The organism is Pseudomonas sp. SC11 (assembly GCF_047039205.1).
Lineage (GTDB): Bacteria > Pseudomonadota > Gammaproteobacteria > Pseudomonadales > Pseudomonadaceae > Aquipseudomonas > Aquipseudomonas boreofloridensis.
Map to the genome: position 1 here is coordinate 5354812 of NZ_CP178183.1, position 55391 is coordinate 5410202.

Below are 55391 nucleotides of genomic sequence, written 5' to 3' on the forward strand. Positions count from 1 at the left end.
GAAGCCATTCGCACCGCGCCGAACTCGCTTAACTCGTTGATTCTCAAGGAGTTTCGCGTTCCGTTTGCTGCGGAAGTGGGGCGCATTATAAGGGGATCTGAACGGCGGTCAAGGCTTAATTTCAAATAAATTCAAATAGTTGAAACAAAGCGGGGCGGCCTTTCGGCCGCCCCGCTCATTTATAGAGAGGTCTACCACCCCACCTACACCACGCCGGCATCCCTCAATTCTTGCACGACACTCGCCTCCAGCCCCAGCACCTCTTCGAGTACCGCCTGAGTATGCTCACCCAGCAAGGGCGGCGCGTGACGGTACTCCACCGGTGTACGCGACAGCCGGATAGGACTCGCCACCTGCGGCACACTGCCCGCCAACGCATGCGGCACATCCAGCGCCAGCCCACGGGCCAGCACCTGCGGATCCTGGAACATCTGCGCCAGGTCGTTGATCGGTCCGCACGGCACACCCGCCTGCTCCAGAAGGCCAACCCATTGCGCCGTAGTCTTGAACACCGTCACCTGACGGATCAGTGGGATGAGCTCCGCCCGATGCGCTACCCGCAGCGTGTTCGTGGCAAACCGCGGGTCGTCCGCCCACTGGGGCTGACCCGCCACCTCAGCGAACTTGCGGAACTGCCCATCGTTCCCCACGGTAAGAATGAAATCGCCGTCTGCAGTGGGAAAGTCCTGGTAGGGAACGATGTTGGGGTGCGCGTTACCCAGCCGCTTCGGTGCAACGCCGGTGGTCAGGTAGTTCATCGCCTGATTCGCCAGACACGCCACTTGCACATCCAGCAACGCCATATCGATATGCTGGCCTTCGCCCGCCTGGTCGCGATGGGCAAGCGCAGCCATAATCGCAACCGTGGAATACAAGCCCGTCAGGATATCCGTCAGCGCCACCCCGACTTTTATCGGCCCCGCGCCTTCCTCGCCCTCAGGGCGCCCGGTCAGGCTCATCAACCCGCCCAGTCCCTGAATCATGAAATCGTAGCCCGCTCTTTTGGCATACGGACCGGTCTGACCAAAGCCCGTGATCGAACAATAGATAAGAGTGGGATTGACCGTCTTCAGGCTGTGATAATCCAGCCCATAGCTGGCCAGACCGCCCACCTTGAAGTTCTCGATGACGATATCGGACTTGGCCGCCAGCTCACGCACCAGGCGCTGACCCTCGGGCTGGGTGAAATCAATCGTGACCGAGCGCTTGTTGCGATTAGCGGACAGGTAATAAGCAGCTTCACTGGTACTCTCGCCCTGCGCATCCTTGAGGAAGGGCGGCCCCCAGGCGCGTGTATCGTCGCCACTGCCGGGACGCTCGACCTTGATCACATCCGCGCCCAAGTCGGCAAGAATCTGCCCACACCAAGGTCCGGCCAACACCCGAGACAGATCCAACACCCGCAGGTGAGAAAGCGCTCCCATGGCCTGCTCCTTCTATTAATAGAACGCCTGGATGCCAGTCTGGGCACGCCCGAGGATCAGCGCGTGAATGTCATGGGTACCTTCATAGGTGTTGACCACTTCGAGGTTGACCAGATGCCGGGCCACACCGAATTCGTCGGAAATGCCATTACCGCCAAGCATGTCGCGGGCCAGACGGGCGATTTCAAGCGCCTTGCCGCAGGAATTGCGCTTCATGATCGAGGTGATTTCCACCGCCGCCGTGCCCTCATCCTTCATCCGCCCCAGACGCAGACAGCCTTGCAGGCCCAGGGTGATTTCAGTCTGCATGTCGGCGAGCTTCTTCTGGATCAACTGATTGGCCGCCAGCGGGCGGCCGAACTGCTGGCGATCGAGCGTGTACTGGCGCGCGGTGTGCCAGCAGGCTTCCGCCGCGCCCAGTGCTCCCCACGAGATGCCGTATCGCGCTGAATTCAGACATGTAAACGGCCCCTTGAGACCACGCACTTCAGGGAAGATGTTCTCCTCCGGCACAAACACACTGTCCATGACGATCTCGCCAGTGATCGAAGCACGCAGGCCCACCTTGCCGTGAATGGCCGGCGCGCTCAGGCCTTTCCAGCCTTTTTCCAGAATGAAGCCACGAATATCACCGGCATCATCCTTGGCCCAAACCACGAATACGTCGGCAATGGGGCTGTTGGTGATCCACATCTTGCTGCCAGTCAGGCTGTAGCCACCCTCGACCTTGCGTGCCCGAGTGATCATCGCCCCAGGATCGGAACCATGGTTGGGCTCGGTCAGACCGAAGCAACCGATCCATTCGCCGCTGGCCAGCTTCGGCAGATATTTCTGCTTCTGCGCCTCGCTGCCAAAGGTATCGATGGGCACCATCACCAAGGAAGACTGCACGCTCATCATCGAGCGGTAACCGGAGTCGATGCGCTCCACCTCGCGAGCGATCAATCCGTAGCACACGTAGTTCAGGCCACTGCCGCCATACTCCACCGGGATGGTTGCGCCCAGCAGACCGACCTCGCCCATCTCGCGGAAAATCGCTGCATCGGTACGCTCATGACGAAAGGCCTCGACCACACGCGGCGCCAGCTTGTCCTGGGCGAACTGATAGGCGCTGTCGCGCACCATGCGTTCTTCTTCGGTGAGCTGCTGATCCAGCAGCAGCGGATCGATCCAGTTGAAGCTTGCTTTACCGGCCATGTGATGAGTCCTCTGCAGATGTCCGATGAATAGGGCTGGCGTTGATCCTAGGTCCGAATCGGCAGCACGACAAACGAGGATTGCGCACCTACCTGTGTTGTTTTCTCACTCCAAGAGAGGACAGAATCGCCTGAGTGACCCTTGATGAGTGAGATTGACGTACATGCGCCGGAAGATCCCTAGCACCGCCGCGTTGGTCTGCTTCGAAGCTGCAGCCCGCCACGAGAGCTTCACCAAGGCCGCACAGGAGCTGGCACTGACCCAGGGCGCCGTGTGCCGACAGATCGCCAGCCTGGAAAGCTTTCTCAACGTAGAGCTGTTTCGACGCTCGCAACGCGGAGTCAAGCTGAGCGAAGCCGGCCTTTCCTATAGCCGCCAGGTGGCAGCGCAGCTCGATGCGGTGGAGCGCGACACACTGTCGGTGATGCGCCAGCAAGGCGCCAGTGTCATCGAACTGGCCGTGGTGCCTACCTTCGGCACTCAATGGCTGCTGCCCCGACTCAAGGATTTCCAGCAGCGTCATCCGCAGGTGACGGTCAACCTGACCAACCGTACTCGGCCCTTCCTGTTCGCCGACACACCTTTTGATGCGGCCATCTACTTCGGCGATGCCGACTGGTCTGGCACCCAATCGCACCGGTTGATGGGCGAGAACCCGGTGCCGGTGTGCTGTCCGCACTGGCTCGAAAAGCAGGACTGCATCGAGCCGGGAGAAATCGCACAGCTACCCTTGCTGCAGCAGACCACTCGCCCCTACGCGTGGCGACAGTGGTTCACCAGCCTCGGCATGACTGTGGAGCGGGACATGACCGGGCCGCGCTATGAACTGTTCTCAATGTTGGCCCAGGCGGCCATGCACCAGATGGGCATCGCCTTGATTCCCCCTTTCCTCATCCAACGCGAGCTGGAGGAAGGACGCCTGGTGGTCGCAAACAGGCATGTGCTGACCAGCGACAAGGCCTACCATCTGATGATTCCAGAGCGCAAGATCGAGTCGGCATCGCTTCGTGCTTTCCGCGATTGGTTGATAGGTCAAGCGCACGCCTACACCCGTCTCATGTAGCCCGCCTGTGCTGTAGTTCCTAGTCAAATAAACCTACAGATGTATGGATATGTCGCCTATCCATAAACAATCTTATGACTTCGACGAAATCTCTGAACGCCCCGCACAGCGTGAGCTAGAGGTGACATTTACGACATTCACCAATCTGTGAGCGAAACACAGGAAAAAATCTCGTTTTCCTCATCTATGATGCGAATGTCCCATTCTAGACGCGTCGAAGCCCATGCATTGCGACACATGGTCACAGTGTGACTTGTAGTTTTAACTTCGTTTCGCTCCAGAACTGGTTGATGCCGTTTCGGTTCCTCTGCAAAATGCCTCGCCCGCCCCGGAACCGGCGGTATGCATGCTCAACGACCGCTCCAGCCGCACCACCCGAAGTGGGCTGGAAATCAACAATGACAAAGGTCACCGCAGGAGAAAAAGTCGTGCACATTGGTGTTCCTCTCGAGACGCAGACGGGTGAGACGAGGGTCGCTGCGACCCCGGAAACCATCAAGAAACTGGTTGGCCAAGGCCATCGGATCACCGTCGAACGTGGGGCCGGGCTCAAGGCCAGCATTCCGGATACGGCCTATGAAGCCGCAGGCGCGACCCTGGGCGAGGCCGCCGACGCACTGGGCGCACAGTTGGTGCTGAAGGTGGTGGCCCCCAACGACCAAGAATTAGGCCAGATCAACCCTGGTAGCGTTCTGGCGGGCATGCTCAACCCCTTCAACAATGATTTGATCGCCAAGATGGCCGATCGCGGCATCACGGCCTTTGCCCTAGAAGCGGCACCCCGCACGTCGCGGGCCCAGAGCCTGGACGTGCTGTCGTCACAAGCCAACATCGCCGGCTACAAGGCCGTACTGCTTGCCGCTCACCACTACCCGCGCTTCATGCCCATGCTGATGACCGCCGCCGGTACGGTGAAGGCTGCCCGTGTACTGATCCTGGGCGCCGGTGTCGCCGGGCTACAGGCCATCGCAACAGCCAAGCGCCTAGGTGCGGTGATCGAAGCCTCGGACGTACGTCCGGCAGTCAAGGAGCAGATCGAGTCGCTGGGTGCGAAATTCATCGACGTCCCCTACGAGACCGATGAAGAACGCGAGTGCGCCGAAGGCGTCGGTGGCTATGCCCGCCCCATGCCGGCCAGTTGGATGCAGCGTCAGGCACAGGCGGTCCACGAACGCGCCAAGCAGGCCGACATCATCATCACCACGGCACTGATCCCAGGACGCAAGGCACCGACGCTGCTGAGCGCAGAAACCGTTGCGCAGATGAAGCCTGGCTCGGTGGTCATCGACCTGGCCGCAGCCCAAGGTGGCAACTGCCCCCTCACCGTAGCCGACCAGGTGGTGATGGCGCATGGCGTGACCCTCGTAGGTCCGACCAACCTTCCCGCACAGCTGGCGGCCGACGCCTCGGCGCTGTACGCACGCAACCTGCTGGATTTCATGAAGCTGCTGTTCGACAAGGACGGCGCTCTGGCGATCAACCTCGAAGACGACATCGTCGCCGCGTGCCTGATGTGCCGCGACGGCCAGATCGTGCGCAAGAACGGCTGAGGAATACGACTATGGAAGACATGCTGATTTCCCACGGCATCTACAACCTGATCATCTTCGTGCTGGCGATCTATGTCGGCTATCACGTGGTCTGGAATGTCACTCCCGCGCTGCACACGCCACTGATGGCCGTGACCAACGCCATTTCCGCGATCGTCATCGTCGGCGCCATGCTCGCAGCCGCCCTGACCGTGACGCCAGCCGGCAAAGTGATGGGCACCCTGGCCGTGGCTTTGGCTGCGGTCAATGTGTTCGGCGGCTTCCTGGTCACTCGCCGCATGCTGGAAATGTTCAAGAAGAAAACCAAGAACGCGGGGCAGAAGCAACCATGAGCATGAATCTGGTCACCCTCCTTTATCTGGTCGCTTCGATCTGTTTCATCCAGGCGCTCAAAGGCCTGTCGCACCCGACCACGTCGCGACGCGGCAACCTGTTCGGCATGATCGGCATGGCGATCGCCACGCTGACCACCATCGGCCTGATCTACAAGCTGGCCGCGCTCTCGGTGGGCAACGGCGGCGCCACGGCAGGCATCGGCTACGTGCTCGTTGGTCTGCTGATTGGCGGCAGCGCGGGCGCGATCATGGCCAAGCGCGTGGAAATGACCAAGATGCCCGAACTGGTCGCCTTCATGCACAGCATGATCGGCCTGGCTGCGGTCTTCATCGCGATCGCTGCAGTGCTGGAACCGCAGTCGCTGGGCATCGTCGCGCTCATCAGCGATCCGATCCCGACCGGCAACCGGCTCGAACTGTTCCTCGGCGCCGCCATCGGCGCTATCACCTTCTCCGGCTCGGTCATCGCCTTTGGCAAGCTGTCGGGCAAGTACAAGTTCCGCCTTTTCCAAGGCGCTCCGGTCCAGTTCGCAGGCCAGCACAAGCTGAACCTGATCCTGGGTATCACGACACTGGCCCTGGGCCTGCTGTTTACCTTTACCGGCCATTACAGCGCGTTCACCCTGATGCTGGTGCTGGCCTTCATCATGGGCGTGCTGATCATCATCCCCATCGGCGGCGCCGACATGCCGGTGGTGGTTTCGATGCTCAACAGTTACTCGGGCTGGGCGGCGGCGGGTATCGGCTTCTCGCTGAACAACTCGATGCTGATCATCGCCGGCTCCCTGGTCGGCTCCAGCGGTGCGATTCTGTCGTACATCATGTGCAAGGCCATGAACCGCTCGTTCTTCAATGTCATTCTCGGTGGCTTCGGTGGCGATGCCGGTGCCGGCGCCTCGGCGGGCACTCAGGAACAGCGCCCGGTGAAATCCGGCTCGGCCGATGACGCGACCTTCCTGTTGAGCAACGCCGACAGCGTGATCATCGTCCCCGGCTACGGCCTGGCGGTAGCCCGCGCGCAGCATGCGCTGAAGGAACTGACGGAGAAGCTGACGCACAACGGCGTGACCGTGAAGTACGCCATCCACCCGGTGGCGGGGCGCATGCCTGGCCATATGAACGTGCTCCTGGCCGAGGCAGAAGTCCCCTATGACCAGGTCTTCGAAATGGAAGACATCAACGCCGAGTTCGGACAAGCCGACGTGGTGCTGGTGCTTGGCGCCAACGACGTGGTCAACCCGGCGGCGAAGAACGATCCCAAGTCGCCAATCGCCGGCATGCCGATTCTCGAGGCCTTCAAGGCCAAGACCATCATCGTCAACAAGCGCTCCATGGCCAGCGGCTATGCCGGGCTCGACAACGAATTGTTCTACCTGGACAAGACCATGATGGTGTTCGGTGACGCGAAGAAGGTCATCGAAGACATGGTCAAGGCCGTGGAGTAGCACTTTTCCTGCTGAACCGAGCGACATGAAGAAGGCCCCAGGAAGATCTTTCCTGGGGCCTTGTCGTTTTGCTGATCCAGATCAACGGCTCTACGACCGGGCTTCTCATACGACCATGGTCGCGGGACGACCCCGGGCGAAATCACTAGACTGCGCTGCAGTAGCCAAGTAGCCCGAGATGACACCCCATGTACCGTGATCGTATCCGCTTGTCCTCCCTGCACAGCAAGGTAATGAGTGCGGCCGATGCCGCTGGCCTGATCGAGGACGGCATGACCGTCGGCATGAGCGGCTTCACCCGCGCCGGCGAAGCCAAGGCCGTGCCCCATGCACTGGCCGAACGGGCGAAAAAATCGCCACTGAAGATTAGCCTGATGACCGGCGCCAGCCTGGGCAACGACCTGGACAAGCAACTGACCGAGGCCGGCGTGCTGGCCCGGCGCATGCCGTTCCAGGTCGACAGCACGTTGCGCAAGGCGATCAACGACGGCCAGGTGATGTTCATCGACCAGCACCTGTCCGAAACCGTGGAGCAGTTGCGCAACAAGCAACTGACGCTACCGGACATCGCGGTCATCGAAGCCGTCGCGATCACTGAACAAGGTCACATCGTGCCGACCACCTCGGTGGGCAACTCGGCCAGCTTCGCGATCTTCGCCAAACAAGTCATCATCGAGATCAACCTGTCGCACAACCCCAATCTCGAAGGCTTGCACGACATCTATATTCCTACCTATCGTCCAACCCGCACGCCGATCCCGCTGGTCAAGGTCGATGACCGCATCGGCAGCACCGCTATCCCGATCGATCCGGCGAAGATCGTCGGCATCGTCATCAGCGACCAGCCCGACTCGCCCTCCACCGTGTTGCCGCCGGATCACGAGACCCAGGGCATCGCCAATCACCTGATCGACTTCCTAAAGCGCGAGGTGACCGCCGGGCGCATGAGCAACAGCCTCGGCCCATTGCAGGCTGGCATCGGCAGCATTGCCAACGCAGTGATGTGCGGGCTGATCGAATCGCCGTTCGAAGACCTGACCATGTACTCCGAAGTGCTGCAGGACTCGACCTTCGAGCTGATCGACGCAGGCAAACTGCGCTTCGCCTCGGGCAGCTCGATCACCCTGTCGAGCCGGCGCAACGCCGACGTGTTCGGCAACCTGGAACGCTACAAAGACAAGCTCGTGCTGCGTCCTCAGGAAATTTCCAACCACCCCGAAGTGGTCCGTCGCCTGGGCATCATCGGTATCAACACGGCGCTGGAGTTCGACATCTACGGCAACGTCAACTCCACCCATGTCTGCGGCACGCGGATGATGAATGGCATCGGCGGCTCCGGTGACTTCGCCCGTAACGCGCATCTGTCGGTGTTCGTCACCAAGTCGATCGCCAAAGGCGGGGCGATCTCCAGCGTGGTACCGATGGTCAGCCATGTCGATCATACCGAGCATGACGTCGACATCCTGGTCACCGAACAAGGGCTTGCCGACCTGCGCGGCCTGGCACCGCGCGAGCGCGCCCGGGTCATCATCGACAATTGCGTGCACCCTGACTACCGCGCGGCGCTGAACGACTACTTCGAACGGGCCTGCGCGCGCGGTGGGCATACGCCGCACATTCTGCGCGAGGCGCTGAGCTGGCACGAAAACCTGGAAGAGAACGGACGGATGCTGGCAGGCTGATCAGAACGCTTTCTAGCGACGGTCATCGCGGACGCACTCTGCGGTGACCGGCATAAAACAGTTGGCCCAAGTCAGACGAACAAAACTGTACTACTGTATTGCAACAACCCCCGCCCATACTCACTCAAAAAACTTATTCCCTCCAAATTTGCACCACAATGGCGCACACCAATACAGTTGCGCCAATTTGGAGTGCAACAGTGCCCACAAACAGTTAACTGAGCCCACTCAATACTGTTGAACTGTATCTACTGTACTGGACAAGACGAGAGGATCATTGGCATCAGTTAAATCACTATCTAGTCCCGCCATAAGCGGAAGGATGACACATCATGGAACGTACCCTCAGTTCCGGTCTGGTTTTCGACAACAACACTGAATCCAAAGCCTCGGCGCCACTGCGCGTCGTTTCGACCCTGCTGCTGTGGCAACGCCGCATCGCCAGTCGTCGTCAACTCGCTCGCCTGGATGCACGCCTGCTCGCTGATGCGGGTATCAGCGAATCGCAGCGCTACCAAGAGCTGAGCAAGCCTTTCTGGCGCTAAGCGCTGGCGTGCCGGCACTAATCGGCACTGCATTCTTGAAAACCCGTCACAGGCAACTGTGACGGGTTTTTTATTGGGAATGGTAAAACCGTGCTGAACAGGTACAGTTCGAATCAAATCCAAAATAACCGAAACAGTTTGAAGCGACCTTCCCTTAACATCCTGAAACAAAGCCCCGTGGTACGCTTGCGTCACCCGCCTGTTAGCGTGTCCGCGCGTGTCAGTGTGCCCACAGGTATCCTGTGCGGTCCCGCAAGCGTCCGAGTAACCAGAACCGTCCCTTCGCAGGAGCACCATCCATGTCCCGTAAATCCCTGTTCGGCGCAGCCCTGCTGCTGGCCCTGACCAGCACCGCCCAGGCCAGCAGCTTCGTGGTCACCACCGATACCGTTGTTCGCGGGGTCGCAGCGTCCACCGACGCCACCTCTGACGCCAGTTCGTCGCTGCGTGACAAGAAAATCGTCGAAGCCGCACGCGACGACGCCGCCAGCTTCGTCGGCAGTCAGGGCGCCATTCGCGGCGCCAAGCTGGAAAGCGCCTTTGCCCACATCCGCGAGCAGGTGCCGACGCTGCAAGCGAGCGATGCACAATTGGCCCAGGCCATCCTGGCCTATTGATTACGCCTTCAGGTTCGCGCAGTCGGCGTTACACACCGACTGCACTGCAAGCCTCGCCCAGCCGACAGAACGTTAAGCCCATGCGTTACCTGATAACCCTGCTGCTTGCCTTCGCCAGTGTGGGAAGCGTCCACGCCATGGACGTCACCACTCAGTTTCCAATCATGACCGGCTACGTCACCACCCAAGTGACCACCGCGCCGTTCGATCGCAAGATCGTCGGCATGGCCCGCGATGACGCCGCCACGTTCGTCGCCAGTGGCGGGCAGATACGCAGCGCCCGTCTCCAGGCTGCGCTAGTCGAACTGCGCCGCCATCATTGGCTTGGCAATCACGACGACCTTGAACTGGCAGAGGCAATTCTCGTCCAATGATCACCCCTGACTCCTCGTATTCTTCGGAGATGCTCCATGCGTAAACCGCTGATCGCCGCCACCCTCGGCATGCTGCTGCTGGCCGACCTGGCCCAGGCACAGACCCTGGTGGCCACCAGCAACATCATCGTGCGTGCCTTTGGCCGCTCGATCGACTTCACCTCCGACACCACCACCTCGATCCGCGACTCCAAGGTCGTGCGCGAAGCCCGTGACGATGCGGCCAGCTTCGTCGCCAGCAACGGCGATATCCGCGGCGCTCAGCTCGAGGCGGCCTTCGACACCCTGCGCGACCGTGTGCCCGAGGCACGCGACGCCAGCGATCAGGTTCTGGCCGAAGCCATCCTCTCGCTGTGAAGCGCGCGCGTGCCTGGCTGCTCGGCTGCGCCCTGACGCTGCTCGGCACGCCCGCCCTGGCGGACCTGCGACTGGACTTGCAGACTCACGGTCTCGACGCTCACCAACGGCAGGCGTCCCAGGCCTTGCTCGATGAGGCCCTGTCCAAACTGCCGCCGACCTTCAAGCAGCGCCTGGATCGGCGAATTGACGTCAGCTGGAGCGACCGCATGCCGGCCGATGCCTACGGGCAGGCGTCGCCCGTAGCCAGCCTGGAACTCAATCGCCGCTTGCTGCCTGGTCTGGTCGACGGCAGCGCCGCCACTGAAAAGACCCAGCGCCCCCATGGCACGGTCCGCGAAGAACTGCTCGCCACCGTGCTCCACGAGCTGACCCACATCTATGACCGCGCACGCCTATGGCAAGGTGCGGAGCGCTCACGCATCGCCCGCTGCAAGCGGCAGTACACGACGCTCGGCGATATCGGCCTGCCGCAGCAGTGCCGTGGCGAGACCGAGCGCCGCTTCACCCTCAGCGACGACCCGCGCCTGCTCGATCTGGCCGGCTGGCCACAATACGTAGGCCGTCGCGGCGAGCGCGAACAGCACAACGGCCAGTTGGTGCGCACGCCCGACGCCTACGAGTTGAGCAGCCCCAAGGAGTTCATCGCGGTCAACATGGAGTACTTCCTCCTCGACCCGAGCTACGGCTGTCGCCGGCCGGCGCTGAACCAATACCTGCGCGAGCATTTCGCCTGGGCACCGGCGCAAGACACCTGCGCCCAGGGCCTGCCCTTCCTGAATGCCGGCAGCGACTTCGCCCGCGAGCCGCTGGGCGATATCGATCCCGAGCGCGTCTACCAGGTCGACTACCTGCTCGCCGAAGCCAACCAGAACTGGGTGAGCCGCTGGGGGCACAGCATGCTGCGGCTGGTGATCTGCGCCCCAGGTCGGCCACGCGGTCCGGACTGCCGCTTGGACCTGGACCGCCACCTGGTGCTTTCCTACCGTGCCTTCGTCAACGATGTGCAATTGTCCAGTTGGGACGGCCTGATCGGCGCCTACCCCTCGCGGCTGTTCGTGTTGCCGCTGGGCCAGGTCATCGACGAATACACCAAGACCGAACTGCGCAGCCTGTCGTCGGTGCCGCTCAAGCTTGATCGTCAGCAGATCGAGGACCTGGTGCGCCAGGCAGCGGAAATGCACTGGAGCTATGACGGCAACTACTACTTCCTGTCCAACAACTGTGCGGTGGAAACCCTCAAGCTGATGCGCAGCGGCACCGCCGATCCACGCTTGAGCGACCTCGATTCGATCATGCCCAACGGCTTGCTGGAAGTGCTCAAGGGCCGCGGCCTGGCCGATACCCACGTGCTCGACGATCCGCGCGAAGCCTTGCGCCTGGGCTATCGGTTCGACTCCTATCGAGACCGCTACCAGGCGATGTTCGAGGTGTTGAGAAAACAGCTGCCGATCCAGCAGACCGCCGTGGAGGACTGGCTTGCACAGGACGCCGAGCAGCGCCGGCCCTGGTTTGCCCAGGCCAATCTGCGCACCAGCGCGGCCCTGCTACTGCTGGAGCAGGCCAGCCTGCGTCGCCAACTGCTGTTGGCACAGGATGAGGTCAAGCAGCGTTATCTGAACGCGACCGCATTAAAGGACGGCAGCATCGACAAAGCCAATGCGACTCTGCAGCAGATGCTCGCCAACAGCGGCTTCCTCAGCCGGCCGGCCGAATTGCTGGAGTCGCAGGGCTATGGTCTGCCGCAACCGCAAGAGCGCGCGCATCTGGAGAAAGTCAGCAGCGAGCGTCAGGCGCAATTGCTGCGCCTGAGCACCGATCTGGACAAAGAAGTGAGAGCACTGCTGGAGCCCGCGAGGGCCAAGGAAATTGCCGCTATCGAGACCAACGTCAAGCAGATCGGCGAACATCTGAGGGCGTTGCACAAGGCAGCCGGCGGTTTGCAGCTGCCTTGAACGTAGCGGTTACTTGATCGGACGCCAGATGAACGGGTAGCGATAGGCTTTGCCTTCGTTCGCGCGAACGCCGGCCAGAATGATCAGAATCAGCATCGCCACCGCGAGGATGGCGAGCAGCACGACACCGATCACCACGAACATCAGCAGGAAGCAGATGAACCCGGCCAGGGTGACGGTGATCTGGAAATTCAGCGCCTCCTTGCCTTGGGCATCGACGAAGGGATCCGATTCGCGCTTCCAGAGCCACATCACCAACGGCCCGAGCAGATGTCCCAACGGCATCACCAGCCCGAGAAACGCACTGAAGTGACAGAACATCGCCCATTGCCGGGCTTCGGCGCTGACGGTTCCGATCGGTGGATTTGGCTCATTCATGGATTGATGGTCCTCTAGGGAAGCGCTCAGTCGGCCAGTGCGGCAGTTTGCAGATCGAAGATCTCGGTCATGCCCTTCTGGGCCAGTGCCAGCATGGCGTTGAAGTCTTCAGGCTGGAACGGCGCGCCTTCGGCAGTGCCCTGCACTTCGATGAAGCCGCCAGCACTGGTCATGACCACATTGAGGTCGGTCTCGGCGGCAGAATCTTCCAGGTAGTCCAGGTCCAGCACCGCCTCGCCCTGGTACATGCCTACCGAGACAGCCGCGATCATGTGCTTGAGCGGGTTGCCGCCCTTGAGGCCGCCGCGCTTCTTGATCACCGCCAGCGCGTCGCACAGGGCGACCATGGCACCGGTGATCGACGCCGTGCGGGTACCGCCATCGGCCTGGATGACGTCGCAATCGACGTAGAGCGTGATATCGCCGAGCTTGCTCATGTCCAGCGCGGCGCGCAGGGAGCGGCCGATCAGGCGCTGGATCTCCAGGGTGCGACCACCCTGCTTGCCACGACTGGCCTCGCGCTGGTTCCGCTCGCCGGTCGAGCGCGGCAGCATGCCGTACTCGGCAGTCAGCCAGCCCTGGCCCTGACCTTTGAGGAAGCGCGGAACGCCGTTCTCGACGCTGACCGTGCAGATGACTTTGGTGTCACCGAACTCGACCAGTACCGACCCCTCGGCGTGCTTGGTGTAGTTGCGGGTGATGCGGATCGAGCGAAGCTGATCGGCGGCGCGACCACTTGGACGTTTCATCTGGGATACCTGTACTGGAATGCGAATCAGGCGGCCATTATAGGGCTGCTAAACGCACGAGGACATGCCTAATGTCTCGGGCGTGCCATCCGTCGACCTGTCTGCTCTGGTCATCAGTGCGCGGCGCGGCGCGATTGGGCGCCGTCGCCGCACTGCGCTACAATCCTGCGCCTTGCAGCCGAAAGGCGCTCCGTCATCCCGAAATTCGCGAGGTTCTCCCCATGGTGCACAGCATGACCGCCTTTGCCCGCGTCGAGCGCGCCGGCAGCCAGGGCACCCTGAGCTGGGAGTTGCGCTCGGTCAACCACCGCTACCTGGAGCCGCATCTGCGTCTGCCAGAGGCCCTGCGCGATCTCGAAGGCGCGGTCCGCGAAGGCCTGCGCCAAGGGCTCTCGCGCGGCAAGGTCGAATGTACCCTGCGCCTGTGTGAAGAGAGCAGCGGCAAGCCGCTGCAGGTCGATCGCGAGCGCGCCGCGCAACTGGTCGCCGCCGCTGAAACCGTGGCCGGACTCATCAACCAGCCGGCACCGCTCAACCCCCTCGAAGTGCTGGCCTGGCCCGGTGTACTGGTGGCCGATGCCGCCGACCCACAGGCGCTGAACGCCGAGGCCTTGGCGCTGTTCGACGAAGCGCTCGCCGAGCTCAAGGCTGGCCGTCAGCGCGAAGGCCAGGAGCTGGCACGGCTGATCGACGAACGCCTGGAGGCCATGACCCACGAAGTGGCCACCCTGCGCGCGCTGGTGCCGCAGATGCTGGCTGCGCAACGCCAGCGTATTCTCGACCGCTTCGCCGACATGCAGGCCGAGCTCGAGCCCCAGCGCCTGGAGCAGGAGATGGTGCTGTTGGCGCAGAAGAGCGACGTGGCCGAAGAGCTCGACCGCCTGAGCACCCATGTCACCGAAGTACGCCGGGTGCTCAAGTCCGGCGGTGCGGCCGGACGGCGGCTGGACTTCCTGATGCAGGAGCTCAATCGCGAAGCCAACACCCTCGGCTCCAAGGCCTTCGACCCACGCAGCACCCAAGCGGCCGTCAATCTGAAGGTGCTGATCGAACAGATGCGTGAACAAGTACAGAACATCGAGTAAGGCTACCCCGACCATGACCCACACCAGCGGCACCCTCTACATCGTCTCGGCCCCTTCGGGCGCCGGCAAGACCAGCCTGGTCAACGCCCTCACGCAACAGGACACGCAGATCCGCGTCTCGGTGTCCCACACCACGCGGGCCATGCGTCCCGGCGAGGCCCACGGCGTGAACTACCACTTCGTGGACCACGAGGCCTTCAAGACGCTGATCGCCCAGGACGACTTCCTCGAACACGCCGAGGTGTTCGGCAACTTCTACGGAACCTCGCGCAGCGCACTGCAGGAAACCCTCGCCCAAGGCTTCGACCTGATCCTGGAGATCGACTGGCAGGGCGCTCAGCAGGTACGCAAGCTGATGCCCGAGGCGCTGTCGATCTTCATTCTGCCGCCCAGCCGAGAGGCGCTGCGTCAGCGACTGGACGGCCGCGGCCAGGACAGCGAAGACATCATCGCCGGCCGCATGAAAGAAGCAGTCAGCGAGATGGTGCATTACGCCGAGTTCGACTATGTCATCGTCAACGACGATTTCGCCCACGCGCTGGACGATCTGCAATCGGTGTTCCGGGCCAACCGCCTGTTGCTCAAGAAACAGCAACAGCGCCATGCGGCGCTGCTCGAGCAGTTGGTCGGCTGAAGACATCGGGGGCGCTTGGCGCCCCCTGGGTCAGTCCTGCAATTGCAGCTTGGCCTGCTGCTGCAAGGTCGCGCCGAGGAAGAACGCCGGCGCTCGCAGCCGCGACAGTATCATCAGCACAATGCCCAGTACCGAGATGATCGCCGCGATCACGAACACCAGCCCCAGCCCGCCCACGTGCGAGCCGCTGCCGAAGTCCGGCGACGCGCTGTCGAGCGCGGTGCGCACGAAGATCACCGACAAGATCACACCGCCCACCAGCGGACACACGCCGCGCATGAAGAAGTGGCGCAGGCTGTCGAACAGGCTGCTGCGGAAATACCAGACGCAAGCGAAGGCCGTCAGCGAGTAGTAGAAACAGATCATCATGCCCAGTGCGGTGATGGTGTCGGCCAGCACGTTCTCGCTCAGGGTGCGCATGGTCACGTAGAACACCGCCGCCGCCAGCCCAGCGCAGACGGTCGCGTAACGCGGCGTCTGCGAGCGCGGACAGACACTGGCGAAGCGCTGCGGCACCGCGCCGTAATAGCCCATGGCAAGCAGCGTGCGCGCCGGCGAGACGAAGGTCGACTGCAACGAGGCCGCCGTACTGGCCAGCACGGCGATCGACATCAGGATCGCCAGCGGCCCCATCACCGGGCCGGCCAAGTGGGCGAAAACGTTCTCCTGGATACGCGGATTACCCAGCCCCAGGCCACTGTCGCTGATGCCGGCGAACTGCAACGTGGCGATGGCAGTGAACAGGTACAGCCCCAGTATCAGCAGCACGGTCCAAGTGGCAGCCTTGCCAGGCACCTCATCGCTGCCGACCGATTCTTCGCTGACGGTCAGGCACACGTCCCACCCCCAGAAGATGAAGATCGACAACGACAGCCCGGCCGCGAAGGCCGAGAACGACTCGACACCAAACGGGTTGAACCAGGCGAAGTCGAATTCCAAGGGCGGCGGTGCGGTGGTTTCGCCGAACGCGGCAAAACCGAAGCCCACCAGCACCAGCAGTTGCAAGGCGACCAGACCGTATTGCACGGTCATGGTTGTGCCCATGCCTCGGCAACAGATCCACACCGCCAAGGCGATGAAGGCGCAACAGGTGCTGACGTTGATCAGCAAGTTGTCTGCCAGCGCGGCAAGCTCAGGGTGGCCGCTGATCTGGCCAATGAACAGGTAGAAGAAATCGACCGCGACGCCCGCCAGGTTCGACAACACGATGGTGGTCGCCACCACCAACCCCCACCCGCCGATCCAGCCGATCATCGGACCGAACGCGCGGGCTGACCAAGTGAAGGAAGTGCCGCTGTCGGGCTCGGCGGCGTTGAGCTCGCGGTAGCCCAGCGCGACCAGCAGCATCGGCAGGAAACCGACGATGAACACCGCGGGGAGATGGGCGCCGACTTCGCGCACGGTCGGGCCGAGCGCGCCGGTCAGGGTGTAGACCGGCGCGATGGTGGAAATGCCCAGCACGACGCTGGCCAGCAGGCCCAGGCGGCCCTTGGCCAGGCCCTTGCCTGGGGCTTGGGCGGTACTGCCTGCATCGGCGGCCGCATCGGGAGGGCGGCCGGTTTCTGTGTATTCGCTCATGAGTATTTGCCGTTGCTATTGGTATTGTTTTTTCACAGACCTTGCGCGCAAGGCCCGCTTCCACTCATTGAAAGCTTGCTGCCGGGGTGAGTCGTCCGCGACCTTAGGGCCGCGTCAGAATGCCTTCTAACGCGCGCCCTCCCCTGCAGCATGGGCGATACAGGCCTCGCGAAACGCCTGAAACAGACGTAGGGAGACCGGGTTTTCGGCGAGCTGCCATTCCGGGTGCCACTGCACGCCGAGGACGAACCCCGGTGCGCCCGGCATCGATACCGCTTCGATCAAGCCATCCGGCGCCCGCGCTTCGACTCGCAGGCCGCACGCCAAACGGTCGATGCCTTGGCTGTGCAGTGAGTTGACCTCGAACTGCGCCGCCAGGCCCAGGCGCTCGAACAGGCCGCCCGGCGTAATGTCGACCCGATGCCGGGGGCCATACTGCACGTGCAGCGGCGCCTCCTCGGGCTCGCGGTGGTCAAGATGGCCGGGCAACGCATGCACACGCGGGTGCAAGGTTCCGCCCAAGGCCACGTTGAGCTCCTGGAAGCCCCGGCAAATGCACAGCACCGGCACGCCTGCGGCAATCGCCGACTGCAGCAACGGCAGCGTCAAACGATCGCGCGCAGCGTCATGCCGAGTGCCGACCGCGCTGGGGGCGCCATTGTAATGATGCGGCTCGACATTTGAAGGCGAGCCGGTGAAAAGAATGCCGTTCAGGTGCGCCAGCAGCGCGTGCGGCTCGTCGGGGGTATCGCGGGCCGGCAGGATCAGCGGCAGCCCCGCAAAGGCTGCGGCCTCGACGTACTTGGCGCCCACCGTATGCGAAGAGTTCCGGCCGACCTGCTGGCGGCAGGCGCTGACGCCGATCAGGGGCGGCTTGCGAGTGCTCATGGACGTGCCTTGTCGGCAGGCATCATGTCGCGGAAACGGGTGCACGAGAAGACCGACGTCATGGCTGTACATCCTGTGATCAAAAGCGACGATTCAGGGATAAGGAGGACGCCTGGAAGGCGACGAGGGTTGCGCTGGTTGTTGTTCTAACGACCCCATTCGAGGGGCATTGCGTTGCGCGGCGCCACATTGATTCACGCCAGTCGTTGCACTATAAAGTGGGCTCCAATGCAACAGACATTGGCAGACCAGCAAGCAGAGCGTGCAACCATGCAATATCAAATCTCCCATGCCGACCTGGCCCTGGTGCTGGCGCTGGAGCGCGGTCGCTCGCTGGCAAAAGCAGCGGAGCTGCTCAAGGTCGATGTTTCCACGGTGTTTCGCTCCATTCGTCGACTGGAATCGGCGCTGGGGACTGCGTTGTTCGTCAAGAGCCGCAAGGGTTATCTGCCGACCGACACTGCCCAGGCCCTGGCCGAGCAGGCCGAGCGTGCCGAACAAGCGCTCGATGCGGCGCGAATCGCGCTGACCAGCGGCGAACAGGTGGTCAGCGGCACCGTGCGCCTGACCTGTACCGAAGCGGTGCTGCACAGTCTGCTGCTGCCGGCGCTGGTCGAGTTCATGCCCAACTACCCGGCACTCTCGCTGGAGATGGGCACCTCCAATTCCTTCGCCAATCTGAGCCGTCGCGACGCCGACATCGCCCTGCGCTTGACCAACACGCCACCGGAACATCTGGTCGGGCGTTGCCTGGGGTCGACCTCCTACGTGATCTGCGGCCACGCGGCGTTTCGCGAGCGCCTGACCGAGTCGCCGAACAACGTGCCCTGGATCGCCCCGGACGACAGCATGCACGAACACCCCACGGTGATCTGGCGCACGCAGCACCACCCCGACCTCGTTCCGCGCTACCAATGCAGTGGCATGTCGACCATCGCCCAACTGGTCAGTAGCGGCATGGGCGTCGCCGCGCTGGCGGACTACATGGTCGACACCCTGCCCGGCGTCGAGGCCCTGAGCGGCCCGCTACCAGGCTGCGACACCCAGTTATGGCTGCTCACCCGCCCCGACTGCCGGGCCCTGCGCTCGGTGCAGACCCTGTTCGAGGAACTGACGCCGCGGCTGCGTGACGCGATGCGTTGAGGCTGTTGTGTTCGCGGGGCGGGAGGCGTTATCGTCAGCGTCGTGCAAAAGGTCGTCTGCGGCGCCTGTTTCGTGGGCACTGCCCGGCGAAACCCGGGCGTGGAGCGAAACAGTCCTTCCCTATTGGCTGGTGATTTTTTAAACTATCGAGTCCGCCTGCCCATTCTGGGCTGTACGCCTAACGCATCTGCTACTGAGGAACACCATGGCCCGCGTAACTGTTGAAGACTGCCTGGAACACGTGGATAACCGCTTCGAGCTGGTCATGCTCTCGACCAAGCGCGCCCGCCAACTGGCCACCGGCGGCAAGGAACCACGCGTGGCGTGGGAAAACGACAAGCCGACCGTCGTCGCCCTGCGCGAAATCGCCGAAGGCATCGTGACCAATGAATTCATCGCCGCTGAAGAGATCGTCACCGAGGATCCGGTGTTCGCCGCGTTCGAGGACGAGAACAACGAGGCCGTCTGATTCATGCCCTGTCGACGTCGCGCGGCACCCGATCCTCTTCCTGTGCAAGAGGTGAAATCATGGCGGGTATAGAAGCCCTTGCCGAGCGGCTGTCGACCTACTTAGGTCCCGAACAGGTCAACCTGGTTCGCCGGGCCTATTTCTATGCCGAGCAGGCACACGATGGGCAGCGCCGCCGCAGTGGCGAGCCCTACGTGACCCACCCGCTGGCAGTGGCCAGCATTCTCGCCGACATGCACATGGACCATCAGAGCCTGATGGCAGCCATGTTGCACGACGTCATCGAAGACACCGGCATCGCCAAGGAAGCCCTCAGCCAGCAGTTCGGCGAAACCGTCGCCGAGTTGGTCGACGGGGTCAGCAAGCTGACCCAGATGAATTTCGAGACCAAAGCCGAAGCGCAGGCCGAAAACTTCCAGAAGATGGCCATGGCCATGGCCCGCGATATCCGCGTGATCCTGGTCAAGCTCGCCGACCGCCTGCACAACATGCGCACGCTTGAAGTGCTGTCCGGGGAAAAACGCCGGCGCATCGCCAAGGAAACCCTCGAGATCTACGCCCCCATCGCCAACCGCCTGGGCATGCACACCGTGCGCGTGGAATTCGAAGACCTGGGGTTCAAGGCCATGCACCCCATGCGTTCAGCGCTGATCCATCGAGCGGTCAAGAGTGCGCGCGGTAACCGCAAGGAAATCGTCGCCAAGATCGAAACCTCCCTGGCCAATTGCCTGGCAGCGGACGGCATCGCCGGCGAGGTCAGTGGGCGACAGAAGCACCTCTACGGTATCTACAAGAAGATGCGCGGCAAACGCCGCGCCTTCACCGAAATCATGGACGTGTACGCCTTCCGCATCGTGGTCGACAAGGTCGATACCTGCTATCGCGTACTGGGCGCTGTACACAATTTGTACAAACCCCTGCCGGGTCGCTTCAAGGACTACATTGCCATTCCCAAGGCCAACGGCTATCAGTCGTTGCATACCACGCTGTTCGGCATGCATGGTGTACCCATCGAGATCCAGATCCGCACCCGCGAAATGGAAGAGATGGCCAACAACGGCATCGCCGCACACTGGCTGTACAAGTCCAACGAGGATGAGCAGCCCAAGGGCAACCACGCCCGTGCCCGCCAGTGGGTCAAAGGCATTCTTGAGTTGCAGCAGCGGGCCGGCAACTCGCTGGAATTCATCGAGAGCGTGAAGATCGACCTGTTCCCCGACGAGGTCTACGTCTTCACCCCCAAAGGCCGGATCATGGAGCTGCCCAAAGGCTCCACGGCCGTCGACTTCGCCTACGCCGTGCACACCGACGTGGGCAACAGTTGTATCGCCTGCCGCATCAACCGTCGCCTGGCGCCGCTTTCCGAACCGCTGCAAAGTGGCTCGACGGTGGAGATCGTCAGCGCGCCCGGCGCGCGCCCGAACCCGGCCTGGCTCAACTTCGTGGTCACCGGCAAGGCCCGTACCCACATCCGTCATGCCCTCAAACAGCAACGCCGCTCCGAGTCGATCAATCTCGGCGAACGCCTGTTGAACAAAGTGCTCACCGGCTTCGACAGCAGCCTGGACAAGATCCCGAGCGAGCGCGTGCAGGCCATCCTCAGCGAATACCGCCTGGAATTGATCGAGGATTTGCTTGAGGACATCGGTCTGGGCAACCGCATGGCCTATGTGGTGGCCCGACGCCTGCTGTCCGCTGAGGGCGAGCAGTTGCCATCGCCCGAAGGGCCACTGGCAATCCGCGGCACCGAAGGCTTGGTGCTCAGCTACGCCAAGTGCTGCACACCGATTCCAGGTGACCCCATCGTGGGCCACCTGTCGGCAGGCAAAGGTATGGTCGTTCACTTGGAAGACTGCCGAAATATCAGCGAAATCCGACACAACCCGGAAAAGTGCTTGCAGCTCTCCTGGGCCAAGGACGTCACCGGCGAGTTCAATGTCGAACTGCGCGTCGAGCTGGAGCACCAGCGCGGCCTGATCGCGCTGCTGGCGAGCAGCGTCAATGCCGCCGACGGCAACATCGAGAAGATCAGCATGGATGAGCGCGACGGTCGCGTCAGCGTGGTCCAGCTGGTGGTCAGCGTGCGCGACCGCGTGCACCTGGCGCGCGTGATCAAGAAGCTGCGCACCCTTACCGGCGTGGTACGCATTACCCGCACGCGTGCGTAGTCCGTCAACCGCAAGGAGTCAACATGACCAAGACCGTCATCAACAGCGACAAGGCCCCGGCCGCCATCGGCACCTACTCCCAGGCGATCAAGGCTGGCAATACCGTATACATGTCGGGGCAGATTCCGTTGGACCCCAAGACCATGGAACTGGTCGAAGGCTTCGAGGCCCAGACCGTGCAGGTCTTCGAGAACCTCAAGGCGGTCGCTGAAGCGGCTGGTGGGTCGTTCAAAGACATCGTCAAGCTGAACATCTTCCTCACCGACCTCAGCCACTTCGCCAAGGTCAACGAGGTCATGGGCCGTTACTTCGAGCAGCCCTACCCCGCGCGCGCCGCGATCGGCGTAGCCGCGCTGCCAAAAGGCTCGCAAGTCGAGATGGACGCCATCCTCGTCATCGAGTGATGCCCAAGCGGCAGGCACTCACCTGCCGCTCCTCCTGCCTGAAGGTTACCCCTCATGCGTCAAGCCCTGCCCCTCGCGCTGGCAGCCCTGATTCTGGGCGGCTGCGCCAGCCACAAACCCGAAGACTACAACGGTACTTGGATCAATCAGAAAGCGATCGATGCAGCGGCCAAGGGCGAGAGCCTACGCAATGCGCTGGCTAGCAATGGTCCGGTCTTCGAATGGAAGATCAATGTCGCCGGTCAACAGGCCAGCTACATGAATGGCGTGGAGACCGTCGATGGCCGCTTGCTCGCCAACGACAAGCAATGGCAAGCCACGTTCGAAGGCGGCCAAAGCGAACAGTTGAGCTTGAGCGGCAATGAGCTGCAAACGACCGACGCCAGCGGCACCCGTCAGACGTTCATACGCAGTACCTCGCCCGAAGCGGCCGATGCAACTGTAGGCAGCAGCTTCGAAAAGACGCTGTACCAGACCTACCTGGGCGGTGAGTGGACGATCACCGAAGGACCGGGCCAAGGCGCCAAGGTCCGCTTCGGCGATGACGGCAGCGTCACTGGCTTGCCGGCGCTTGACCGCTATGCGCTGTGCCTGGCCGGCGACTGCGCCACCATCGGCAATGGCAACGACAGCCTATGGCTCGAGCGCGATCAACAAGGCGGGCCTTGGATTTTCCGGCGCAGCCCCGACCGACTCGAGATCTTCCGCGCGGTCAATCGTGCCCAGCCCGATGACATGCCACAGCTGGCACCTGGCCCGCGCCAGTGGGTACTTCAGCGCAACTAAGCGGCACCGCCTTAACCCTGACCCAGCAGAATCGCGGCGTAACCCTCCTTGTAGCTCGGATACTGCGGCGCCCAGCCCAGTGCCCGAGCACGCGCGTTGCTGCAACGCTTGCTCCCGGTACGACGCACGCGCTGCTCGTCCGACCATTCCGTGATGCCCAGGTACTGGCGCAACCAGGTGACCACGTCGGCCAGTGGCGCCGGATCGTCATCGACGCCGATATAACAGTCTTGCAGCACCTGCCCACCAGCATCGGCCTGCAGAAGAAACGCCAGCAGACCTGCGGCATCATCGGCATGGATTCGGTTGCCGTACAACGGCGGCTCTTCGGCAACCCGGTAGCCCTGACGCACTTGACTCAAGAGCCATTCACGGCCTGGGCCGTAGATACCGGTGAGGCGCACCACACTGGCGGGCATGCCACTGTTCAGTGCCAGCTTTTCAGCCTCAAGCATGACTCGACCGGAATAGGCCTCTGGCTCGGTAGCCGCACGCTCATCGACCCAGGCGCCATCCTTCTGGGCATAGACGCTGCTGCTGGAGACGAAGAGGATTCGGCGAGGCCGCTGTGCCCGCTGCGCCATCCACGACAGCACGTTACGCAACCCCTCGACATAGGCTGCACGATAACCGGGCTCGTCGTGCTGACTGGCTGCCACGCAGTAGACCAGGTAATCGAAAGAGCCCTCGGGCCAAGCCGCTGGCATCTCCACCTGAGTAAGGTCCGCCGCCACCGGCAGCACGCCATTGGGCAGTTGATTGACGGACCTTCGCAGGCCATGCACGTGCCAGCCACGCGCGAGCAGCTGTCGAGCCAACCGCCCGCCTACATCACCGCAGCCTACGATCATTGCGGATAAATCGGACATCACACACTCCAATTCCAAAGCTTCAGGCTAGCCCCTTCTGACGATCAGCGGCTATGAAACGTATAAAAAAAGTTACTGTATTGCTTTTGTTAACAAGAATTAGTTGCAATAATGGCGCCCTGAAAAATTCTCGGCCTGCCTCGAGGCCGTGAAGAACGTCACCCTCTTTTCTTCATCAGGTCCGGCCAGCATGACTCGTACTCAACCCTCCGCTTCGCCAACCACATCGCGCGCCTGGGGCGCCATCGCCGCGCTGATGTTCAGCCTGGTACTGGCACCGGCCGCCATGGCTGATGAGCCCGCCGCCAATGGCGCAGCCGCGCCAGCCGCCGCAGCCCCGGCGACCCCGGCAGCCCCCACTGCTGCCCAGCCGTCGACGACAGACAGCGCCGCCGCACCCGTCGACGCCCCGGCACCTGCCGACGACAGCACTCAGGCGCTGGTCGAGGACACCTCGCTGGGCATGGCTCACGACCTGTCGCCCTGGGGCATGTACAAGAACGCCGACGTGGTGGTCAAAGCCGTGATGATCGGCTTGGCCATCGCCTCCATCATCACCTGGACCATCTGGATCGCCAAAGGCTTCGAGCTGCTGGGCGCCAAGCGCCGTCTGCGTGGCGAAATCGCCGTGCTGAAGAAGTCCGCCAGCCTCAAGGAGGCCAGCACGGTCGCCAACAAGGAAGGCACCCTGGCCCATACCCTGGTGCATGACGCCCTCGAGGAAATGCGCCTGTCGGCCAACAGCCGCGAGAAAGAAGGCATCAAAGAACGCGTCAGCTTCCGTCTGGAACGCCTGGTGGCCGCCAGCGGCCGCGCCATGAGCAGCGGCACCGGCGTACTGGCGACCATCGGCTCCACCGCACCGTTCGTCGGTCTGTTCGGTACCGTATGGGGCATCATGAACAGCTTCATCGGCATCGCCAAGACCCAGACCACCAACCTGGCCGTGGTCGCACCGGGTATCGCCGAGGCCCTGCTGGCAACGGCACTGGGTCTGGTCGCCGCCATCCCGGCGGTGGTCATCTACAACGTCTTCGCCCGCTCCATCGCCGGCTACAAGGCGCAGGTGTCCGACGCTTCGGCGCAGGTCCTGCTGCTGGTCAGCCGCGACCTCGACCACCAGGCTGGCGATCGCGCCGCCCCGCACATGGTGAAAGTGGGGTAAGCCATGGGCCTGCATCTCAACGAAGGTGGCGACGACCTCGCCGAAAACCACGAAATCAACGTCACCCCGTTCATCGACGTGATGCTGGTACTGCTGATCATCTTCATGGTTGCCGCGCCTTTGGCGACGGTCGACATCAAGGTCGATCTGCCCGCCTCCACCGCCAAACCGGCGCCGAGGCCGGAGAAGCCGGTGTTCGTCAGCGTCAAGGCCGACAAGAAGCTGTATGTCGGCGATGACCCGGTGGCCACACCCGATCAGCTTGGCGCGATGCTCGACGGCAAGACCAAGGGTGACAAGGAAACCACCATCTTCTTCCAGGCTGACAAGGGGGTCGACTACGGCGACCTGATGGAAGTGATGAACACCATGCGTGCGGCCGGCTATCTCAAGGTCGGTCTGGTCGGACTCGAGACGGCAGCGAAGAAATGACAAAGACGCGCTCCAACCTGGCGCGCTACGGTGTAGGCCTGGCGGTCGTGCTGGGTGTGCACGCGATCGCCGTGCTGCTCATGCTCAATTGGACGGTGCCCCAGGCCATCGAACTGCCTCCGGCAGCGATGATGGTCGAATTGGCGCCTCTGCCGGAGCCGGCACCGCCGCCGCCACCGAAAGTCGCCCCGCCGCCGCCGGCGCCGGTCGAAGAGCCGCCGCTGCCGAAGGTCGCCGAGGCGCCGAAGCCGAAGATCGCCATCAACAAGCCGCCCAAGCCGAAGGTCAAGCCGCAGCCGCCCAAGCCTGAGAAGAAGCCCGAGCCGCCGAAGGACGAGCCTCCCGCCAAGGAGCAGGTCGCCGATACGCCGCCCAGCAATGCGCCACCGCAGAAGTCGGCCGCACCGCAGCCAAGTATCGCGTCCAACAGCAATGCCCTGCCGAACTGGCAGAGTGACCTGCTGCGCCATCTGGCCAAATACAAGAAGTACCCGGAGGACGCGCGCCGTCGCGGCCTGCAAGGCATCAACCGGCTGCGTTTCGTGGTCGATGCCGACGGCAAGATTCTGTCCTACTCGATGGCAGCAGGTTCAGGCAGCGCTTCGCTGGACCGGGCGACCATGGACATGATCCGCCGCGCGGGCACGGTGCCGAAGCCGCCGCCGGAGCTGCTGAACAACGGTCAGATCGAAGTGGTCGCACCCTTTGTCTTCTCGCTGGACAAGCGCTGACACATTGAATCTGTCACACAGCCGCAAGTCTGATAACGTGCGTCTATCGATTGCACCCGCTATGCTGGGGCCGCAACTTCATGGACGCACGTTATGACCCTCACAGAACTCCGCTACATCGTCACACTCGCCCAGGAGCAACACTTCGGCCACGCGGCTGAGCGTTGCCACGTCAGCCAGCCTACCCTGTCGGTCGGTGTGAAGAAGCTCGAGGACGAGCTGGGGGTGCTGATCTTCGAGCGCAGCAAGAGTGCGGTGCGCCTCACGCCTGTCGGCGAAAGCATCGTCGCCCAGGCGCAGAAGGTGCTGGAACAGGCCCAGGGCATCCGCGAACTGGCCCAGGCCGGCAAGAACCAGCTCACCGCCCCGCTGAAGGTCGGCGCCATCTATACCGTCGGCCCCTACCTGTTCCCCCACCTCATTCCACAGCTGCACCGGGTCGCGCCGCAGATGCCGCTGTACATCGAGGAAAACTTCACCCACGTGCTGCGCGAGAAGCTGCGCAACGGCGAGCTGGATGCAGTGATCATCGCCTTGCCGTTCAACGAGGCCGACGTGCTCACCCTGCCGCTGTACGACGAGCCGTTCTGCGCGCTGATGCCGGCCGATCACCCATGGACCGCGAAGAAGACCATCGACACCGCTCTGCTCAACGACAAGAGCCTGCTACTGCTCGGTGAAGGTCACTGCTTCCGCGACCAGGTGCTCGAAGCCTGCCCGACCCTGAACAAGGGTGCGGATGCCTCCAAACACACCACGGTGGAATCCAGCTCGCTGGAAACCATCCGTCACATGGTCGCCTCCGGCCTGGGCGTCTCCATCCTGCCGCTGTCGGCCGTGCACAGTCACCACTATGCACCCGGCGTGATCGAAGTACGCCCGCTCACCGCCCCGGCGCCGTTCCGCACCGTGGCCATCGCCTGGCGTGCCAGCTTCCCAAGGCCCAAGGCCATCGAGATCCTCGCCGACTCGATCCGCCTGTGCTCGGTGGCCAAGACGCCCACGCAACAGCCGGCCTGATCCCATGACCGAGCTGTCGAAGGTTCCGGTCACCGAGCTCAAGGGCGTCGGCGAGGCCATGGCGGAAAAGCTCGCCAAGGTCGGGCTGGAGAACCTGCAGGATCTGCTGTTCCATCTGCCCCTGCGTTATCAGGACCGCACCCGCGTGGTGCCCATCGGCGCGCTGCGTCCTGGCCAGGACGCGGTGATCGAAGGTGTGGTCAGCGGCGCCGATGTGACCATGGGCAAGCGCCGCAGTCTGGTCGTGCGCCTGGGCGACGGCACCGGCGTGCTGAGCCTGCGCTTCTATCATTTCAGCAATGCGCAGAAGGAGGGCCTCAAACGCGGCACCCACCTGCGCTGCTACGGTGAGGTCCGCCCCGGCGCCTCGGGCCTGGAGATCTACCATCCCGAATATCGGGCGCTCAACGGCGACGAGCCGCCGCCTCCAGTCGAGCAAACCCTCACGCCGATCTACCCGACCACCGAAGGCCTGACGCAGCAGCGTCTGCGTCAGCTCTGCCAACTCAGCCTGAGCAAGCTCGGGCCACGCAGCCTGCCCGACTGGCTGCCTGACGAGCTGGCCCGCGACTATCACCTGGCGCCGTTGGACGATGCGATCCGCTACCTGCACAATCCGCCTGCCGACGCCGACCTCGACGAGCTCGCCGAAGGCCAGCACTGGGCTCAGCACCGGCTTGCCTTCGAGGAGTTGCTGACCCATCAGCTTTCCCAGCAGCGCCTGCGCGAAAGCCTGCGAGCTTTGCGGGCACCGGCGCTGCCCAAGGCCAGCCGCCTGCCCGAGCGCTACCTGGCCAATCTCGGCTTCGCCCCCACCGGTGCACAACAGCGTGTCGGCAACGAGATCGCCTACGACCTCAGCCAGCCTGAGCCGATGATGCGCCTGGTCCAGGGCGATGTCGGCGCCGGCAAGACGGTCGTCGCTGCGCTCGCCGCCCTGCAGGCGCTGGAGGCGGGTTACCAGGTTGCGCTCATGGCGCCTACGGAGATTCTCGCCGAGCAGCATTACCTCACTTTCAAGCGTTGGCTCGAACCGCTGGGCATCGAGGTCGCTTGGCTGGCCGGCAAGCTCAAGGGCAAGGCCCGCGCCAGCGCGCTCGAACAGATCGCCGGCGGCGCACCGATGGTGGTCGGCACCCACGCGCTGTTCCAAGAGGAAGTGGTATTTCGCAACCTGGCCCTGGCGATCATCGATGAACAGCACCGCTTCGGCGTGCAGCAGCGCCTGGCCCTGCGCAAGAAAGGCGTGAATGGTCTGCTCTGTCCGCACCAGTTGATCATGACCGCCACCCCCATCCCGCGCACCCTGGCCATGAGCGCCTACGCCGACCTGGACACCTCCATTCTCGATGAGCTCCCTCCCGGGCGAACGCCGGTCAATACGGTGCTGGTAGCCGACAGCCGTCGATTCGAGGTGGTCGAGCGCGTGCGCGCTGCCTGCGCCGAGGGTCGCCAGGCGTACTGGGTGTGCACGCTGATCGAAGAATCCGAAGAGCTGACCTGCCAGGCGGCCGAAAGCACCTTCGAGGAACTGGGCAGCGCATTGGGCGAGCTGCGCGTGGGCTTGATCCACGGACGCATGAAGCCTGCCGAAAAGGCTGCGGTCATGGCCGAGTTCAAGGCGGGCGGGCTGCAATTGCTGGTCGCCACCACGGTGATCGAAGTGGGCGTCGACGTGCCCAACGCCAGCTTGATGATCATCGAGAACCCCGAGCGCCTGGGACTGGCTCAGCTTCACCAGCTACGCGGCCGGGTTGGCCGGGGCAGCGCAGCCAGCCACTGCGTACTGCTCTATCATCCGCCGCTGTCGCAGATCGGTCGCGAACGCCTGGGCATCATGCGCGAAACCAACGACGGCTTCGTCATCGCGGAAAAGGATCTGGAACTGCGGGGGCCTGGAGAAATGCTCGGCACCCGGCAGACTGGTCTGTTGCAGTTCAAGGTGGCCGACCTGATGCGCGATGCCGATCTCCTGCCCGCGGTGCGCGATGCGGCGCAGGCCCTGCTGTCACGCTGGCCGGAGCATGTCAGCCCACTGCTCGACCGCTGGTTGCGTCACGGCCAACAGTACGGCCAAGTGTGACCTTGGTCCCATTCGCGCCCCAGCTTGGGGCGCAGGATGGTTATACTTCGCATTTGAAAAAGACACATTGGAAAACAGACCATGACTGAAGTGGCCCTGGATACCGCACACCCGCACGCCCCGCCGGTCATCCGGCTGCTGCTGGAAAAACTTGGCATCGGCTACCGCGAGGTGCCGGAGCACCCACACCTGCCTGCCAGTTCGCGTGTCCAGGCGATCCTGCTGGACGATGAAGTCGGCGCACTCATGGTGCTATTCGCACAGAGCCAACTGCTCGACCTCAAGCGTCTCGAAGAGCTCACCGGCCGCACGCTGACCGCGGTCCCGGTGGAGCGCCTGAGGAAGATGCTCGACAAGCATTCGCTCAAGGCCCTGCCTGGGCTGCCCGCGCTGACCAGTTCCCCCTGTCTGTACGATGAGCGGCTATTGAGCGCCGATGCGCTGCTGATCCAGTCGGGAGAAACCGGTCTGCTGCTGGAAATTGCCCGAGACGATTTCAAGCGCATGCTGAGCAAGGCCAGTGCCGGCAGCTTCGGTGTGGAAGTCGAGGGCATCCGCCGCAACCTCGACCGTCCGCACGACGACACCCGCGAGATCTCCCATGCGGTTCAGGCCTTCACCGCCCGACGCATCCAGCAACGCCTCGAACAGACCATCGAGATCCCGCCGCTGGCCGACACCGCGCAAAAGATCATCAAGCTGCGCGTCGACCCCAATGCCAGCCTCGACGACATCACTGGCGTGGTGGAAACCGATCCGGCGCTGGCCGCTCAGGTGGTCAGTTGGGCCGCCTCGCCCTACTACGCTTCACCGGGCAAGATCCGCTCGGTGGAAGATGCCATCGTGCGGGTGCTGGGCTTCGATCTGGTGATCAACCTGGCGTTGGGTCTGGCCTTGGGCAAAACCCTGAGCCTGCCCAAGGACAATCCGCAGCAGGCCACCCCGTATTGGCAGCAATCGATCTACACCGCCGCGGTGATCGAAGGCCTGACCCGCGCGATGCCACGTACCGAGCGTCCAGAGGCGGGGCTTACCTACCTGGCCGGGCTGCTGCACAACTTCGGTTACCTGCTGCTGGCCCACGTGTTCCCACCGCACTTCTCGCTGATTTGTCGCCATCTGGAGGTCAACCCGCACCTCTATCACAGCTACGTCGAACAGCACCTGCTGGGCATCAGCCGCGAGCAGATCGGCGCCTGGCTGATGAAGCTGTGGGACATGCCGGACGAGCTGTCCACGGCGCTGCGCTTCCAGCACGATCCAAGCTATGAAGGGGACTATTCGGCCTATCCCAACCTGGTGTGCCTGGCCACTTCGCTGCTGCGCTCGCGGGGCATCGGCGCAGGGCCGCAGGAGGAGATTCCCGAGGCGCTGCTCGAACGCCTGGGGCTGACACGCAACAAGGCCGAGGAGGTGGTCAGCAAGGTGCTGGAGGCCGAAGCACTGCTGCGCGAACTGGCCTCGCAATTCCACACCCCTCACTGACCGTGCGCGACCGCCTCACGCCTTCTTGCGCGGCTTGAGGTACTTCATCAGGCCCTGGAACCAGATCACCAGGGCCGGGTTGCCCTTGATCTGGATGCTCTTGTCCTGAATGCCCTGCATGAAGGCCAGTTGCTTGTTGCTCGCCTGCAAGGTGGCGAAGCCGAACGCCGCATCCTTGAAGGCGATGGCGAAGGCGGGATCAGGATGCAGGCCGCCCTTGCTGCTGATGCGCTCGCCACTGACCTTGAAGTGCCGCGCCACCTTGCCGTCCAGCGTCTGCATCTGGAACACCAGGTCCTTGCCGCGAAGCTGTTGCTGAAACGCCGGATTGTTGCGGCTGGCCCGGGCCATCAGCAGCCCCATGGCCCAGAGCAGAAAGCGAAACTTCATCAGGGTGCCTCGATGGAAAAGTGACCGAAGCGCGGATTCTAGCTTTTTATCGAACCGATTACGCCAGTGCACACAGGGGTGTTTGTGCCAAATACGACGGGCGCCAATAGGCGCCCGTCTGGATGACACTGGAATGTCTGTCGGTTACTTGGCTTTCTTCGCCGGTTTAGCCGGCTTGCCGGAGGTCATGACGGTGTCACGCAGGTTCTTACCCGGTTTGAACGCTACGGTATTGCTGGCCTTGATCTTGACCGGTTGTCCAGTCTGCGGGTTCTTGCCAGTGCGCGCACCACGATGACGTTTTTCGAAGGTACCGAAACCAACCAACGTGACGGTATCTTTGTCGAGCGCGCCAGTGATGCTGTCGAGAATCGCGTTCAGGACCTGATTGGCCTTGTCCTTGGTCAAGTCGGTCTTTTCAGCGATGACGGCGGCGAGTTCTGGTTTACGCATAGTGAAGCCTCTTAGACGGGATTTTTTGTTGTTATGCCGTACTGCCTGCGAATGCAGCGCTCAAGGCGCCACAGGCTCTAGTCTGCGGCAGACGCCAGTGAGGATGGCATGCAGGCCGGGTGCGCGCCAGTATCTGCGCGGCCATTGTCGCGTCTAGAACACGACGCAAATGACACTCCGGACGCCATTCACGCCAACAGCGGTGGCAGCTGTCGATTCAAGGCCAGTTTTTCCATGACCGCCGTGCCCGTGAGCGCATAGCCGAGCAGCTCGCCTTCAGCGCTGTGGCACAGCACTTTCAGGTCGTTGCCCTGCCCTTCGATACGCCACGTCCCCTCTCGCCCCAGTGGCGGGGGCGAAACCACCAGCGGGCATGCTGGCGTCTTCACCGTCACCGGCATCGGCCCGTAAGTCACGCCCGTGGGATTGCCGGCAAGCGTCTGCGCCAAGGCGCGGGCGCAGGTCATCAAGGGCATGACGTAGAGCAGGTTGAGACCGTCGACCTCGGCGCAGTCGCCCAGGGCAAAGATGTTGGCGTGGGATGTGCGTAACTGGCGATCCACAACCACGCCTCGATTGACCAGCAGCCCAGCCGCCGCCGCCAGATCGGTGCGAGGCCGCAGGCCCACGGCGGATACCACCAGGTCGCAGGCAATCACGCTGCCATCGGACAGCTGCGCCTGCAAACCCTCGTCGACACGCTGCAGTCGCGTCAGCATCGGTCCGAGATGAAAGCGCACGCCCAACTGCTCCAGGCCAGCCTGCACTGCATGCGCGGCGGCGGGGTGCAGCAGCGTCGGCATCAGTTGCTCGCACGGCGCGACCACATCGCACTGGTAGCCACCCAAGGTGAGGTCGTTGGCAAACTCACAGCCAATCAACCCCGCGCCGAGCACCAGGACGCGCCGCTTGCCGACAGCCGCGGCGCGAAAGCGGGCGTAATCCTCCAGGTCGTTGATCGGAAAAATGTGCTGCCCACCATCGCCTTCTACCGGTACCTGTACCGTCTGTGCGCCCCAGGCCAGCACCAGGTCGCGATAGGCCACAGCCTCCTCGCCGATCCACAGGCGCTTGTGGCCGGGGTCGATACCGCTGATACGCGTATGGGTGCGGATCTCGGCGTTGAGCTGCTCGGCCATCGCGCCGGGCTCTGCCATGCACAGCTCGTCGGCGCCTTTTTGCTTGGCGAAGCCGGTGGACAGCATCGGTTTGGAATAGGAACGCCCGTCGTCGGCGGTGATCAGCAGCAGCGGCGTTTCGCTGTCGAGCTTGCGAAACTCTCGGGCCAGGTTGTAGCCCGCAAGGCCGGTGCCGATGATCACTACAGGTGACGTCATGTCGGGGTTCCTCTCTGAAAGGGTCTTCGATCAGCCGATGGCGATCATTTCGAAGTCGCTCTTGCCTACGCCACAGTCCGGGCACAGCCAGTCGTCTGGCACGTCTTCCCAACGGGTGCCGGGCGCGATGCCGTCGTCCGGCCAGCCCTCGGCTTCGTCATAGATCAGGCCACAGACGATGCATTGCCACTTCTTCATTGGTGATCCTCGGTCAGGCGTCGTGTTGCGTCGGGTGACGGCTGCGCGGGCAGGCCCGCACTGCACTCACCGCGCAATTCATGGGGGCTTTTTACTGGCCCGGCGGGCAGGATGCAAGCCTACCGGGCAATCATGCTAAGCTCGCCGCCTCTCTGGATGTAGCAAGCATACCGACGTGCCGTACGAATCCCCGCAAGCAGCCGCTGTCGCGTGGCTGTCGTATTCACAGCTGGCGAGCGAGCTCGACCCGCGCACCCGCGACTGGTTGTTCGACGAGGGCTCCCTGACCCGCCGCCTGACACGCCTGTCCGACGATCACTTCTGCGTGACGCCCCTGAGCGAAGGCTGGCAGCCGCTGCGTGCCGACGAATGCCAGGCACTGAGCCTGGAGCCCGGCGCCCAGGGTTGGGTCCGCGAGGTGTTCCTGCGCGGCCACGATCAGCCCTGGGTGTTCGCCCGCAGCGTCGCCAGCCGTGCAGCGCTGGAGCGTGGTGGCCTGGATCTGGAAACGCTGGGCAGCCGCTCGCTGGGCGAGCTGCTGTTCTGCGACCAGGCGTTCGTTCGCCAGCCCATCGAAGTGTGCCGCTATCCCGAAGCCTGGCTGCCCGCGCCCAGCGCCAGCGCCGGGCTGTGGGGGCGACGCTCGCGCTTCTCTCGCGACGGCCTCGACCTGCTGGTCGCCGAGGTCTTCCTGCCGGCACTGTGGCAGGCTGAGCAAGAGGTGTCGTCCTGATGTACCTGAACCTGCTCAAATCGCTGAACCGTCTGCATCCCCGGGCCTGGGACTTCGTGCAGCTCAGTCGCCTGGATCGCCCCATCGGCATCTACCTGCTGCTGTGGCCCACGCTGTCGGCGGTGTGGATCGCTGGCAACGGCTCACCGACGCTGGCCAATGTGCTGATCTTCGGCCTGGGCGTAGCGCTGATGCGAGCGGCGGGCTGCGCGATCAACGATTTCGCCGACCGCAAGGTGGACGGTCACGTCAAACGCACTGCCGATCGCCCTCTGGCCAGCGGTCGGGTGAAACCGCGCGAAGCGGTCCTGCTGTTCGCCGTGCTGACCGGTATCAGTTTCCTGCTGGTGCTGTGCACCAACGCCAGCACCGTGTGGCTGTCCTTCGGTGGCGCAGCGCTGGCCTTCTGCTACCCGTTCATGAAGCGCTACACCTACTACCCGCAGGTGGTCCTGGGTGCGGCGTATTCCTGGGGCATTCCCATGGCCTTCACGGCGGCCGGCGTCGATGTGCCTGCCGCCGCCTGGTTGCTGTACATCGCCAACCTGCTGTGGACGGTGGCGTTCGACACCTATTACGCCATGGTCGATCGCGACGACGACCTGAAGATCGGCGTGAAGTCCACCGCGATCCTGTTCGGTGACGCCGACCGGGTGATCATTCTCACGCTGCAGGTGTTGTCACTGGGCTGTCTGCTGCTGGCCGGCAGCCGCTTCGCGCTCGGAGGGTGGTTCCACCTGGGGCTGTTGGCGGCGCTGGCCTGTTTCGCCTGGGAGTTCTGGTCGACCCGCACACGGCAGCGCGATGCCTGCTTCAAGGCGTTTCTGCACAATCACTGGGCGGGGCTGTTGATCTTCATCGGCGTGGTGCTGGATTACGCACTGCGCTGAACGTCTGGCCGGCGCAGGCACCGGCCTGCGCCGCAATCGCCAGTGGGCTGCCGCCCCGACAAGCCGTATTCCATCCCCTCCCGCACCGGATTTTCAGTGGTGCCGCCGCCACGCCGCGAAGCCCCTCCGTTCATGCAATGTCGCCAGAATGGCCAACGCCCTGTCACACAGCTGCAATAATTCCGTTATCTAATGCGGGCCAAGACACCATAGATGGGAGAGGTTTGAGCATGGTTGGCAGGAACATTCTGATCGTCGACGACGAAGCGCCTATTCGCGAGATGATCGCCGTTGCGTTGGAAATGGCCGGCTACGACTGCCTCGAAGCGGAGAACTCCCAGCAGGCCCATGCCATCATCGTCGACCGCAAGCCGGACCTGATCCTGCTCGACTGGATGCTGCCCGGCACCTCCGGCATCGAGCTGGCGCGCCGCCTCAAGCGCGACGAACTGACGGGCGATATCCCGATCATCATGCTCACCGCCAAAGGCGAAGAGGACAACAAGATCCAGGGCCTGGAAGTCGGTGCCGACGACTACATCACCAAACCCTTCTCGCCCCGCGAACTGGTGGCCCGCCTGAAAGCCGTGCTGCGCCGCACCGGCCCGAGCGACAGCGAGGCGCCCATCGAAGTCGGCGGCCTGCTGCTCGACCCGATCAGCCACCGCGTGACCATCGACGGCAAACCCGCCGAAATGGGCCCGACCGAATACCGGCTGCTGCAATTCTTCATGACCCACCAGGAACGCGCCTACACCCGCGGCCAACTGCTCGATCAGGTCTGGGGCGGCAACGTCTATGTGGAAGAGCGGACCGTCGACGTGCACATCCGTCGCCTGCGCAAGGCGCTGGGTGAAGCCTACGAAAATCTGGTACAAACCGTACGCGGCACCGGCTACCGCTTCTCCACCAAGAGCTGAAAAGCGAAGCGCCAAGCCCATAAATGGACGTGAATGCACCACCGATCCGCCTCTACTTGCAGCTCGCCGCTCGCAACTAGCCGCTGGATCCGAAGGATCCCCTAATTGAACCAGAACTGGCATGCGACCCTGATTCGTCATCTGCTGTTGCTGATCACCGTCTGCCTGGTCGGTGGCCTGGCCAGCGGCGAGTACGGCTGGAGCCTGGCCATCGGCCTGGCGCTGTACCTGGGCTGGACCCTCAAGCAACTGCTGCGCCTGCACGACTGGCTGCGCAACCATCAGCCCGACGAGGCACCGCCCGACGGCTACGGGCTGTGGGGCGAAGTGTTCGACAGCATCTATCACCTGCAACGCCGCGATCAGCGCGTGCGCGGCCGTCTGCAAGCGGTGATCGACCGGGTGCAGGAGTCCACCGCAGCCCTGCGCGATGCGGTGATCATGCTCGACAGCGACGGCAACCTGGAGTGGTGGAACCGCGCCGCCGAGACCCTGCTCGGCTTCAAGACCCCTCAGGACGGCGGACAACCGGTGACCAACCTGGTGCGCCATCCACGCTTCAAGGAGTACTTCGAAGCGGAGAACTACGTCGAACCGCTGGAAATCCCCTCGCCCATCAACGACCGTCTGCGCGTGCAACTGAACATCACCCGCTATGGCAACAACGAGCACCTGATGCTGGTGCGCGACGTCACCCGTATCCATCTGCTCGAACAGATGCGCAAGGATTTCGTCGCCAACGTTTCCCACGAGCTACGTACCCCCCTGACTGTGATCACCGGCTACCTGGAGACCCTGCTGGATAACGTCGAGGATGTGAATCCGCGCTGGGCCCGCGCCCTGCAGCAGATGAGCCAGCAAGGCTCGCGCATGCAGACGTTGCTCAACGACCTGCTGCTGCTGGCCAAGCTCGAAGCCACCGACTACCCCTCCGACAACCAGCCGGTGGCCGTGGACACGCTGTTGCAGTCGATCAAGGGCGACGCCCAGGCGCTGTCAGGCCCCAAGCGTCAGCACATCACCTTGGAGGCGGCGCCCGGGGTGCGCCTTAAGGGCAGCGAATCGGAGCTGCGCAGCGCCTTCTCCAACCTGGTGTTCAACGCCGTGAAGTACACCGGGGAAGACGGCAACATCCGTATTCGCTGGTGGGCCGACGAGCAAGGTGCGCACTTGAGCGTGCAGGACTCTGGCGTGGGCATCGACGCCAAGCACCTGCCACGCCTGACCGAACGCTTCTACCGCGTCGACTCCAGCCGCGCGTCCAATACCGGTGGCACCGGCCTGGGCCTGGCGATCGTCAAGCACGTGCTGATGCGCCATCGCGGCAAGCTGGAGATCAGCAGCGTGCCCGGTCACGGCAGCACCTTCACCTGTCACTTCGCCCCGGCACAATTGGTCGGCGCCAGCCGCTGACGCTCGGCAATGACATCAGTCCCCTTTGCTTTTGCGGCACCAGCCGCTACATTGGATCCCCTGTGCCAGCTTGAGCTGGCACTTTTTTTCTCCCCCTATCGAAGACGGACCCCGTAAAAACTCCATCATGGACCCTTCCCCTGGTTTCAACCTCGCGTCACTGTTCGCCGATTTCGGCATGATCCTTTTTGCCCTGTTCCTGGTTGTGCTCAACGGCTTCTTCGTTGCCGCCGAGTTCGCCATGGTCAAGCTGCGCGCGACTCGCGTCGAGTCCATCGCCGAACTGCACGGCTGGCGCGGCAGCATCCTGCGCAAGGTGCACAATCAACTCGATGCCTACCTGTCGGCCTGCCAGCTGGGTATCACCCTGGCCTCCCTGGGCCTGGGCTGGGTCGGTGAGCCGGCGTTCGCCCACCTGCTCGAACCGCTGCTGGCCTACCTGGGCGTCGACAGCCCGGAGCTGATCAAGGGCGTGTCGTTCTTCATCGCCTTCTTCGTCATCTCCTACCTGCACATCGTGGTCGGCGAGCTGGCGCCCAAGTCCTGGGCGATCCGCAAGCCTGAACTGCTGTCGCTGTGGACGGCGGTACCGCTGTACCTGTTCTACTGGCTGATGTACCCGGCCATCTACCTGCTCAACGCCAGCGCCAACACCATCTTGCGCATCGCCGGCCAGGGCGAGCCCGGGCCGCACCACGAGCACCACTACAGCCGCGAGGAACTGAAGCTGATCCTGCACTCCAGCCGTGGCCAGGATCCGAGCGACCAAGGCATGCGCGTGCTCGCTTCGGCAGTGGAAATGGGCGAACTGGAGGTGGTCGACTGGGCCAACTCGCGCGAAGACATGGTGGTAATCGACGCCAAGGCGCCGCTCAAGACCATCCTGGCGATGCTGCGACGCCACAAGTTCAGCCGCTACCCGGTGTACGACGCCGAGCGCGAGGAGTTCACCGGGCTGCTGCACATCAAGGACCTGCTGCTGGAGTTGGCCGAGCTCGGCCACCTGCCCGAGCGCATCGACCTGGAAGAGCTGGCACGCCCTCTGGAACGCGTCTCACGGCACATGCCGCTGTCGCAGTTGCTGGAGCAGTTCCGCAAGGGCGGCGCGCACTTCGTGCTGGTCGAAGAAGCCGATGGCAAGGTGATCGGCTACCTGACCATGGAAGACGTGCTGGAAGTGCTGGTCGGCGATATCCAGGACGAACACCGCAAGGCCGAGCGCGGCATCCTCGCCTACCAACCGGGCAAGCTGCTGGTGCGTGGCGACACGCCGCTGTTCAAGGTCGAACGCCTGCTGGGCGTCGACCTCGATCATATCGAGGCCGAGACCCTCGCCGGATTGGTCTACGAATCGCTCAAGCGCGTGCCTGAGGAAGAGGAAGTGCTGGAAGTCGAGGGCCTGCGGATCATCATCAAGAAGATGAAAGGCCCGAAGATCGTGCTGTCCAAAGTGGTCAAACTGGACTGAAACACCGCTCCTGTCGTGGGAGCGGCCGGACGGATCAGGCGCCGGGAATGAAGTGCTTCTGCGCGGTGCCGCGAGCGATCAGCCGCGACAGGTAGTCGAGCTTCTGTGCATCTTGATCGACGAACTTGAACGTCAACTGCAACCAGTCGCTCTCGGGCTTGGGCTCGAGCGCGGCGACGGCGTGCAGGTAGCCGTTCAGACGCGCCACCTCAGCGTTCTCGCCCTGCTCCAGATCGAGCACTGCGCCCTCGAGCACCTGCGGTAGCACCGCGCTGCGACGCACCACCAGCAGGGCTTCCTTCAGGCTCAGCGCCTTGATCACACAAGGTTGGTTGCCGCTGGACAGGCGCAACTGGCCCTGGCCACGTCCACTCGGCGCTGCGGCAGCAGCGGCGGCGGCGCTCTGCGGGGCCGGCGCATTGATCAGCGGTTTGGCCGCTGCGGATGGCGCTGCCGCGACCTTGGCCGCCTCAGGCTTGCCGCCGGTGAGGGCGCTCAGCGAATCGTTGGCGAATGCCGAATTCACCCGCGCAGGCCCCGCCGACATCAGTCCTTCGAGCTTGCCGATGCGCTGCAGCGACTTTTTCACCTTGGTCAGCAGTTGCTCATTGGTGAACGGCTTGCCGACGAAGTCGGAGACGCCGGCCTGGATGGCCTGGATCACGTTCTCCTTGTCGCCACGGCTGGTCACCATGATGAATTGCATGGCTTTCATCTCAGGCTGCTGGCGGCACCAGGCTAGCAGTTCGAGGCCGGACATTTCCGGCATCTCCCAGTCGCACAGGACCAGGTCGAAGCGTTCCTTGGTCAGCATGGCCATAGCTTTACGGCCATTGACCGCGTCTTCGATGACCATGCCGGGGAAGGCATTGCGCAGGCACTTTCTTACCAGATCGCGGATGAACGGCGCATCGTCCACGACCAGCACATTGACTTTACTCATCGATACTCCTCTTGAATCCCGACTAGCTTACCGCCGAATGATGGCAATTTGCCAAAGCACTGTTCACGCCGGGACGTTTCAAGACAGTTCGCGGGTACCTGCAGCATCTGCCACCAACGAAAACGCCCGGCTTGGGCCGGGCGTCGATGCACGGGGGCAATACTATTTATCGTCAGATTGCCCCGGAACATTAGCCTTTTCCAGCGCTGCCAACGGGTCGCCTTCAACCTCGGCTTTCATGCGCTTGAGGCCCATGTGGCGTACATCGGTACCGCGCACCAGGTAGATCACCAATTCCGAGATATTGCGCGCGTGGTCGCCGATGCGCTCCAAGGAGCGCAGTGCCCAGATCACGCTGAGAACCCGCGAGATCGAGCGTGGATCTTCCATCATGTAGGTGACCAGCTCACGCAGGGCGGTCTTGTATTCGCGGTCGATGGTCTTGTCGTACTGCGCCACCGACAACGCCAGGTCAGCGTCGAAGCGGGCGAAGGCGTCCAGCGCGTCGCGCACCATGTTGCGCACCTGATCGCCAATGTGCCGCACCTCCACGTAGCCACGCGGCGACTCGCCTTCCTCACACAATTGAATAGCGCGTCGGGCGATCTTGGTCGACTCGTCGCCGATGCGTTCCAGGTCGATCACCGACTTGGAGATGCTGATGATCAGACGCAGGTCGGACGCCGCCGGCTGACGCCGGGCGAGGATGCGCACGCACTCTTCGTCGATGTTGCGCTCCATCTGGTTGATCTGTTCATCGACCTCACGCACCTGCTGGGCAAGCCCCGAATCGGCTTCGATCAGCGCAGTCACGGCGTCGTTGACCTGCTTCTCGACCAAGCCGCCCATCGCCAGCAGATGGCTGCGCACCTCTTCGAGCTCAGCATTGAACTGCTGGGAAATGTGATGGGTGAGGCTGTCTTTGTTGATCATGCGTTCGCTCCGCGAAGTTGCTGGCTGCAAGCTTCAAGTAGTTCCTGTGGTTCCCTGACGCCGCGCTAGCTGCCTTGACTTGTGGCTTGCAGCTCAAAGCGTGCAGCTGCGCCCAAGGGCGCTTAGCCATAGCGGCCGGTAATGTAGTCTTCGGTCTGCTTCTTGGCCGGGTTGGTGAACAGCGTATCGGTGTCACCGAACTCGATCAGCTTGCCCATGTACATGAACGCGGTGTAGTCCGAAACCCGTGCGGCCTGCTGCATGTTGTGGGTGACGATGACGATGGTGTACTTGGACTTGAGCTCGTAGATCAGCTCTTCGACCTTCAGCGTGGAGATCGGGTCCAGCGCCGAGCAGGGTTCGTCGAGCAACAGCACTTCCGGCTCCACGGCGATGGTCCGGGCGATCACCAGACGCTGCTGCTGGCCACCGGACAGGCCCAGCGCCGACTCGTGCAGGCGGTCCTTGACCTCATCCCACAGCGCCGCGCCCCTGAGCGCCCACTCCACCGCTTCGTCCAGCACGCGCTTCTTGTTGATGCCCTGGATGCGCAGGCCGTAGACCACGTTCTCGTAGATGGTCTTGGGGAACGGGTTGGGCTTCTGGAACACCATGCCCACTCGGCGACGCAGTTCGGCCACGTCCTCGCCCTTGCGGTAGATGTTGTGGCCGTAGAGGTTGATGGCGCCTTCGACGCGGCAACCGTCCACCAAGTCGTTCATGCGGTTGAAGGTGCGCAGCAGGGTCGACTTGCCGCAACCGGACGGGCCGATGAAGGCAGTGACACGCTGCTTGGGAATGTTCATCTGCACATCGAACAGCGCCTGTTTGTCACCGTAGAACAGCGACAGACCCGGCACTTCGATGGCCACGGTTTCTTCGGCCAGGCGCAGGCTCTGCTTGTTGCGCCCCAGGGCCGACATGTCGATGCCGTGGTTATGAGTATCGTGTTGCATGGTCGTACTCCGGTTTTTTAGCTGCGAGCGTTGAGCTGCACGCTGCAAATAGGGGCCTGCGTCGAATCGGCTTGCCGCTTGCGGGCGGGATCAGCTGTCGAGTGCCTTGTATTTCTCGCGCAGGTGGTTGCGGATCCATACCGCCGACAGGTTGAGGGTCGCGATGACCAGCACCAGCAACAGGGCGGTGGCGTACACCAGCGGCCGCGCGGCCTCGACGTTGGGGCTCTGGAAGCCGACATCGTAGATATGGAAGCCCAGGTGCATGATCTTCTGGTCCAGGTGCAGGTAAGGGTAGTTGCCATCCACCGGCAGCGACGGCGCCAGCTTCACCACACCCACCAGCATCAGCGGCGCCACTTCGCCGGCGGCGCGGGCCACGGCGAGGATCATGCCGGTCATCATCGCCGGGCTGGCCATCGGCAGCACGATCTTCCACAAGGTCTCGGCCTTGGTCGCACCGAGTGCCAATGAACCTTCGCGCACGGTACGTGGAATGCGCGCCAGCCCCTCTTCGGTGGCGACGATCACCACCGGCACGGCCAGCAGCGCCAGCGTCAGCGAGGCCCACAGCAGGCCCGGCGTGCCCAGGGTCGGCGCCGGCAGCGATTCGGGGAAGAACAGGCGGTCGATGGAGCCACCGAGCACGTAGACGAAGAAGCCCAGGCCAAACACGCCATAGACGATCGCCGGCACCCCTGCCAGGTTGTTCACAGCGATACGGATCAGGCGAGTGACCGGCCCCTGCCGGGCATACTCGCGCAAGTAAACGGCCGCCAGCACGCCAAATGGCGTGACGATCACCGCCATGATCAAGGTCATCATCACCGTGCCGAAGATGGCCGGGAAGATCCCCCCTTCGGTGTTGGCCTCACGCGGGTCGTCGCTGAGGAATTCCCAGACCTTGCTGAAATAAGCACCCAGCTTGGCCAGAGTCGACATGTTGTTGGGCTGGATGGCATGCACCACCTTGCTCAAGTTGATCTCGACCTGTCGGCCGCTGCCGTCGCGAGCCACCAGGCTGTCACGGGCGAAGGCCTGGTGCAGCTCGGTCAGGCGCTCTTCGATGGTCTTGTAACGACTGGTCAGCTCGGCGCGCTCGGCCTCGATATCGGCCTGGGCTGCCGCGTCCAGCTTGCCCTGCAATTCCAGCTTGCGGCTGTGCAGGCGCAGGCGTTCCAGTCCATGGTTGATCGACCCGATGTCCTTTTTTTCCAGGCTGACAAGCTGGTCGTTGAGCGCGTCGGCGCGCTTGAGTCGCGCCTGCAGTTCGTTCCAGGCGCTGGGGCCGGAAGCGACCACACGGCCCTGCTCCTTGACGCTCACCAGGTAGCCATAGAAGTTGCCCCACTCGCGGCGCTCCAGGGCCATTAGGTCGGTCGGCCGGCGTTGGTCCACCAGCCAGTCGCCGACCAGCCAGGTGAAGTCGCTGCCGTTGAGGTCGCGGTTACCCACCTTGACCAGCTCGCGGGTCATGAACTCCGGGCCATTCTCGGGCACCGGCAAGCCGGCATCCTTCAGGCGCACACGAGGGACTTCTTCCTTCTGCACCACTTCGCCAACAATCACCACGTCGGCCTGCCCGGGCACCTTGTAGGTGGCCTGGATCAGATCGGCCGGCCAGAAGTGGCCCAGGCCACGTACGGCGATCACGGCGAGCAGGCCCAGGGTCATGATCACCGCCATGGCCACCGCGCCACCGCTGATCCATACGCCGGGCGCACCGCTCTTGAACCAGCCTTTGAGGGAATCCTGTTTCACGGATCTCTACCTTTCTATCAAAGCGACGAGTATTTCTTGCGCAGACGCTGGCGAATCAGCTCGGCCAAGGTGTTCATCACGAACGTGAACAGCAGCAGCACGAGGGCGGCAAGGAACAGCACACGGTAGTGGCTGCCACCGACTTCCGATTCGGGCATTTCCACCGCCACGTTGGCGGCCAGGGTGCGCATGCCGTCGAACAGGTTCAGCTCCATCACCGGGGTGTTGCCGGTGGCCATCAGCACGATCATGGTCTCGCCCACTGCCCGGCCCATGCCGATCATCAGCGCCGAGAAGATGCCGGGGCTGGCGGTCAGGATGACCACGCGGGTCAGCGTTTGCCAAGGTGTCGCGCCCAGGGCCAGCGAGCCCAGGGTGAGGCTGCGCGGCACGCTGAACACAGCGTCCTCGGCAATGGAATAGATGTTGGGGATGACGGCAAAGCCCATGGCGATCCCCACCACCAGGGCGTTGCGCTGGTCGTAGTTGAGCTTGAGCTCTTCGCGGATCCACAGGCGCATGTCGCCGCCGAAGAAGGCGCTTTCCACCGCCGGGCTCAGGTGCAGTGCGAGCCAGCCGATCGCCAGGATCACCGGGATCAGAATCGCCGCCTCCCAGCCGTCCGGCACGCGCAGGCGGATCGATTCGGGCAGGCGACTCCAGGCGAAGCCGGTGACCAAGATGCCGATGGGCAGGATCAGCAACAAGCTGAATACGCCCGGCAGATGGCCTTCCAGATACGGGGCCAGGAACAGGCCGGCGAAGAAGCCGAGAATCACCGTCGGCATCGCCTCCATCAGCTCGATCACCGGCTTGACCTTGCGGCGCATGCCCGGCGCCATGAAGTAGGCGGTGTAGATGGCAGCGGCGATGGCCAGCGGCGCGGCCAGGATCATCGCGTAGAACGCTGCCTTGAGCGTGCCGAAGGTCAGCGGCGACAGGCTCAGCTTAGGCTCGAAGTCGGTGTTGGAAGCCGTGGACTGCCAGACGTATTTCGGCGCGTCGTAGTTCTCGTACCACACCTTGCCCCACAGCGCGCTGAAGGACACCTCCGGGTGCGGGTTGCGCAGGCTCAGCGGCAGCAGTTTGCCCCCTTGCTCGATCATGATGCGGTTGGCCCGCGGCGACAGCGCCAGCAGCCCGGCGCCCTCGGCCACCGGCTCCACCAGCAAGGTGCGGTGCGCGGTGCTATGGAACACGCCGAGCTTGCCGTCGCTGTCCAGGGCGATGAAGCCCTTGCGCCGCTCTTCGGCATCGATCTGCACGATCGGCGCCTTGCCCAGCTGGAAGCTGCGGATCAGCTTCAGGCGCGACTCGCCATCCGGGTCACGGGCCATGAACCACTGGCTCAGGCCGCCCTTGGAGTCGCCGAGGATCAGCGAAATGCCACCGACCAGCTGACCGCTGGCAGTGATGGCGGCGTTGCCATCGTCGAGCAGGGTGTAGCGGCCGTTCAGGCTCTTGTCGCGCAGGCTGAAGACGTCCGCCGTGGCCCGCCCGTTGATCACGTACAGCCACTGCTGACGAGGGTCGATGAAGAGGTTCTTCACCGTCTCGGTCATCTGCGGCAGCACGATGCGGGTCTGCTCATGGGTGACCTCGCCGGTCATCATGTTCTCGCTGCTCGACAGCGACAGCACCTGCAACTGCGCACCGGTCGAACCGGCCAACAACAGGGTGTCGCCGTTGCGGTTCAGGGTGACGTGCTCCAGCGCGCGACCCTGCTCGTCGAGCAGGATCGGCTCCTGACCATACGGATAGTCGATATCGGGGGTGATGGTCTTCTTGTTGTCCGGGTAGGTGATCTTGTAGCTGTGATGGAACACCAGCGCGCGGCCGTCCGACAGGCCCAGTACCATCAGCGCGCTGCCCGGCTGGTCGCTGCCGATCGAACTGACGCTGGCGCCGGCCGGGACCGGCAACTCGACGCGCTTGAGCTCGGCACCCGTACGGCTATCGAAGAACAGCGCCTGGCCGTTATCGGACACCCGCATGCCCACCAGATTCTGCTCTTCGAGGGCAAGCGCGAGCGGCTTGCCGGCATCCTGCTGCAGCCAGGCAGGCTGCAAGGCTGGCTTGCGGGTCAGCTCGGCGCCCTGGAACAGCGGCAACACCACGTAGGCCAGGTAGAAGAAGATCAGGGTGATGGCGGCCAGCACGGCGAGCCCGCCCACCAGCACGTACCAACGGGTCAGGCGGTCCTTCAACGCGCGCAGACGGCGTTTGCGTTGCAGCTCGGGCGTATTGAAATCAATGCGCACGGGAGGGGAATTGGGGGTCATCGCAGAATTGGCCAGATCGTTCATGGGCACACCCTAGTGGCACCGTATTACAGAAACATGACAACACAATGACGCAAAAAAGCCCGCCGCTCAGGTATCTGGCGCCGGACTGAAAAGGCGGTGGAAACGATCGGCGGCTGAAGACCGATCGCTTCCGGGTCATCGTCTTACTTGTGGGCCAGGCCCAGGTCGTTCAGGGTCTTCTCGACGACTTTGGCCGGCAGCGGGATGTAGCCATCCTTCACCACCACCTGCTGGCCGGCCTGGGACAGCACCAGCTTGACGAACTCGGCTTCCAGCGGTGCCAGCGGCTTGTTCGGCGCCTTGTTCACGTACACATAGAGGAAGCGCGACAGCGGATACTTGCCGTTCAGGGCGTTCTCTTCGGTGTCTTCGATGAACTCGCTGCTGCCTTTCTTGGCCAGGGCAACGGTCTTCACGCTGGCGGTTTTGTAGCCGATGCCCGAGTAACCGATGCTGTTCAGCGAGGAACTGATCGACTGCACCACCGACGCCGAGCCGGGCTGTTCGTTGACGTTAGGCTTGAAGTCGCCTTTGCACAGCGCCTCTTCCTTGAAGTAGCCATAGGTGCCGGACACCGAGTTGCGCCCGAACAGCTGGATGGGCTTGCTGGCCAGGTCGCCGGTCACGCCCACGTCGCCCCAGGTCTTGACCTCGGTCTTGCCACCGCACAGGCGGGTGGAAGAGAAAATGGCATCGACCTGTTCCATGGTCAGGTGCTGGATCGGGTTGTCCTTGTGCACGAACACGGCCAAGGCATCGACAGCGACCGGAATGGCGGTCGGCTTGTAACCGTACTTCTGCTCGAAGGCCTGCAGCTCGACGTCCTTCATCTTGCGGCTCATCGGGCCGAGGTTGGCGGTGCCCTCGGTCAGCGCAGGTGGTGCGGTGGACGAGCCAGCAGCCTGGATCTGGATGTTGACGTTCGGATATTCCTTCTTGTAGGCCTCGGCCCACAGAGTCATCAGGTTCGCGAGGGTATCGGAACCGACGCTGGAGAGGTTGCCCGACACACCCGTGGTCTTGGTGTAGGTCGGGATAGCAGGATCGACAGCGGCGACCGCGGTGGCGGCTGCGACGCCAGCGGCGGCAAAGGTGAGGGCCGCCATCAAACGCTTCAATTTCATGCCTTACTCCTAGCAGGAATGGGGGGTGTCGGATGGAACGGGGCCCAGTATCGGCACGCCGCATGAACACGATATGACCTAATTGTGACAAATGGATGAAAGGCCATCATTGCGAAGGCCCTTCATCATGTCGGGTCGTCAGCGTTTTCGTGCGAGCAGGTACAGCCCTACCCCCAAGCCCACCGCACACAGCCCCGCCACATAGTAGGCCGGCGCCATGGGGCTGACTTTGAGCAGCCCGGTCACCACCATGGGCGTGAGGCCGCCGAAGATGGCGTAGGCAACGTTGTAGGAGAACGACAGCCCACTGAACCGCACCGCTGCCGGGAACGCCTTGACCATCACGTAGGGCACCGCGCCGACCAGGCCGACGAACAGACCGGTGACGGCATACAGCGGAAACAGCAGGTCCGGGCGCGTCGGCAGGCTGTGGTAGAAGACCCAGGACGAGGCCAGCAGCCCCAGGCTGCCGAGCACGAACACCCGCCCGGCGCCGAAGCGATCCGCCAGACTACCCGCACCGATGCAACCCAGGCTGAGCAGAACGATGGCCACGCTGTTGGCCTTGAGCGAATCGGTGGGGCTGATGTGGTACAGGCTCTGCAGCAATGCCGGGGTCATCAGGATCACCACCACGATGCCCGCCGACAGCAGCCAGGTCAGCAACATCGACAGAACGATCGCGCCCTGGTGATCGCGCAGGACCGCACGCAGTGGCAGTTCCTCGGCCAAGGCCTTGCGCTGCTGCATTTCGGCGAACACCGGGGTTTCATGCAGCCAACGCCGCAGGTACACCGCGAACAGGCCGAACACGCCGCCGAGCAGGAAAGGAATACGCCAGGCGTAGTCGGCCACTTGCTCTGGGGTGTACAGGGTGTTGATCAGGGTGGCCACCAGCGAGCCCAGCAAGATGCCCGCCGTCAGCCCCGCCGTGAGCGTGCCGCAGGCATAGCCGGTATTGCGCTCGGGCACGTGCTCGGAGACGAACACCCAAGCCCCCGGCACTTCGCCACCAATCGCTGCGCCCTGCACCACGCGCATCAGCAGCAGCAGGATAGGTGCCCACAGGCCGATCTGCGCATAGGTCGGCAACAGGCCCATGATCAGCGTCGGCAGCGCCATCATGAAGATGCTCAAGGTGAACATCTTCTTGCGCCCGAGCAGGTCCCCGAAGTGGGCCATGACGATGCCGCCCAGTGGCCGTGCCAGATAGCCCGCAGCGAAGATGCCGAAGGTCTGCATCAGGCGCAGCCATTCGGGCATGTCGGCGGGGAAGAACAGTTTGCCGACCACCGTGGCGAAGAACACGAAAATGATGAAGTCATAGAACTCCAACGCGCCGCCCAGCGCCGACAGCGAAAGGGTCTTGTAGTCGCTGCGGGTCAGCGGCCGGGAAGGCTGTTCGAGGGGGTTGGGCACGGCGGTCATGGAGATTCTCTTTTATAGGACAGGCCGCTTGTGGCGCGGCTGCTGGTGCGGGAAGGGCGAAGATAGCAAATTGCTAAGCGCTGCTCATAGCGATACAAAAACCCTACAGTTATTCACCATTGCGCTGTCGTCGCTGGCCAATCCCGTCTATATACTCGCCCGTTGTAGGAAAAGGTTGGCTACGATGTGGGACGTTGTGCGAAAACGCCGGTCACACTGGACAGACGGTTCCTCAACGTTTTCCTTTGGCCGCCGCCGGCAGCCAGATCAGCGTAGTATGTTTCGCGCTGAATCGTTTTCAGGGCGTCCACCACCGCGCCAACCAATGAAGCTTCACGGGTCAGAGGCCCCACGGCATGATTGAGCTCGAACAAGAAGATCCCATCCCGCAGGGCGACCTGGCCTTGCAGATCACCGCGCTGCCGCGTGAAACCAACGGCTTCGGCGACATCTTCGGCGGCTGGCTGGTCGCGCAGATGGACTTGGCTGGCACTGCCATGGCCAGCCGCGTCGCGGGCGGACGCGTGGCCACCGTGTCCATCGACCGCATGGCCTTTCTGGTGCCGGTGGCGGTGGGCGCGCAACTGTCGTTCTACACCCAGACTCTGGAAATCGGGCGCAGCTCCATCCGCATGATGGTCGAGGTGTGGAGCGACGACCCGCTGTCCAGCGAATGGCGCAAGGTCACCGAAGCGGTATTCGTCTTCGTCGCCATCGACGGCAGCGGCCGTACCCGCTCCGTGCCGCGCTGCTGAAGCCCGCCGCGCGGTAAACTCGACGTCGGCATCGAGGTCCAACGGCCTCACCCGCATTGAATGAGGGCCGCATGGCAACCTTCACGGTCGACACCGAGCAACACGGCGAACTCAGCTGCTGGCGCATCGTCAGCCAGCACGCCGAACTTCTCATCGCCCAGCAGGGCGCGCAGATCCTCAGCTACCAGCGCCTCGGCGAGCCGCCGCTGCTGTGGCTGAGCGACCAGGCTTTGTTCCGTCCAGGCAAGTCGGTGCGCGCCGGGGTGCCGGTGTGCTGGCCCTGGTTCAGCAACTTCCAGCGCAATCCTGACTCGGTCCGCGCGATGTACCAAGGCAGCGAAGCACCGGCCCACGGCCTGGTGCGCGGCCGCGACTGGCAACTGCTGGGTGTCGAGGAGCGCGATGAAACACTGCGTATCGAATTCGACCTGCCCGAAGCCCAGGGCCAACTGCCCGACTGGCCGCACACCGTCGAATTGCGCCTGGTGATCGAATTGGGCACGCAACTGCGCGTCGCACTGTCCAGTCGCAACCTGGGAGAGGCGCCCGTCACCCTGAGCCAGGCGCTGCACAGCTACTTCGCCGTGAGTGACGTGCGCGAGGTGCAGGTGGAGGGTGTAGAGGGCCTGACCTACATCGAAACCCTGGAGAACTGGGAGCCGCGCACCCAGCACAGCGTGCTGCGCTTTGCGGGCGAGACCGACCGTATCTACCTGAACACGCCCCAGCAACTGGCGATCGTCGATCCGCGCTGGAACCGCCGAGTCATCTTGCGTGCCAGCGGCTCGCGCAGCGCAGTGATCTGGAACCCCTGGACCGACCGAGCCCGCGAGTTGCCGGACATGGCCGACGATGGCTGGCAGCGCATGCTGTGCATCGAGACGGCGAACGTGTGGGACGACGTGGTCACCCTGGCGCCCGGCGCGCGCCATGTGCTGCAGGTGGAACTGAGCAGCGAAGCGCTCTGAGCCCTACGGCGACTCAGAGGTCGGCGTCTTCCACCACCCGCACCTTCGCCGCGTCCAGCGCGTAGGCCGCGTCGGCCAGGTCGTTGCTCACCTTCTCGATCTTCAACGCGCCGCTGACCCACAGCGGCGTGTAGATATCGGTGATCTTCAGGCCTTTGGGATAACGCACCAGCACCAACTGGTTCGGTGGCGGCGGCGGCACGTGGATGCAGGCGCCCGGATACGGGACCAGGAAGAACAACGTGCTGTTGCCCTTGGCGTCGCTTTCCAGCGGCACCGGATAACCGCCCAGGCGGATCTGCCGGCCGTTCATCGCCGCCACGGTCTTGGTCGAGTACATCACCGCAGGCAGGCCCTTGCTCTGCTTCAGGCCACCCTTGGCGGTGAAGGTGCCGAGCGCTTCGGGCGAGTTGTGGTCGATTTCAGGCATCTGCTCGAGGGCCTTCTGGTCGGACTTGGGCATCAGCTCCAGCCAGTCGGTCTCGGGCAGCTCGGCATGGGCCAGGGTGCTGGCCAGCAACAGGGAAAACAGGAATGACGCACGCATGGCAATGCTCGGCAACTCGGATGAATTGCCGCGCATTCTAGCCTGTGTTCAACGCTTCTTGATGAATCCGTAGATCACCAGCAGCACGATGGCGCCCACCAGCGCGCCGAAGAAGCCCGCCGCCTGGCCGGCATGATAGATACCCAGCGCCTGGCCGCCGTAGGTGGCCACCAGCGAGCCGGCGATGCCGAGCAGGATGGTCATGATCAGGCCCATGCTGTCGTCGCCCGGTTTGAGGAAACGCGCGAGCAGGCCGACGATCAGGCCGATGAAGATAGTTCCGATGATGCCCATGGCAATCCCTCCGCAATAAAGATGGAACAGGCCAAAGCCCGTGCAGCGCTTTGGCGTGTTGCCATTTCAGAGGGCGGACGCCCGGCGAAGTTCGATCAGCCGCCGATCAGTTGCTCGACTTCGGCGATCTTCGCCTGGAGGGTAGCCATGTCCTTGCAGCGCAGCGTGGCGTGGCCGACTTTACGACCGACCTTGAACGCTTTGCCATAGTGATGCAGGTGGCAATCGTCGATGGCCGCCACCTTGTCCACGGCCGGCACCTCGCCGATGAAGTTGAGCATGGCGCTCTCACCGACCTTGGCGGTCGAGCCCAGCGGCAGGCCGGCGACGGCGCGCAGGTGGTTCTCGAACTGGCTGCACTCGGCGCCCTCGATGGTCCAGTGCCCGGAGTTGTGCACCCGCGGGGCGATCTCATTGGCCTTCAGACCGCCGTCCACCTCGAAGAACTCGAAAGCCATGACCCCGACGTAGTCGAGTTTCTCGAGCACGCGTGCGACGTAGTCTTCGGCCAGGGCCTGCAACGGGTGCGCGACACTGGCCACCGACAGGCGCAGGATGCCGCTGTCGTGGGTGTTATGCACCAGGGGATAGAAGCGCGTCTCGCCGTCACGGCCCCGCACGGCCACCAGCGAGACTTCGCCGGTGAACGGCACGAAACCTTCCAGCAGGCAGGGCACGCTGCCCAACTCGGCGAACGTGCCTGCCACGTCCTGCGCCGTGCGCAAGACTTTCTGGCCCTTGCCGTCGTAGCCCAGGGTGCGAGTCTTGAGCACGGCCGGCAGGCCGATGCTGGCCACGGCGGCGTCGAGGTCGGTCTGCGAGAGGATGTCGGCGAAGGCCGGGGTGGGAATACCCAGGTCGCGGAACAGGCTCTTCTCGAACAGGCGATCGCGCGCGATGCGCAGCGCCTCGGCGCTCGGGTAGACCGGCACGAACTGCGAGAGGAAGGCGACGGTTTCGGCCGGGACGCTTTCGAACTCGAAGGTGACCAGATCGACTTCGTCGGCCAACTGACGCAGGTGGTCCTGGTCGCCGTAGTCGGCGCGCAGGTGTTCGCCCAGCGGTGCCGCGCAGGCATCCGGCGCCGGGTCGAGGAAAGCGAAGTTCATGCCCAGCGGCGTACCCGCCAGAGCCAGCATGCGGCCCAGTTGGCCGCCACCGATTACACCGATCTTCATATCGTCAGCCTCAAGCCTGGCGTGGGTCCGGGTTGTCCAGAACGGTGTCGGTCTGCTCGGTGCGGAACTGCTTGAGCGCCGCATGGTACTGCGGGTACTTGGCGCCCAGGATGCTCGCCGACAGCAGCGCCGCGTTGATCGCGCCGGCCTTGCCGATGGCCAGGGTAGCGACCGGCACACCGGCCGGCATCTGCACGATCGACAGCAGCGAATCGACACCCGACAGCATCGACGACTGGACCGGCACGCCGAGCACCGGCAGGTGGGTCTTGGCGGCGCACATGCCGGGCAGGTGCGCAGCACCGCCAGCGCCAGCGATGATCACCTCGATGCCGCGGCCTTCGGCCTGTTCGGCGTACTGGAACAGCAGGTCGGGGGTGCGGTGGGCGGACACCACCTTCACCTCGTAGGGAATGCCGAGTTTTTCCAGCATATCGGCGGTGTGGCTAAGGGTGGACCAATCGGACTTGGAGCCCATGATCACGCCAACCAGTGCACTCATCGTCGAGCCTCTTCGCTTGTGCGCCCGGGGGCGCCGTCAAAAAACAACAAGCCACGCGGGACGGCGTGGCTTGTTTGCTGTTCATGACCGGATCTAACCGGTCCAGGGGCCGCGCAGTATACCGTAACCCAGCGCCGCACAGGCACCCCTGCCGACCATCTGTCGGCCTTATTTTTCGGGGGTTGCGCTGACTTTCGAGTCAACTGCCACGCCCTGTGCGACACCTTCGAGCTTGCGCCACAGCAACCGCACATTGGCCTTGCGCACCAGCGCGCAGCGGTACAGGCGAATCTCCAGCGGCACATGCCACTGGCTGGGGCCGCAGATCACCAGTTCCCCGCGCTCCAGCTCGCCGCGCATCGACAGGCGCGGCACCCAGGCGATGCCCATGCCTTCGAGCGCCATGCTCTTGAGGCTGTCGGCCATCGCCGTCTCGTACACCGTGGTGTAGCGCAGGTTGCGCTGGCGCAGCAGCAGGCTCACCGAACGCCCGAGAAACGCACCGGCACTGTAGGCCAGCAGCGGCACGCTGGCCTCGCCCTCCAGGTCGAACAGCGGCTTGCCATCAGGTCCCACCGCACACACCGGCAGCATCTCGGTGGTGCCCATGTGCAGGGACGGAAAGATCTCCGCATCCATCTGCAAGGCGGCATCCGGGTCATAGAACGCCAGCATCAGGTCGCAACCGCCTTCACGCAGGGCATGCACGGCGTCGCCGACGTTGGTGGCCACCAGCCGGGTGGCGATGTTCAGCCCGTCGTTGCGCAACTGCGCCACCCAACGCGGGAAGAAGCCGGAGGCCAGGGAATGCGCGGCGGCCACCTGGATGACCTCGCCCTGTCCGCCCTCCAAATGGTGCAGGTGGCGGAGAACTTCGCTCAACTGGTCGACAACGGTTCGAGCGGTGACCAGAAAAAGCTGTCCGGCCTCGGTCAGTTCGATGGGCGTGCGCGAGCGGTTCACCAGGGTCAGCCCGAGCGCAGCTTCCAGGCTGCGGATGCGGCGGCTGAAGGCCGGCTGGGTGACGAAACGGCGCTCTGCCGCCTGAGAGAAGCTACGCGTCGAGGCCAGGGCACTGAAGTCTTCCAGCCACTTGCTTTCAAGGTTCATCGAGAAGCTCCGCAGGCGTGCACCAAAATGGGACACGCTCGATTGTCAATCGGCGTCACATCAAACCGTATGCCGTTTGTGCATAGGTTAGCGTGCATCAGCATTGGCCGCAAAACCCGTCGACCCCTAGGATTGGCGGCATTCCGGCTAGTGCCGGGGCCAACCCGAGATGATATCCGTCATGTCCTCCGCTGCATCGTTCCGTGTCGAAAAAGACCTGCTTGGTACCCTTGAAGTCCCTGCCGATGCCTACTACGGCATCCAGACCCTGCGCGCTGCCAACAACTTCCACCTCTCCGGCGTTCCGCTGTCGCACTACCCGAAGCTGGTCGTGGCCCTGGCCATGGTCAAGCAGGCCGCTGCCGACGCCAACCGTGAGCTGGGCCACCTGAGCGATGCCAAGCACGCTGCTATCAGCGCAGCCTGCGCCCGCCTGATCAAAGGCGATTATCACGAGCAGTTCGTGGTCGACATGATCCAGGGCGGTGCAGGCACCTCCACCAACATGAACGCCAACGAGGTCATCGCCAACGTTGCGCTGGAGGCCATGGGCCACCAGAAGGGTGAGTATCAGTACCTGCACCCGAACAACGACGTGAACATGGCGCAGTCGACCAACGACGCCTACCCGACTGCCATCCGCCTAGGCCTGCTGCTGGGTCACGACGCCCTGCTGGCCAGCCTCGACAGCCTGATCCAGGCCTTCGCGGCCAAGGGCAAGGAATTCGACCACGTCCTGAAGATGGGCCGCACCCAGCTGCAAGACGCCGTGCCGATGACCCTCGGCCAGGAATTCCACGCCTTCGCCACCACCATGACCGAAGACCTCAACCGTCTGCGTTCGCTGGCGCCGGAGCTGCTCACCGAAATCAACCTGGGCGGCACCGCCATCGGCACCGGCATCAACGCCGACCCGGGCTATCAGGCCCTGGCCGTGCAGCGCCTGGCCACCATCAGCGGCCAGCCGCTGGTACCGGCAGCCGACCTGATCGAAGCCACCTCCGACATGGGCGCCTTCGTGCTGTTCTCCGGCATGCTCAAGCGCACCGCGGTCAAGCTGTCGAAGATCTGCAACGACCTGCGCCTGCTGTCCAGCGGCCCGCGCACCGGCATCAACGAAATCAACCTGCCGGCGCGCCAGCCGGGCAGCTCGATCATGCCGGGCAAGGTCAACCCAGTGATCCCCGAAGCGGTCAACCAGGTGGCCTTCGCCATCATGGGCAACGACCTGGCCCTGACCGTCGCGGCCGAAGGCGGCCAGTTGCAGCTCAACGTGATGGAGCCGCTGATCGCCTACAAGATCTTCGACTCGATCCGCCTGCTGCAGCGCGCCATGGACATGCTGCGCGAGCACTGCATCGTCGGCATCACTGCCAACGAACAACGCTGCCGCGAACTGGTCGAGCACTCCATCGGCCTGGTCACCGCGCTGAACCCGTACATCGGCTACGAGAACGCCACTCGTATCGCCCGCGTCGCCCTCGAAACCGGGCGTGGCGTGCTGGAACTGGTTCGCGAGGAGAAGCTGCTGGACGACGCCATGCTCGATGACATCCTGCGTCCGGAAAACATGATCGCTCCCCGTCTGGTTCCGCTCAAAGCGTAACCCGACCGCTGCAACCGTCTCACCAGGTCGAGGGACTAGACACCTCTCAACCTTTCCAGGGCCCGAGCGCACAGCGCCGGGCCCTTTTTTATCCACGCTTCGCACCTCCACCGACCCGTCGGCGTCCTGCGGCACACAACTTGCTCGCCAATAGCCCTCACCGCACCGGGATGCCGAGCATGCTGCACAGTCACCTCACTACCCTCAACGCCGTTTCGCTGATCCTCAACCTGTTCCAGGAAGAGGGCTGCAACGCTACGCAACTGCTCGATGGCAGCGGCATAGGCCCGGCGGACCTGGGGCATCCCGACGCGCGCATCACCACCCAGCAGGAGCTGCAGGTCTGCGCAAACGCCGTGGCGCGACGCGCGGAAATCGGCCTGGAACTGGGCCGGCGCATGCATGTGTCCTGCTATGGCATGCTCGGTTACGCGCTGCTCTCCAGTGCCACTTTGGGTGACGCCCTGCGTCTGGCACTGCGCTTTCCGGCACTGCTGGGAACAATCTTCCAACTGCGCCTGGTCGACGACGGCCAGCGCATCTGGCTCAGCGCCAGCGATTATCGCG

General features: G+C 63.4%; 55 protein-coding genes (1 of these 55 running past the window's edge). 32 read left to right on the plus strand and 23 right to left on the minus strand.

The annotated features are described in order from the left end of the window. Positions 1 to 203: 203 nt before the first annotated feature. Together ACK2SD_RS23745 and ACK2SD_RS23750 are read right to left on the minus strand one after the other, a co-directional pair. A complete protein-coding gene (locus ACK2SD_RS23745; protein ID WP_412460992.1) occupies positions 204 to 1424 on the minus strand; it encodes a CaiB/BaiF CoA transferase family protein in 1221 nt (406 codons plus the stop codon). 15 nt (positions 1425 to 1439) lie between these two features. Further along, positions 1440 to 2621: an acyl-CoA dehydrogenase gene (locus ACK2SD_RS23750; RefSeq protein WP_039582465.1), complete on the minus strand. Its 1182-nt coding sequence runs from the start codon at positions 2619 to 2621 to the stop codon at positions 1440 to 1442. Between the two features lie 163 nt (positions 2622 to 2784). Here ACK2SD_RS23750 and ACK2SD_RS23755 point away from each other — a divergent pair, with 163 nt between their 5' ends. The 10 genes from ACK2SD_RS23755 (at position 2785) to ACK2SD_RS23800 (ending at position 12544) form a co-directional block, all read left to right on the plus strand. Beyond that, complete coding sequence (locus ACK2SD_RS23755; RefSeq protein WP_342650030.1) at positions 2785 to 3684, plus strand: LysR family transcriptional regulator; 900 nt, start codon at positions 2785 to 2787, stop codon at positions 3682 to 3684. A 428-nt stretch (positions 3685 to 4112) separates the two neighbouring features. Beyond that, the gene (locus ACK2SD_RS23760; RefSeq protein ID WP_116887321.1) at positions 4113 to 5234 is read left to right on the plus strand and encodes a Re/Si-specific NAD(P)(+) transhydrogenase subunit alpha; all 1122 of its coding nucleotides are present in this window, start codon (positions 4113 to 4115) and stop codon (positions 5232 to 5234) included. Between the two features lie 11 nt (positions 5235 to 5245). Beyond that, complete coding sequence (locus tag ACK2SD_RS23765; RefSeq protein ID WP_039582464.1) at positions 5246 to 5566, plus strand: NAD(P) transhydrogenase subunit alpha; 321 nt, start codon at positions 5246 to 5248, stop codon at positions 5564 to 5566. Beyond that, positions 5563 to 7014 (plus strand): NAD(P)(+) transhydrogenase (Re/Si-specific) subunit beta, encoded by a 1452-nt coding sequence (locus ACK2SD_RS23770; protein WP_039582462.1) that lies wholly within the window; start codon positions 5563 to 5565, stop codon positions 7012 to 7014. The genes ACK2SD_RS23765 and ACK2SD_RS23770 overlap by 4 nt, the downstream gene beginning before the upstream one ends. 188 nt (positions 7015 to 7202) lie before the next feature. Further along, on the plus strand, positions 7203 to 8696 hold the full coding sequence (locus tag ACK2SD_RS23775; protein WP_412460993.1) for an acetyl-CoA hydrolase/transferase family protein: 1494 nt from the start codon (positions 7203 to 7205) through the stop codon (positions 8694 to 8696). Between the two features lie 332 nt (positions 8697 to 9028). Then, complete coding sequence (locus ACK2SD_RS23780) at positions 9029 to 9241, plus strand: DUF1127 domain-containing protein (RefSeq protein WP_029612296.1); 213 nt, start codon at positions 9029 to 9031, stop codon at positions 9239 to 9241. A gap of 299 nt (positions 9242 to 9540) precedes the next feature. Continuing rightward, positions 9541 to 9858, plus strand: coding sequence for a DUF2388 domain-containing protein (locus ACK2SD_RS23785; protein ID WP_029612295.1), 318 nt, complete (start codon positions 9541 to 9543; stop codon positions 9856 to 9858). Positions 9859 to 9938: 80 nt separating this feature from the next. Then, on the plus strand, positions 9939 to 10232 hold the full coding sequence (locus ACK2SD_RS23790) for a DUF2388 domain-containing protein (protein ID WP_029612293.1): 294 nt from the start codon (positions 9939 to 9941) through the stop codon (positions 10230 to 10232). Positions 10233 to 10268: 36 nt separating this feature from the next. Next, complete coding sequence (locus ACK2SD_RS23795; RefSeq protein WP_029612292.1) at positions 10269 to 10589, plus strand: DUF2388 domain-containing protein; 321 nt, start codon at positions 10269 to 10271, stop codon at positions 10587 to 10589. Continuing rightward, on the plus strand, positions 10586 to 12544 hold the full coding sequence (locus ACK2SD_RS23800; RefSeq protein ID WP_412460994.1) for a DUF4105 domain-containing protein: 1959 nt from the start codon (positions 10586 to 10588) through the stop codon (positions 12542 to 12544). Before ACK2SD_RS23795 ends, ACK2SD_RS23800 begins: the two co-directional genes overlap by 4 nt. 9 nt (positions 12545 to 12553) lie before the next feature. Here the strand turns inward: ACK2SD_RS23800 and ACK2SD_RS23805 are convergent, their stop codons facing one another. Both ACK2SD_RS23805 and rph read right to left on the minus strand, forming a co-directional pair. Continuing rightward, positions 12554 to 12922, minus strand: coding sequence for a DUF4870 domain-containing protein (locus ACK2SD_RS23805; RefSeq protein ID WP_029612291.1), 369 nt, complete (start codon positions 12920 to 12922; stop codon positions 12554 to 12556). Positions 12923 to 12948: 26 nt separating this feature from the next. Beyond that, complete coding sequence (rph, locus tag ACK2SD_RS23810) at positions 12949 to 13671, minus strand: ribonuclease PH (protein ID WP_029612290.1); 723 nt, start codon at positions 13669 to 13671, stop codon at positions 12949 to 12951. Between the two features lie 221 nt (positions 13672 to 13892). On the opposite strand from rph, the gene ACK2SD_RS23815 reads away from it, so the two are divergent. Then, a complete protein-coding gene (locus tag ACK2SD_RS23815; RefSeq protein ID WP_039582457.1) occupies positions 13893 to 14756 on the plus strand; it encodes a YicC/YloC family endoribonuclease in 864 nt (287 codons plus the stop codon). 13 nt (positions 14757 to 14769) lie between these two features. Beyond that, positions 14770 to 15390: a guanylate kinase gene (gmk, locus tag ACK2SD_RS23820; RefSeq protein ID WP_412460995.1), complete on the plus strand. Its 621-nt coding sequence runs from the start codon at positions 14770 to 14772 to the stop codon at positions 15388 to 15390. 30 nt (positions 15391 to 15420) lie between these two features. Here gmk and ACK2SD_RS23825 read toward each other — a convergent pair whose 3' ends face one another. Both ACK2SD_RS23825 and ACK2SD_RS23830 read right to left on the minus strand, forming a co-directional pair. Beyond that, positions 15421 to 16968, minus strand: a complete 1548-nt coding sequence (locus ACK2SD_RS23825) for an APC family permease (protein ID WP_412460996.1) — start codon at positions 16966 to 16968, stop codon at positions 15421 to 15423. A gap of 126 nt (positions 16969 to 17094) precedes the next feature. Further along, positions 17095 to 17856, minus strand: a complete 762-nt coding sequence (locus tag ACK2SD_RS23830) for a gamma-glutamyl-gamma-aminobutyrate hydrolase family protein (RefSeq protein WP_412460997.1) — start codon at positions 17854 to 17856, stop codon at positions 17095 to 17097. Positions 17857 to 18126: 270 nt separating this feature from the next. On the opposite strand from ACK2SD_RS23830, the gene ACK2SD_RS23835 reads away from it, so the two are divergent. From ACK2SD_RS23835 to ACK2SD_RS23855, 5 genes are all read left to right on the plus strand, one after another. Further along, positions 18127 to 18999 (plus strand): LysR family transcriptional regulator, encoded by an 873-nt coding sequence (locus ACK2SD_RS23835; protein WP_029612284.1) that lies wholly within the window; start codon positions 18127 to 18129, stop codon positions 18997 to 18999. A 205-nt stretch (positions 19000 to 19204) separates the two neighbouring features. Beyond that, the gene (gene rpoZ / locus ACK2SD_RS23840) at positions 19205 to 19468 is read left to right on the plus strand and encodes a DNA-directed RNA polymerase subunit omega (RefSeq protein ID WP_003253383.1); all 264 of its coding nucleotides are present in this window, start codon (positions 19205 to 19207) and stop codon (positions 19466 to 19468) included. 59 nt (positions 19469 to 19527) lie between these two features. After that, positions 19528 to 21636 carry a bifunctional GTP diphosphokinase/guanosine-3',5'-bis pyrophosphate 3'-pyrophosphohydrolase gene (gene spoT / locus ACK2SD_RS23845; protein WP_029612282.1) on the plus strand — a complete coding sequence of 703 codons (2109 nt, stop codon included), beginning with the start codon at positions 19528 to 19530 and terminating at the stop codon, positions 21634 to 21636. A gap of 23 nt (positions 21637 to 21659) precedes the next feature. Further along, a complete protein-coding gene (locus ACK2SD_RS23850; protein WP_029612280.1) occupies positions 21660 to 22040 on the plus strand; it encodes a RidA family protein in 381 nt (126 codons plus the stop codon). A gap of 54 nt (positions 22041 to 22094) precedes the next feature. Continuing rightward, positions 22095 to 22826, plus strand: coding sequence for a hypothetical protein (locus tag ACK2SD_RS23855; protein WP_412460998.1), 732 nt, complete (start codon positions 22095 to 22097; stop codon positions 22824 to 22826). Between the two features lie 11 nt (positions 22827 to 22837). Here ACK2SD_RS23855 and ACK2SD_RS23860 read toward each other — a convergent pair whose 3' ends face one another. Then, the gene (locus ACK2SD_RS23860; protein ID WP_412460999.1) at positions 22838 to 23695 is read right to left on the minus strand and encodes an SDR family oxidoreductase; all 858 of its coding nucleotides are present in this window, start codon (positions 23693 to 23695) and stop codon (positions 22838 to 22840) included. Positions 23696 to 23885: 190 nt separating this feature from the next. Between ACK2SD_RS23860 and exbB the strand changes: the two genes are divergently transcribed. From exbB to ACK2SD_RS23890, 6 genes are all read left to right on the plus strand, one after another. Beyond that, positions 23886 to 24860: a tonB-system energizer ExbB gene (gene exbB / locus ACK2SD_RS23865; protein ID WP_412461000.1), complete on the plus strand. Its 975-nt coding sequence runs from the start codon at positions 23886 to 23888 to the stop codon at positions 24858 to 24860. A gap of 3 nt (positions 24861 to 24863) precedes the next feature. Next, complete coding sequence (gene exbD, locus ACK2SD_RS23870; protein ID WP_039582442.1) at positions 24864 to 25292, plus strand: TonB system transport protein ExbD; 429 nt, start codon at positions 24864 to 24866, stop codon at positions 25290 to 25292. Beyond that, positions 25289 to 26023 carry an energy transducer TonB gene (locus tag ACK2SD_RS23875; protein ID WP_029612277.1) on the plus strand — a complete coding sequence of 245 codons (735 nt, stop codon included), beginning with the start codon at positions 25289 to 25291 and terminating at the stop codon, positions 26021 to 26023. The genes exbD and ACK2SD_RS23875 overlap by 4 nt, the downstream gene beginning before the upstream one ends. Positions 26024 to 26116: 93 nt before the next feature. Next, entirely contained in the window at positions 26117 to 27043 is a 927-nt protein-coding gene (locus ACK2SD_RS23880) for a hydrogen peroxide-inducible genes activator (RefSeq protein WP_029612275.1), read from the plus strand. A gap of 4 nt (positions 27044 to 27047) precedes the next feature. Beyond that, positions 27048 to 29126, plus strand: coding sequence for an ATP-dependent DNA helicase RecG (gene recG, locus ACK2SD_RS23885; protein ID WP_412461001.1), 2079 nt, complete (start codon positions 27048 to 27050; stop codon positions 29124 to 29126). An 81-nt stretch (positions 29127 to 29207) separates the two neighbouring features. Then, on the plus strand, positions 29208 to 30611 hold the full coding sequence (locus ACK2SD_RS23890) for an aminoacyl-tRNA deacylase and HDOD domain-containing protein (RefSeq protein WP_317871782.1): 1404 nt from the start codon (positions 29208 to 29210) through the stop codon (positions 30609 to 30611). A 15-nt stretch (positions 30612 to 30626) separates the two neighbouring features. Here ACK2SD_RS23890 and ACK2SD_RS23895 read toward each other — a convergent pair whose 3' ends face one another. The 4 genes from ACK2SD_RS23895 to rubA all read right to left on the minus strand — a co-directional run bounded on the left by ACK2SD_RS23895 (position 30627) and on the right by rubA (position 32989). Next, complete coding sequence (locus tag ACK2SD_RS23895) at positions 30627 to 31001, minus strand: hypothetical protein (protein WP_029612272.1); 375 nt, start codon at positions 30999 to 31001, stop codon at positions 30627 to 30629. A 144-nt stretch (positions 31002 to 31145) separates the two neighbouring features. After that, positions 31146 to 31454, minus strand: coding sequence for an HU family DNA-binding protein (locus tag ACK2SD_RS23900; protein ID WP_029612270.1), 309 nt, complete (start codon positions 31452 to 31454; stop codon positions 31146 to 31148). Between the two features lie 188 nt (positions 31455 to 31642). After that, entirely contained in the window at positions 31643 to 32791 is a 1149-nt protein-coding gene (locus ACK2SD_RS23905) for an NAD(P)/FAD-dependent oxidoreductase (protein ID WP_412461002.1), read from the minus strand. Positions 32792 to 32821: 30 nt separating this feature from the next. Then, the gene (gene rubA, locus ACK2SD_RS23910; RefSeq protein ID WP_029612269.1) at positions 32822 to 32989 is read right to left on the minus strand and encodes a rubredoxin RubA; all 168 of its coding nucleotides are present in this window, start codon (positions 32987 to 32989) and stop codon (positions 32822 to 32824) included. A 175-nt stretch (positions 32990 to 33164) separates the two neighbouring features. Here rubA and ACK2SD_RS23915 point away from each other — a divergent pair, with 175 nt between their 5' ends. The 5 genes from ACK2SD_RS23915 to ACK2SD_RS23935 all read left to right on the plus strand — a co-directional run bounded on the left by ACK2SD_RS23915 (position 33165) and on the right by ACK2SD_RS23935 (position 38413). After that, the gene (locus ACK2SD_RS23915; protein ID WP_412461003.1) at positions 33165 to 33722 is read left to right on the plus strand and encodes a chorismate--pyruvate lyase family protein; all 558 of its coding nucleotides are present in this window, start codon (positions 33165 to 33167) and stop codon (positions 33720 to 33722) included. Further along, a complete protein-coding gene (ubiA, locus tag ACK2SD_RS23920) occupies positions 33722 to 34612 on the plus strand; it encodes a 4-hydroxybenzoate octaprenyltransferase (protein ID WP_039582431.1) in 891 nt (296 codons plus the stop codon). The genes ACK2SD_RS23915 and ubiA overlap by 1 nt, the downstream gene beginning before the upstream one ends. A 230-nt stretch (positions 34613 to 34842) precedes the next feature. Then, positions 34843 to 35532, plus strand: coding sequence for a phosphate regulon transcriptional regulator PhoB (gene phoB / locus ACK2SD_RS23925; RefSeq protein WP_003253341.1), 690 nt, complete (start codon positions 34843 to 34845; stop codon positions 35530 to 35532). Positions 35533 to 35637: 105 nt separating this feature from the next. Further along, a complete protein-coding gene (phoR, locus tag ACK2SD_RS23930) occupies positions 35638 to 36945 on the plus strand; it encodes a phosphate regulon sensor histidine kinase PhoR (RefSeq protein ID WP_039582429.1) in 1308 nt (435 codons plus the stop codon). A gap of 127 nt (positions 36946 to 37072) precedes the next feature. Continuing rightward, the gene (locus tag ACK2SD_RS23935; RefSeq protein ID WP_412461004.1) at positions 37073 to 38413 is read left to right on the plus strand and encodes a hemolysin family protein; all 1341 of its coding nucleotides are present in this window, start codon (positions 37073 to 37075) and stop codon (positions 38411 to 38413) included. A 34-nt stretch (positions 38414 to 38447) separates the two neighbouring features. Here the strand turns inward: ACK2SD_RS23935 and ACK2SD_RS23940 are convergent, their stop codons facing one another. The 7 genes from ACK2SD_RS23940 to ACK2SD_RS23970 all read right to left on the minus strand — a co-directional run bounded on the left by ACK2SD_RS23940 (position 38448) and on the right by ACK2SD_RS23970 (position 47864). Continuing rightward, positions 38448 to 39356, minus strand: a complete 909-nt coding sequence (locus ACK2SD_RS23940) for a response regulator (RefSeq protein ID WP_029612261.1) — start codon at positions 39354 to 39356, stop codon at positions 38448 to 38450. Between the two features lie 162 nt (positions 39357 to 39518). Beyond that, complete coding sequence (gene phoU / locus ACK2SD_RS23945; protein ID WP_039582427.1) at positions 39519 to 40289, minus strand: phosphate signaling complex protein PhoU; 771 nt, start codon at positions 40287 to 40289, stop codon at positions 39519 to 39521. A 122-nt stretch (positions 40290 to 40411) separates the two neighbouring features. Then, complete coding sequence (pstB, locus tag ACK2SD_RS23950; protein WP_039582425.1) at positions 40412 to 41245, minus strand: phosphate ABC transporter ATP-binding protein PstB; 834 nt, start codon at positions 41243 to 41245, stop codon at positions 40412 to 40414. Positions 41246 to 41335: 90 nt separating this feature from the next. Beyond that, the gene (gene pstA / locus ACK2SD_RS23955) at positions 41336 to 43006 is read right to left on the minus strand and encodes a phosphate ABC transporter permease PstA (protein ID WP_295483303.1); all 1671 of its coding nucleotides are present in this window, start codon (positions 43004 to 43006) and stop codon (positions 41336 to 41338) included. A 17-nt stretch (positions 43007 to 43023) separates the two neighbouring features. Further along, on the minus strand, positions 43024 to 45312 hold the full coding sequence (locus ACK2SD_RS23960) for an ABC transporter permease subunit (protein WP_116887307.1): 2289 nt from the start codon (positions 45310 to 45312) through the stop codon (positions 43024 to 43026). A gap of 143 nt (positions 45313 to 45455) precedes the next feature. Continuing rightward, complete coding sequence (locus tag ACK2SD_RS23965) at positions 45456 to 46436, minus strand: phosphate ABC transporter substrate-binding protein PstS (protein WP_029612258.1); 981 nt, start codon at positions 46434 to 46436, stop codon at positions 45456 to 45458. A gap of 138 nt (positions 46437 to 46574) precedes the next feature. Continuing rightward, positions 46575 to 47864, minus strand: coding sequence for an MFS transporter (locus ACK2SD_RS23970; protein WP_295483299.1), 1290 nt, complete (start codon positions 47862 to 47864; stop codon positions 46575 to 46577). A gap of 356 nt (positions 47865 to 48220) precedes the next feature. Here ACK2SD_RS23970 and ACK2SD_RS23975 point away from each other — a divergent pair, with 356 nt between their 5' ends. Next, positions 48221 to 48619, plus strand: a complete 399-nt coding sequence (locus ACK2SD_RS23975) for an acyl-CoA thioesterase (protein ID WP_412461005.1) — start codon at positions 48221 to 48223, stop codon at positions 48617 to 48619. Between the two features lie 71 nt (positions 48620 to 48690). Further along, positions 48691 to 49587 (plus strand): D-hexose-6-phosphate mutarotase, encoded by an 897-nt coding sequence (locus ACK2SD_RS23980; protein ID WP_412461006.1) that lies wholly within the window; start codon positions 48691 to 48693, stop codon positions 49585 to 49587. Between the two features lie 13 nt (positions 49588 to 49600). Here ACK2SD_RS23980 and ACK2SD_RS23985 read toward each other — a convergent pair whose 3' ends face one another. The 5 genes from ACK2SD_RS23985 to ACK2SD_RS24005 form a co-directional block, all read right to left on the minus strand. After that, positions 49601 to 50134, minus strand: coding sequence for a DUF3299 domain-containing protein (locus ACK2SD_RS23985; RefSeq protein ID WP_162889481.1), 534 nt, complete (start codon positions 50132 to 50134; stop codon positions 49601 to 49603). Between the two features lie 48 nt (positions 50135 to 50182). Continuing rightward, positions 50183 to 50428: a GlsB/YeaQ/YmgE family stress response membrane protein gene (locus ACK2SD_RS23990; protein WP_039582420.1), complete on the minus strand. Its 246-nt coding sequence runs from the start codon at positions 50426 to 50428 to the stop codon at positions 50183 to 50185. 95 nt (positions 50429 to 50523) lie between these two features. After that, complete coding sequence (locus ACK2SD_RS23995; RefSeq protein ID WP_412461007.1) at positions 50524 to 51606, minus strand: 5-(carboxyamino)imidazole ribonucleotide synthase; 1083 nt, start codon at positions 51604 to 51606, stop codon at positions 50524 to 50526. Positions 51607 to 51616: 10 nt separating this feature from the next. Then, positions 51617 to 52108: a 5-(carboxyamino)imidazole ribonucleotide mutase gene (gene purE, locus ACK2SD_RS24000; protein WP_029612250.1), complete on the minus strand. Its 492-nt coding sequence runs from the start codon at positions 52106 to 52108 to the stop codon at positions 51617 to 51619. A gap of 168 nt (positions 52109 to 52276) precedes the next feature. Beyond that, positions 52277 to 53218: a LysR substrate-binding domain-containing protein gene (locus ACK2SD_RS24005; protein ID WP_039582416.1), complete on the minus strand. Its 942-nt coding sequence runs from the start codon at positions 53216 to 53218 to the stop codon at positions 52277 to 52279. Between the two features lie 181 nt (positions 53219 to 53399). Between ACK2SD_RS24005 and aspA the strand changes: the two genes are divergently transcribed. Beyond that, a complete protein-coding gene (aspA, locus tag ACK2SD_RS24010; RefSeq protein ID WP_039582414.1) occupies positions 53400 to 54824 on the plus strand; it encodes an aspartate ammonia-lyase in 1425 nt (474 codons plus the stop codon). Between the two features lie 179 nt (positions 54825 to 55003). Beyond that, positions 55004 to 55391, plus strand: partial view of an AraC family transcriptional regulator gene (locus tag ACK2SD_RS24015; RefSeq protein WP_412461008.1) — the 5' end (the start) only. The gene runs 605 nt beyond the window's last position; 388 of the gene's 993 nt are visible here — the first part of the coding sequence; the start codon lies at positions 55004 to 55006; its stop codon lies off the right edge, out of view.

What these genes read in the sequence shown, in the direction of transcription:
- ACK2SD_RS23745 (WP_412460992.1), bottom strand. Translation starts at nt 1,424, where the DNA reads ATGGGAGCGCTTTCTCACCTGCGGGTGTTGGATCTGTCTCGGGTGTTG.
- phoB (WP_003253341.1), top strand. Translation starts at nt 34,843, where the DNA reads ATGGTTGGCAGGAACATTCTGATCGTCGACGACGAAGCGCCTATTCGC.
- ACK2SD_RS23985 (WP_162889481.1), bottom strand. Translation starts at nt 50,134, where the DNA reads ATGCGTGCGTCATTCCTGTTTTCCCTGTTGCTGGCCAGCACCCTGGCC.
- purE (WP_029612250.1), bottom strand. Translation starts at nt 52,108, where the DNA reads ATGAGTGCACTGGTTGGCGTGATCATGGGCTCCAAGTCCGATTGGTCC.
- ACK2SD_RS23980 (WP_412461006.1), top strand. Translation starts at nt 48,691, where the DNA reads ATGGCAACCTTCACGGTCGACACCGAGCAACACGGCGAACTCAGCTGC.
- aspA (WP_039582414.1), top strand. Translation starts at nt 53,400, where the DNA reads ATGTCCTCCGCTGCATCGTTCCGTGTCGAAAAAGACCTGCTTGGTACC.
- ACK2SD_RS23990 (WP_039582420.1), bottom strand. Translation starts at nt 50,428, where the DNA reads ATGGGCATCATCGGAACTATCTTCATCGGCCTGATCGTCGGCCTGCTC.
- ACK2SD_RS23815 (WP_039582457.1), top strand. Translation starts at nt 13,893, where the DNA reads ATGGTGCACAGCATGACCGCCTTTGCCCGCGTCGAGCGCGCCGGCAGC.
- ACK2SD_RS23960 (WP_116887307.1), bottom strand. Translation starts at nt 45,312, where the DNA reads ATGAACGATCTGGCCAATTCTGCGATGACCCCCAATTCCCCTCCCGTG.
- ACK2SD_RS23830 (WP_412460997.1), bottom strand. Translation starts at nt 17,856, where the DNA reads ATGAGCACTCGCAAGCCGCCCCTGATCGGCGTCAGCGCCTGCCGCCAG.
- ACK2SD_RS23825 (WP_412460996.1), bottom strand. Translation starts at nt 16,968, where the DNA reads ATGAGCGAATACACAGAAACCGGCCGCCCTCCCGATGCGGCCGCCGAT.
- ACK2SD_RS23770 (WP_039582462.1), top strand. Translation starts at nt 5,563, where the DNA reads ATGAGCATGAATCTGGTCACCCTCCTTTATCTGGTCGCTTCGATCTGT.
- ACK2SD_RS23775 (WP_412460993.1), top strand. Translation starts at nt 7,203, where the DNA reads ATGTACCGTGATCGTATCCGCTTGTCCTCCCTGCACAGCAAGGTAATG.
- ACK2SD_RS23900 (WP_029612270.1), bottom strand. Translation starts at nt 31,454, where the DNA reads ATGCGTAAACCAGAACTCGCCGCCGTCATCGCTGAAAAGACCGACTTG.
- ACK2SD_RS23795 (WP_029612292.1), top strand. Translation starts at nt 10,269, where the DNA reads ATGCGTAAACCGCTGATCGCCGCCACCCTCGGCATGCTGCTGCTGGCC.
- pstB (WP_039582425.1), bottom strand. Translation starts at nt 41,245, where the DNA reads ATGCAACACGATACTCATAACCACGGCATCGACATGTCGGCCCTGGGG.
- exbB (WP_412461000.1), top strand. Translation starts at nt 23,886, where the DNA reads ATGACTCGTACTCAACCCTCCGCTTCGCCAACCACATCGCGCGCCTGG.
- ACK2SD_RS23750 (WP_039582465.1), bottom strand. Translation starts at nt 2,621, where the DNA reads ATGGCCGGTAAAGCAAGCTTCAACTGGATCGATCCGCTGCTGCTGGAT.
- ACK2SD_RS23855 (WP_412460998.1), top strand. Translation starts at nt 22,095, where the DNA reads ATGCGTCAAGCCCTGCCCCTCGCGCTGGCAGCCCTGATTCTGGGCGGC.
- ACK2SD_RS23850 (WP_029612280.1), top strand. Translation starts at nt 21,660, where the DNA reads ATGACCAAGACCGTCATCAACAGCGACAAGGCCCCGGCCGCCATCGGC.
- ACK2SD_RS23975 (WP_412461005.1), top strand. Translation starts at nt 48,221, where the DNA reads ATGATTGAGCTCGAACAAGAAGATCCCATCCCGCAGGGCGACCTGGCC.
- ACK2SD_RS23755 (WP_342650030.1), top strand. Translation starts at nt 2,785, where the DNA reads ATGCGCCGGAAGATCCCTAGCACCGCCGCGTTGGTCTGCTTCGAAGCT.
- recG (WP_412461001.1), top strand. Translation starts at nt 27,048, where the DNA reads ATGACCGAGCTGTCGAAGGTTCCGGTCACCGAGCTCAAGGGCGTCGGC.
- ACK2SD_RS23905 (WP_412461002.1), bottom strand. Translation starts at nt 32,791, where the DNA reads ATGACGTCACCTGTAGTGATCATCGGCACCGGCCTTGCGGGCTACAAC.
- rubA (WP_029612269.1), bottom strand. Translation starts at nt 32,989, where the DNA reads ATGAAGAAGTGGCAATGCATCGTCTGTGGCCTGATCTATGACGAAGCC.
- ACK2SD_RS23995 (WP_412461007.1), bottom strand. Translation starts at nt 51,606, where the DNA reads ATGAAGATCGGTGTAATCGGTGGCGGCCAACTGGGCCGCATGCTGGCT.
- ACK2SD_RS23780 (WP_029612296.1), top strand. Translation starts at nt 9,029, where the DNA reads ATGGAACGTACCCTCAGTTCCGGTCTGGTTTTCGACAACAACACTGAA.
- ACK2SD_RS23875 (WP_029612277.1), top strand. Translation starts at nt 25,289, where the DNA reads ATGACAAAGACGCGCTCCAACCTGGCGCGCTACGGTGTAGGCCTGGCG.
- spoT (WP_029612282.1), top strand. Translation starts at nt 19,528, where the DNA reads ATGGCGGGTATAGAAGCCCTTGCCGAGCGGCTGTCGACCTACTTAGGT.
- ACK2SD_RS23860 (WP_412460999.1), bottom strand. Translation starts at nt 23,695, where the DNA reads ATGTCCGATTTATCCGCAATGATCGTAGGCTGCGGTGATGTAGGCGGG.
- ACK2SD_RS23935 (WP_412461004.1), top strand. Translation starts at nt 37,073, where the DNA reads ATGGACCCTTCCCCTGGTTTCAACCTCGCGTCACTGTTCGCCGATTTC.
- ubiA (WP_039582431.1), top strand. Translation starts at nt 33,722, where the DNA reads ATGTACCTGAACCTGCTCAAATCGCTGAACCGTCTGCATCCCCGGGCC.
- ACK2SD_RS23895 (WP_029612272.1), bottom strand. Translation starts at nt 31,001, where the DNA reads ATGAAGTTTCGCTTTCTGCTCTGGGCCATGGGGCTGCTGATGGCCCGG.
- ACK2SD_RS23890 (WP_317871782.1), top strand. Translation starts at nt 29,208, where the DNA reads ATGACTGAAGTGGCCCTGGATACCGCACACCCGCACGCCCCGCCGGTC.
- phoU (WP_039582427.1), bottom strand. Translation starts at nt 40,289, where the DNA reads ATGATCAACAAAGACAGCCTCACCCATCACATTTCCCAGCAGTTCAAT.
- exbD (WP_039582442.1), top strand. Translation starts at nt 24,864, where the DNA reads ATGGGCCTGCATCTCAACGAAGGTGGCGACGACCTCGCCGAAAACCAC.
- ACK2SD_RS23835 (WP_029612284.1), top strand. Translation starts at nt 18,127, where the DNA reads ATGCAATATCAAATCTCCCATGCCGACCTGGCCCTGGTGCTGGCGCTG.
- ACK2SD_RS23790 (WP_029612293.1), top strand. Translation starts at nt 9,939, where the DNA reads ATGCGTTACCTGATAACCCTGCTGCTTGCCTTCGCCAGTGTGGGAAGC.
- ACK2SD_RS23965 (WP_029612258.1), bottom strand. Translation starts at nt 46,436, where the DNA reads ATGAAATTGAAGCGTTTGATGGCGGCCCTCACCTTTGCCGCCGCTGGC.
- ACK2SD_RS23785 (WP_029612295.1), top strand. Translation starts at nt 9,541, where the DNA reads ATGTCCCGTAAATCCCTGTTCGGCGCAGCCCTGCTGCTGGCCCTGACC.
- gmk (WP_412460995.1), top strand. Translation starts at nt 14,770, where the DNA reads ATGACCCACACCAGCGGCACCCTCTACATCGTCTCGGCCCCTTCGGGC.
- ACK2SD_RS23765 (WP_039582464.1), top strand. Translation starts at nt 5,246, where the DNA reads ATGGAAGACATGCTGATTTCCCACGGCATCTACAACCTGATCATCTTC.
- ACK2SD_RS23970 (WP_295483299.1), bottom strand. Translation starts at nt 47,864, where the DNA reads ATGACCGCCGTGCCCAACCCCCTCGAACAGCCTTCCCGGCCGCTGACC.
- rpoZ (WP_003253383.1), top strand. Translation starts at nt 19,205, where the DNA reads ATGGCCCGCGTAACTGTTGAAGACTGCCTGGAACACGTGGATAACCGC.
- ACK2SD_RS23940 (WP_029612261.1), bottom strand. Translation starts at nt 39,356, where the DNA reads ATGAGTAAAGTCAATGTGCTGGTCGTGGACGATGCGCCGTTCATCCGC.
- ACK2SD_RS24005 (WP_039582416.1), bottom strand. Translation starts at nt 53,218, where the DNA reads ATGAACCTTGAAAGCAAGTGGCTGGAAGACTTCAGTGCCCTGGCCTCG.
- ACK2SD_RS23805 (WP_029612291.1), bottom strand. Translation starts at nt 12,922, where the DNA reads ATGAATGAGCCAAATCCACCGATCGGAACCGTCAGCGCCGAAGCCCGG.
- rph (WP_029612290.1), bottom strand. Translation starts at nt 13,671, where the DNA reads ATGAAACGTCCAAGTGGTCGCGCCGCCGATCAGCTTCGCTCGATCCGC.
- ACK2SD_RS23880 (WP_029612275.1), top strand. Translation starts at nt 26,117, where the DNA reads ATGACCCTCACAGAACTCCGCTACATCGTCACACTCGCCCAGGAGCAA.